The organism is Cryobacterium sp. Sr3, assembly GCF_004402835.1.
Classification (GTDB): Bacteria; Actinomycetota; Actinomycetes; order Actinomycetales; family Microbacteriaceae; genus Cryobacterium; species Cryobacterium sandaracinum.
In genome coordinates this window covers 1-57,671 of sequence record NZ_SOFA01000001.1, presented here as the reverse complement: position 1 = coordinate 57,671, position 57,671 = coordinate 1, and the positions used below count along the sequence as shown (strand labels likewise).

Here is a 57,671-nt window from a genome sequence, read left to right as displayed (position 1 = left end):
CTGAGCTACCGCGAACTTCTGGGACGCGTCGAGCGCTTCGCCGGGGTGCTCCGCGCCAGCGGCGTCGGCCAGGGCGACCGGGTGATCGTCTACCTGCCGATGATCCCGGAAGCCATCGTCGCCATGCTGGCGTGTGCCCGCATCGGCGCCATCCACTCCGTCGTCTTCGGCGGCTTCGCAGCCAGCGAGCTCGCCGTGCGGATCGACGATGCGCGACCGACCGTGATCGTGACCGCCTCCGGCGGCCTCGAACCGGGCCGGGCGGTCGAATACCTGCCTCTGGTCGAACGCGCCCTCGCTCGCAGCAAGGGCTCGGTGCACACCGTCATCGTGCGCGACCGGGAGATGGTCCCCGGCTGCGCCGCCGACTACGCCGGCACCAGCGACGTGGCCTGGCTGGACTGGGCCCACGAGGAGAACGAGGCCTCCCCGGCCGCGCCGATCAGCCTTCGCTCCGACGACCCGCTCTACATCCTGTACACCTCCGGAACGACCGGCAATCCGAAGGGGATCGTCCGCGACAACGGCGGCCACGCCGTGGCGCTGGCCTGGTCGATGGCCAACATCTACAACGTCAAGCCCGGCGACGTCTTCTGGGCGGCCTCTGACGTCGGCTGGGTGGTCGGCCACTCCTACATCGTCTATGCCCCGCTGCTGGTCGGCGCCACCACGGTCATCTATGAGGGCAAACCGGTCGGCACCCCGGATGCCGGGGCGTTCTGGCGCGTGGTGGAGGACTACCAGGTGTCAGTCCTGTTCACGGCGCCCACGGCCATCCGTGCCATCCGCCGCGTCGACCCTGACCTGGTCGAACTGGCGGGGCACGACATCCAGAGCCTGCACGGGCTGTTCCTGGCCGGCGAACGCCTCGACCCGGAGACATACCACTGGGCCAATGACGGGCTGCACTGCCCGGTGGTCGATCACTGGTGGCAGACCGAGACCGGCTGGGCGATCTGCGCGAACCCGCGGGGCATCGCCGACATCCCGACGAAACCGGGCTCGGCCACGTTCCCGGTGCCCGGCTACGACATCGCCATCCTCGATTCCCAGGGCAAGCCGGTCACGAAGGCCGGCAAGGACGGCAACATCGCCATCCGCCTCCCGCTGCCGCCCGGCGCCCTGCTCGGGATCTGGGGCAGCGAAGACCGCTTCGAAAGCTCCTACCTGTCGGCTTTCCCCGGCTTCTACGCCACCGGAGATTCCGGCCACTTCGACGAGGACGGCTACCTCTATGTGATGGGCCGCACCGACGACGTGATCAACGTTGCCGGGCACCGACTGTCCACCGGCTCGCTCGAGGAGGTGCTCACCCTGCACCCTGCGGTCGCCGAGTGCGCGGTGCTCGGCGTGCGCGACCCTCTCAAGGGGCAGCGCGCGGCCGGCTTCGTCACGCTCAAGTCCGGGACCACGATCGACCACGACACTCTCGGCGCAGAGCTCATCGCGCTGGTGCGGGAGCATGTCGGGCCGGTGGCCGCGTTCCGAGACGTGACCATCCTGGACAGGCTGCCGAAGACCCGGTCGGGGAAGATCCTCCGCAAGACCATCCGGCAGATCGTCGATGGCGAGGCCTACACCGTACCGCCGACGATCGAGGATCCCACGGTTCTCGACGCCCTCAAGCAGGCCGTGCATGGAGTCGGCCCGAACGCCTGAAGCACCAGTCGACCCCCACAGATCACCCCAGCACCATCCCACACAGTCACATCCCTTCACCGGAGCAAAGGAGCCCGCATGGCGGAATCACTGAAAGACAAACTCCCGGACGGAGTAAAACCGTCCACCATCGACTACATCGCGTATGAGAAGACGCCGAAGTTCATCCAGCTGAAGAAGCAGCGCCGCGGGTTCGTGCTGCCGCTGGCCGCCTTCTTCTTCATCTGGTACTTCGCCTTCGTGCTCGTCGCGGCCTACCTGCCCGACGTGATGGCAATCCCGGTCTTCGGCAAGTTCAACCTCGGACTGGTGCTCGGCCTCGGCCAGTTCGTCACCACCTTCGCCATCACCATGTGGTACGTGTCGTACTCGAACCGCCGTCTCGACCCCCTCGGGGCCGAGCTGCGTGCCGAGCTTGAGGAGATGGACAAGAAATGATCGCAACCAGCATTCTGCAGTCCCTGCCGGGCCGCCTGGCCCAAGCCGTCGAACCCGCGGAAAACAACCCCGTGCTGAACATCTCGATCTTCCTCGCTTTCGTGGCGGTCACCCTGATCGTCGTCATTCGCGCCGGGCGCAACAACAAGACCGCGGCCGACTACTACACCGGCGGCCGGTCCTTCACCGGCCCGCAGAACGGGTTCGCCATCGCCGGCGACTACCTCTCCGCGGCGTCGTTCCTCGGCATCGTCGGGGCGATCGCGGTCAGCGGTTACGACGGCTTCCTGTACTCGATCGGCTTCCTCGTGGCCTGGCTCGTCGCCCTGCTGCTGGTGGCCGAGCTCATGCGCAACACCGGCAAGTACACCATGGCGGATGTGCTCTCCTTCCGCCTGCGTCAGGGTCCCGTGCGCGTGGCCGCGGCGACGACCACCCTTGCCGTCTGCTTCTTCTACCTCCTCGCCCAGATGGCCGGAGCCGGCGGCCTCGTGTCGCTGCTCCTCGGCATCAACGACAAGGTCGGGCAGTCCGTCGTGGTCACCGTGGTCGGCGGCCTGATGATCATGTACGTGCTCATCGGTGGCATGAAGGGCACCACCTGGGTGCAGATCATCAAGGCATTCCTGCTCATCATCGGCGCATTCGCGATGACCGTCTGGGTGCTGGCCATCAACGGCTTCAACTTCTCGGCGCTTCTCGACTCGGCCATCGCCGCCTCGACGAGTGTGCCGGCCGACGCCATCCTGGTGCCCGGCCTGAAATACGGCGAGAACCCGCTCGACTTCGTCTCGCTCGCCATCGCCCTGGTGCTCGGCACCGCGGGCCTGCCGCACGTGTTGATGCGCTTCTACACGGTGCCCAGCGCCAAGGAAGCCCGTCGCTCGGTCGTCTGGGCGATCTGGCTGATCGGTGCGTTCTATCTGTTCACGCTGGTGCTCGGCTTCGGTGCCGCCGCGCTCGTCGGAGCAGATGTCATCCTCGCCGCTCCCGGCGGAGTGAACTCGGCCGCGCCGCTGCTCTCCCTCGCGCTCGGCGGACCGCTGCTGCTCGGCTTCATCTCGGCCATTGCGTTCGCCACGATCCTGGCCGTGGTGGCCGGGATCACGATCACCGCCGCGACCTCCTTCGCTCACGACATCTACATGAGCGTGATCAAGAAGGGCAAGGGTGACCCCGACGCCGAGGTCAAGGTCGCACGTCGTACCGTCGTCATCATCGGCATCCTCTCGATCGCCGGCGGCATCGGCGTGCAGGGGCAGAACATCGCCTTCCTGGTGGCCCTGGCCTTCGCCGTCGCGGCGAGCGCCAACCTGCCGACCATCCTGTACTCGCTCTTCTGGCGCGGCTTCACCACCCGCGGCGCCGTGTGGAGCATGTACGGCGGCCTTGCGGTCACCGTCGGTCTGATCATCTTCTCGCCGGTCTTCTCCGGCACGGAGACGTCGATGTTCGGTGCAGACGTCGACTTCGCCTGGTTCCCACTGAGCAACCCCGGCATCATCTCCATCCCAATCGGGTTCTTCCTGGGCTGGCTCGGCTCGGTCACCAGCACTCGCAAGGAAGACCCGCTGCTGGCCGCGGAAATGTCCGTGCGGTCCATGACCGGCTTCGGCGCCGAGAAGGCCTCCGAGCACTGATCGAAACCGTACGACGCGCATGACCACTACTCCCCTCGGCTGCACCCCAGCCGGGGGGAGTAGTGTCGTTCCGCGGGCCGGAGGGCCAGACCATCCGCCTACGCCGAGCCTTTGACGCATGACTGGAGAAGATTCTCAATGAAAGCTGCACGTTTCCACGGCCAGAAAAACGTCCGCATTGAAAGCATCGAAGATCCGGAGACCCGCAGCGGCACAGTGAAGATCGCAGTCGCCTGGTGCGGCATCTGCGGCACCGACCTTCACGAGTATCTCGACGGCCCGATCTTCATCTCGGCGCCCGGCCACCCGCATCCGCTTTCGCATGAATCCCTCCCGGTCACCATGGGCCACGAGTTCGACCTCACCAGCGAGGGCTTCGACACCCTGATCAACCACAACGACACTGCTGTGAAGATCCTGGTCCACCCCTAGGCAGAACGCTTGAGTGCGTCAGTCTTTGGGTGCCAGCGGCCCCCGCGCGACTCGCATGGGGGCCGCCTGCGCAACCGGCTTGATCACGATCAGGTCCAGATTGACGTGGGCCGGGCGTTCGACGCTCGACACGATCGTCTCGGCAATATCTTCGGCGGTGAGCGGATTCGGCACCCCGGCGTAGGCCGCGGCAGCCTTCTCCGCATCACCGTTGAAGCGCACCAGCCCGAATTCCTCGGTCTGCACCATCCCGGGGGCAACCTCGATCACCCGGATCGGCTCGCCATTCAATTCCAGGCGCAAGACTTCCATCAGGGCGTGCGCGGCGAACTTCGCCGCGTTATACCCTCCACCTCCGAGGTAGGCGACATGACCCGCAATGGACGTGACCGTGACGATGTCGGCGGCGCCGCCCTCCGCCCGGATCCCGGCCCGCAGCAAGGGCAGCACGGCGCTCGTGACCCGCTTGACCGCGAGCACGTTGATCTCGAACATCCAGGCCCAGTCCTCGATCTTCGATTCCTCGACGGTGTCCAGCCCCACTGCGCCGCCCGCGTTGTTGACCAGCGCGTGCACCGGCCCGGACGCCGCGAGATAGTCGCGCAGCGCGTCCACGTCCGCCTGCCGGGTGAGGTCGGCCGTGAAGACCTGCGCCCCGGTCTCCGCCTGCAGCGTCGCGAGGCGGTCGGTGCGGCGAGCCACCCCCACCACATCCCAGCCCCGCTGGCGGAACAGGCGCACGGTGGCGGCACCGATCCCCGAACTCGCACCGGTCACAACGACTCTTTTTGTACCCATGGTCCCATTCTGGTCGGAGAAGCAGCATGATGAGCCCACGCGCCGCCGGAATACCGCACGTGCAGAAACGACGCGTGCCGCTCTGGGACAATGCGCGCTGGATCGCGATCGCCCTGGTTGTGCTCGGGCACGCCATCCTGAAACTCATCGCCGAGTCGGATGTCGCCTACGAGTTCTATCTGTTCGTCTACGCCTTCCACGTTCCGCTGTTCGTCGCCGTCAGCGGGTACTTCGCCCGGTCGGGCCCGCTCGGTACTCGCCAGCTGCATCGTCTGGTCACCGACATCGTGCTCCCCTACGTGATCTTCGAGACGATCTGGACAGTCGTGCACTGGCTACTCGGCGGCGAATTCCGCCTGGACTACTCGTCCCCCTCCTGGACCCTGTGGTTCCTGATCGCCCTCCTGGCCTGGCGCCTCGCCCTACCCTTCCTCGTGCTGCTGCGCCATCCGCTGCTGATCAGTGTGATCATCTCCGTCGGCGCCGGGTACTTCGCGTCGATCGACAGCACCTTCGCGCTGTCGCGCACGCTCGGGCTGCTGCCGTTCTTCGTCTTCGGCTGGCAGCTACGCCAGTGGAAGCTCACCGACCGCTGGCTGGGGCTGCACGCCACCGCGGTATGGCGCTGGCGGATCGGCGCGTTCACCCTGTTCACGGCACTGCTGGGCGTGATCGTGGCGAACATCGACGCCCTTCGTGAGGCGCAGGTGCGCCAGTTCCTGCTCTACGACGAGGCCTACCCGGCGTTCGGCTACGACCAGCTCTGGGCCGGCGTCATCCGTCTGGGTCTGCTGCTGCTCGCGTTCGCCCTCATCGTGGCATTCCTGGTGCTCATGCCCCGGCGACGGCTCTGGTTCACGCCCTACGGCGCGGCCACGATGTACATCTACCTGCTGCACAGTTTCGTGCTGTTTCTCCTGCGCGAGAGCGGGGTGCTCGGCGGACCCCAGCCGGGCTGGGTGCTGCCCGCGATGATCGGGTTCAGCGTGCTGATCTCCATCGCCCTCTCGCAGCGGATCGTGCGCAGGGTGTTCCACCCGCTGATCGAGCCGCGCGCCCGCTGGCTGTTCCGCAAGAAGGCGCGCACCGACACCGGCACTATCGTGCTTCCGCACCTCGACGCGCCTGCCGGCACGCTCGCCGCCGAGCCTCCCGCAGAGCCTCCCGCAGACGCACCGCCCGCAGACCCTGCCGTCGGCACACCGCGTGACACGCCGCGCTGACCGCTTCGTGACGCTGTGTTGCGGTGTCCGTTGCCAGCTCAACAACCCCCTGCCTAGAATCGCTGGCAGAGCGCTGGAAGGTCCACGCTCGTCGAGGATCACCCGGGAGATCACCTCATGAGCGACAACGCTGCAGACTGGAAGTTTGAAACCAAGCAGGTGCACTCCGGTGCCCAGCCCGACCCGACCACCAATGCCAGGGCCACCCCGATCTACCAGACCACGTCCTACGTGTTCGACAGCGCCCAGCACGCGCAGAACCTGTTCGCACTGGCCGAATTCGGCAACATCTACACCCGTATCATGAACCCGACCCAGGCCGTCGTCGAAGAGCGCGTCGCCGCCCTCGAAGGGGGCACCGCAGCCCTGCTCCTGGCCTCGGGCCAGGCCGCCTCCACGTTCGCGGTGCTGAACATCGCCCAGGCCGGCGACCACATCGTCTCGTCGAGTTCAATCTACGGCGGAACCTACAACCTGTTCAAGTACACGCTGACCAAGCTGGGCATCGAGACGACCTTCGTCGAGAACCAGGACGACCCCGAGGAATGGCGCCGGGCGCTGCGCCCCAACACCAAGCTCTTCTTCGCCGAGACCATCGGCAACCCCAAGATCAATGTGCTCGACATCCGTCTCGTGGCCGATGTGGCGCACGCCGGCGGGGTACCGCTCATCGTCGACAGCACCATCGCCACCCCCTACCTGATCCGCCCGTTCGAGCACGGCGCGGACATCGTCGTCCACTCGGCGACCAAGTTCCTCGGTGGCCACGGTGCCGTCATCGGCGGCGTCATCGTCGACGGCGGCACGTTCGAATGGTCCAAGAACGTGGAGAAGTTCCCCGGCCTCACCGAGCCGGACCCGTCCTACCACGGCGTCAGTTACACGGGCGCGGTCGGCGACGGCATCGCCTACATCATCAAGGCGCGCGTGCAGCTGCTGCGCGACCTCGGATCCGCGATCGCCCCGGCGAGCGCCTGGCAGCTCATCCAGGGCATCGAGACTCTCAGCCTGCGCATCGAACGCCACGTGCAGAACGCCCAGGACATCGCGGAGTGGCTCGAGAACCACCCCGACATCGCCTCGGTCAACTACGCCGGCCTGCCGTCGAGCCCCTGGTACGCCGCCGCCAACACCTACGCGCCCCGCGGTGTCGGCGCCGTGCTGTCCTTCGAGTTGAAGGGCGGAGTGGATGCCGGTCGCGCCCTCGTCGACAACCTTTCCCTGTTCAGCCACCTGGCCAACATCGGCGATGTGCGGTCGCTCGTCATCCACCCGGCCTCGACCACGCACGCGCAGCTCACCCCGGAGCAGCAGCTCACGGCCGGGGTTACGCCGGGCCTGGTGCGCCTCTCTGTCGGCATCGAGAACATCGCCGATCTGAAGGCCGACCTCGAGACCGGCCTGGCGGCCGCCCGCGCGGTTGTGCAGGCATCCCGCGCCAACGCCTGACACGCCCCCAGCCGCTGCCAATCCGGATGGGTATCCCCCCAGGCGGGTGGTTAACCAATTCGACGGAGATTTTGCCCTCCATACCCGGTTTCGGCCCGTTTCAGGCCAAAATCGGCAAAATCTCCGTCGAATTCGTTCGGGTGGCGAGCTGATTCGGCTCCGCCGAGTGCGAACAGAGTGCGAACAGAGTGGAAACCGAGTGGAAACCCAGTGCAACCCGAGTGAAAACCGGGCGCGGCCCGAGTGCCGGCCGGGTACTCCGCGGCGACGGCCGGGCGCGCGGTGCGCTCACCAGACGGTGCGGTGACAATAAGCCGGAAGGGCTGTTCACCCGGCAGAATAGGGAGCCTATGGACTGGCAATATTCGGCAGACACCGTCCCGTCGAGCTTCGTGACCGAAGCCCAGGCGCGGTCGCTGCTCGGCAAACCCCCGGCGACGGGTGCGTGGCGCGACGGCGACCCCGTGGGGAACCGTCGTTTCCTCGACGTCGGTGCGCTGCACTTTGAGGGGGGCAGCAGCCTCGGCGCCGTGCGGATCGCCTACGAGACGTGGGGCGAACTGTCCCCGAGCGGCGACAACGCCGTGCTCATACTGCACGCCCTCACCGGCGACAGCCACCTGGTCGGCCCGGCCGGCCACGGCCACCCGACCGCGGGCTGGTGGAGCAGGATCGTCGGCCCCGGCCTGGCCATCGACACCGACCGCTGGTTCGTGGTTGCCCCGAACATGATCGGTGGCTGCCAGGGCAGCACAGGTCCGGCCTCCCTCGCCCCGGACGGCTCCGAATGGGGCACCCGCTTTCCCTACCTCACCATTCGCGATCAGGTCGCCGCGCAGGTCGCCTTCTCAGACCATCTCGGCATCGACCGTTGGGCCGCCGTCGTCGGCGGCTCGATGGGCGGGATGCACGCGCTCGAGTGGGCCATCGAGCATCCGTCCCGGGTCGCCCGCCTGGCAATCCTCGCGGCACCGCCGGTGACGACCGCCGACCAGATCGCGCTGAATTCGGTGCAGATCGAAGCCATCCGCAGCGACCCGCTCTTCCGCTTCGGCGACTACTACGACGCCGCGGACGGCGACGGCCCGACCCGCGGCCTCGCCCTGGCCCGGCGGATGGCGCTGCTGAACTACCGCAGCTCCGAGGAGCTCAACCTGCGCTTCGAGCGCGGCTGGCAAAGCGAGATCAGTCCGCTCGGCGCGGGCGGCCGGTTCGCCGTCGAGTCCTACCTCGATTTCCACGGCAACAAGTTCACCCGGCGGTTCGACGCGAACAGCTACATCGTGCTGGTCGAGGCCATGAACTCGCACGACATCGGCCGCGGCCGCGGCGGTGTCGCATCCGCCCTCTCCCGCATCGATGCGCTCAGCGTCGTCGTCGGCATCGACAGTGACCGCCTCTTCCCCCTCGAGGGCCAACAGGTCATCGCCGCCCATCTGCAGGGCAACATCGACGACACGGATGCCGTCACGCTCCACTCCGGCTTCGGCCACGACGGTTTTTTGATCGAGAACGAGGCCATCGGCGCGCAACTTCTGCGCGTTCTGAGCCGTCCCGCTCCCTCGCATCGAGCTTGACGCGGTCCCGGATCAAGACGACGTCGACCGGCAGGCCACGGAACGCGACACCCTCGTGAACCGAGTCGTGCCCGTGAAGGCGACGTACCCTGACTCGAGACGTACCCGATGAGAGGACACGCGCCATGAAACCCGGTTCCGTTATCATGTTGATCTTTGGCGCGATCCTCTCCCTGCTCGGCTTCTCGCTGGCCCTGGCCGGGGCGATGACCGCCGTGGTCAACGCGCAGGGCGAGGACGGCTACATCACCAGCCCCGCCCGCTCGTTCTCGGGACAGTCGTTCGCGCTCACCTCGCCCCGGATCGGCTCGATCGAGCTCAAGGACGTCCCGGCGGACATCGGCACTCTCCGACTCCGCGCGCTCTCCACCTCCACAGCGGACGTCTTCATCGGCGTCGCGTCTCAGGCCGACGTCGACCGCTACCTGGCCGGAGTGAATAGCACCGAGCTGCGTGACCTGAACATCAATCCCTTCCGTGCGGTGTACCGCGACATTCCGGGCAGCCGCGCTCCCGAAGCCCCCGGCGCCCAGGACTTCTGGGTGTCCTCCGCCGAGGGTCCCGGCACTCAGGAGATCGACTGGGATCTGACGAGCGGCAGCTGGGCGGTCGTCGTCATGAACGAGGATGCCAGTTCCGGCGTCTCAGTCGCCCTGCAGGCCGGCATTCGCCTCGGGTTCCTCGCCCCGCTGGCGGTGGGGCTGCTTCTGGTCGGCCTGTTCATCCTTCTCATCGGCCTGGTGCTGACCGTGTTCGGGGCAATCGGCCTGGGCCGCGGCACACTGCCCGCAACCAGGCCCGGCGCCACGCCCGACACACCGCTCGGAGCAGCAACTTTCGTCGGAGCAGGCCCACCCGGGGCGACCGCGGTCCCTGCCCATCCCGGTGGACGGACGTTTCCCGCCCGGTTGACCGGAACCCTCGACGAGGGGCTGTCCCGCTGGTTGTGGTTGGTGAAGTGGATCCTGATCTTCCCGCACGTGGTGGTGCTGCTGTTCCTCTGGTTCGGGTTTGTCGTCACCACCATCGTCGCCGGGTTCGCCATCCTGTTCACCGGTCGATACCCGACGGCCCTCTTCCAGTTCAACGTCGGGGTGCTGCGCTGGAGCTGGCGGGTGTCCTTCTACGCCTACTCGGCGCTCGGCACCGACCGGTACCCCCCCTTCAGCCTGGCGTCGTCGGCCGACTATCCCGCCGATCTGCAGGTCGATTACCCGGAGCGCCTCTCGCACGGGCTCGTTCTGGTCAAATGGTGGCTATTGGCGATTCCGCACCTGCTGATCGTGGCGGCCTTGACCGGAAGTGCGACGATCTGGCGGAACGACGAGGGCGACTCGGTCTCGAACACCGTCCCGTCCCTGATCGAGGTCCTGGTGCTGATCGCCGCGGTCATCCTCCTCTTCACCGGCCGGTACCGGCGCAGCCTGTTCGATCTGATCCTCGGCATCGACCGCTGGATCTTCCGGGTAGCCGTCTACACCGCCCTGTTCCGCGACGAGTACCCGCCGTTCCGCCTCGACCAGGGCGGCGCCGACACCCCGGAGGCCGCGGTCACACGAGCACCGATCACACCCGCCGCACCTGCCGGCGGAGCGGCATCGAGCACGCCCTGAGTCGCCGGTCACGCCCGTGGGTAACGCCGTCGGTCGCGCGGACGCCGACGGATGCCACGGAGCGCGCGGGGGAACGGACACCGGGCCGGTAAGGTTCTGTATAGAGGGCAAATGGGGTGAGAGCGCCGCTATGCAACGAATCTACAAGGAACGTGACCGTCTGCTCCGCAGAGCGGCTCGCCTGTGCGGATTGGCCGGCTCGGCCGCCGCGCTCCTCGCGATGCTTGTCCCGGGCGGCTTGACCGTGAGCACCCTGGCCCGGAGCCTGCCACTGCTGCTGCTGCTGGTGGCCGGCCAGTACCTGCTCGGCCGGTCCGGCCGGATGCGCTGGGTCGCTCTGATCCTGGTCTCCGGCATCGCCGTGATCCTGCTCGTGGGCTGGTCGGGCCAGCGTGCCACCGGCCTGAACCTCGTCGAGCAGGCCATCATCGGCGGCATCGCCGCCGGAGCCCTGAGCTGCGTCGCCCTCGTGCTCGTGGTCAGCGCCGCCCGCCTGCTGGTGCTGTCCCTGGCATTCGGTGCGACCGTTGCCAGCGTGCTCGCCGCCACCCGCGCCTCGTCCGACGCCACCGTGCCCCTCCTGCTCACCTTCAGCGTCTGGCTTGCCATCGCCCTGGTGGCCTGGTGGCTGGCCCAGAGCGTGCCGCGCGTCATGGCGCGCATCGCCTTCATCGGCCGCGCCCACCTCGCCGAGCGCCATGCCAGCGAGCTCGAAGCCCAACGCCGGCAGGATGCCCGGCTGCTGCACGACACCGTGCTGGCCACCCTCACCCTCCTCGCGCACTCCGGCGTCGGCGTCAGCCCGGCCGCACTGCGCCAACAGGCCGGCGACGACGCCCGGTTGTTGCGGCAGCTACGGCTCGGCGGCCTCCCCACCCCGCGCCGCTCCGGGGTCTACACGCTCGAGCCGGCCACCGAGTCAATGCTCGGCAGCACCCTCGAATCGGTCAAGCAGCGGTTCGGGCGGATGGGACTCGATGTGGACTGGCACGGCAGCGGACAGGTTCTTCTGCCCAGCGACGTGCTCGACTCCTTCCTCCTCGCCCTCGGCGAGTGCCTCGAGAACGTGCGACGTCATGCCGGCGTCGCCCGCGCCGACGTGACGATCACTGATGACGACACAACCGTGCGCGCCATGGTCACCGACGCAGGGGTCGGCTTCGACCTCAGCGGCGTTAGCGCCGAACGCCTCGGTTTCGCCGAATCGGTCGTGGCCCGCCTGCGCGACGTGGGCGGCAACGCCCGCCTCTTCTCCTCCCCCGGCTCCGGCACCACGGTCGTGCTCGAGGTGCCCAAGTGACCGTCCCCGGCATCGTCGACGCCCGCCGCCGTGACGCGCGCCGCGCTGCGGCGGCGGGCGGGTCCGACCAGCCGAGCAATCAGGACCGCCAGGAACGCCGGGCTTACCGGCGCAGTTTCCGACGCCCCGAACGCACCGAGCAGACCACGCGCGCCAACCAGAGCGGCCTGGGTGGCCGCCACCTCGGCATCGGCCTGACGTTCAGCGGCGGCTTCATCACCCTGTTCCTGTTCGGGCAGTTCGCCGTGCAGTGGTCCGAATATCCCGACCCGACGCCCAGCCTCATCGCGTGGGGTCTCCTGATGGCGACCACGGTCCTGGCACTGATCACGGTGCAGCGCCTGTCGGCTCGGATGCCGGACTGGCTGTTCGCCGCGGCCATCGCCGCCGGCGCCGCCGTGGTGGCGCTCGACCTGATCGGGTCGTGGGGCGAAACCGACTCCGGCGTCTACCCGACCGCCGCCGCCGCCGTCGGCACCCTGCTCATCTCCCTGGCCACCGTGCGCCGCGGGCACGACCTCGTCTCGGCCGCGATGGCGCTCGGCCTGCTTCTCTTCCTCGGGGCGCTCACCGAGGAGCGCGCCGATCCGCTCACCTTCGCCCCCGACCTCCTTGTGATCAGCCTCGCCATCCTGCCTCCGCTGCTCGGCGTCGCCACGGTGCGGGGATTCCGCCGGATGGCCCAGCGTGAGCTCGACCTGGTGCTGGTGCAGAGCACCATCTCCCAGCCGCAGTTCGCGGTGGGGATGTTCGCCTCCGAGGAACTCGCCCGTATCGACCTCGACGCGGAGACTCTGCTCGACGACGTCGCGAAGGGTCGCACGGCGCTGCCGCTGAGTTCCGAGAAGTCGACGACGGCGGCAGACCTCGCCACGCAACTGCGGCTGCACCTGATCCGGGGCCGCCGGGAGACCTGGCTGCACCACGCGATCACCGAGTCCGAGTTCCTGGGACCGTCCGTCGGCCTGCACGACCCGGCGGGGCTGGCCGGCATGCTCAACCCCGACCAGCGCGATGCCCTTCTGCGCACGATCTGGCTGCTGATCAGCGACACAACCCGCGACGAGGCATCCGTTTCGCTCTCTCTCGGTCCGATCCGACCCACGCACGGCGTCTCCGCTCGCCAGAAGTTACGATTTCCGATCGAATTGACCACGACGGGTGTGCCACGACGTCGAGTGGACCCCGAGACGTGGCAAGCTATCCGAATAGTCGGCCCTCACGTCGATTCCAGCCGGGACGGAAGTCTGCATCTGGAAATCGAATGCAGTATCGACAATCCCGCGGATGCTTAGGGTCCGTGGAACTACGCTGTTGAGCTTCTCATTCGGGGCCAGAAGCACAAGGAGACAGAAGTGACGAACACGACCACGTTGAGCACTGAGGCGCCGAGCAAGGACAACCCCATCCGGTTGGCCCTCGTCGACGACCACCGCATGCTGTTGGGGGCCCTCACCGAGTGGATCCGGGGGGCCGCGGACGACATCAACATGGTCGCCGCCGTCACCACCTGGCCCGAGCTGCTCACCCACCCCGAATTTCCCGTCGACGTCGTGCTCCTCGACCTCGACCTCAAAGACAACATCCCGGTCTCACTGAAGATCTCGACGCTCAAGACGGCCGGCGTGAAGACGGTGTTGATGAGCACCTATTCCGAGGCCGGGCTCGTGCGCGAGGCGCTGGCTGCCGGTGCGCTCGGCTACCTGGTGAAGAGCGAAGAGGCAACGATGATCGTCGAGGCGATCCGCTCCGCCTATGACGGCGACTCCTTCATCTCGGCCGAACTGGACGAGGCCCTCAACAACGGCGCGAACGGCGGTTCTCCCCGCCTCAGCGCGCAGGAGCGCCGGGTGATGGCCCTCTACGGCGCGGGCGAGCCGGTCAAGGCCGTCGCGCACCAGCTCGGCATCTCCGAGGAGACCGCCAAGAGTTACCTCAAGCGCATCCGGGAGAAGTACCGCCTCGCGGGCTTCGACGTGGGAACCAAGGTCGCCCTGCGCAAGCGCGCCATCCACGACGGCATCCTGCTCCAGGGCGACTGACTTCGGCGCTGCCGAACGGCCCGGCTGCCGAACGGCCCGGCTGCCTCGCGCCGACCACGCCGGCCACGCGGATCGCCTGGGTGCCGTCCGGGAGCTCCACACCGTTCCCGCGCCGGGTGCGGTCCAGGAGGAACGTCCCCACGGTGAGCAACAGGGCGAAGAAGCTTTGGCCCAGACCGATCCAGACCGGGGCGACGTAGCCGAAGTCGCCCGCGATGGCGAGGCCGCGAGCAGGTCTGCCTCCAGAGTACGGGGCCGGTGGCCCGAACGAATTCGACGGAGATATTGCTCTAAACAGTGCGTTTGGGCTCAAAAGCGAGGGTTTGACCCAGAATCTCCGTCGAATTGATTAGACGCCCGGTACGGCGTTCCGCCGGGGTCAAACAGCGCCCCGCGGAATGGTCGGCTCTGACTCCCGGAGAGCGATGCAACCAGATGGGATTCACCTGGCTACGCGGCCGGTGTGGCGGCCGTCGATGCTGCGGCCTCGGCCAGCGCCGCCTCGAGGCGCTCGACCTTCCCGGTCAGCTCCCCGGTGCGGCGGCCCCGGATGTCGGCCTTGAGCACCAGGGACACCCGCGGCCCCCAGGCTCCGACGGCTTCAGTGGCGGCCTTGACCACCGCGAAGACCTCGTCCCAGTCGCCCTCGATGGTGGTGAACATCGAATCGGTGTGGTTGGGCAGCCCGGATGCGCGCACGATGCGCACGGCCGCGGCGACCGCGTCGTGCACCGACCCTTCGTCATCGTGGGAGCCGGACGGGGCGACGGAAAATGCAACCAGCATGGGGTTACTCCTTCTGATAGGGGGTGGGTGGGAACAGGATCTGCCACACGGCCCAGCCGAGCAGCACGACCTCCAGCACGTTGCGCACGGTCAGCACCAGCACCAGAGCCGGGTCTGCCACGAGCAAGAGGTCGTAGAAGTGCGGGTAGACGAGTTGGGTCAGGGCCGCGATGACAAGCCCGAGCACGGCCGGGAGCCGCCAGGCACGCCCCCGCACCAGCAGCCCGAAAATGATGGGCGCGGCCAGCCAGGTCGTGAACTGCGGCGAGCCGACCTTGTTGACGACGATCAGGGTCAGCACCAGGGCCAGCGCCAGCGGCGGGAACAGGCCGGCCGGTTCGGCGCCTGCACGCATCCGCTGGCAGGCCAGGAGCACCACGGCCAGCCCGCAGAGGGCGAGCAGGGGGGTCATCGCCACGATGGCGACGTTCGTGCCGGTGCCGATGATCTGGAAGGTGAGGATCTGCCGGTCGTAGTAGAGGTAACTGCCCGGCAGACCCAGCGCGGCCGGCCACATCCAGAGGCCGGCGACCGGGGACTCGATCTGAATGCCGCGGTTCGTCTGCTCGCCGACGAAGCTGAGCACGTTCGGCCCGCTGCCGAGCCCGAGCGCCACCAGCACGATGCCCAGGCTCGTGCCGGCCGCGGCGACGAGCACCCGCCAGCGGTCCTTCGAGACGACGAATAGCGCGATCACCAGGGCCACCGGCCAGATCTTCACCCAGGTGACCAGAGTCAGCAGCACGGTGCCCCAGACCGGCCGGGCGCCGACGAACAGCAGCGCGGCGATCGCCAGCGGCACGGTGACCGCATCGATCCGGGCGAGGGCGACGGGCCCGAGCAGCAGCAGGAAACCCAGCCACCAGGCCGCCGCGGCCAGGGCACGCCGGTTGCGGCCCCGCCCGAGCAGCAGCGCGAAGGTCCCGGCGTTCAGCAGGGTCACGAGCCCGAGCCAGCCGGCGGCGTAGAGGTCGGGGCCGAACGCGAGCGGCGCCAGGATGGGCAGGAGGGCCAGCAGCGGGTAGACGAAGCCGGTGGTGATGCCCACGACGTCGGCACCGGATGCCACGTCGGTCGCCCAGCCGAGGTAGACGACCTCCACATCGCCCAGCGGCCAGCCGGGGGACGCGAAACAGAGCCACCAGAGCACGCCGTGCACCAGTGCGAAGCCGGCCCAGAGCAGCGTTCGCGATGTCGGCACGCCGGCTCCGGCGGCCAGGTGTTCTGCGACGGATTGGGGCACGCTCCACCTTCGCACACCCCCACGGCTCCGCCGCCGCACCGGGACAGTCAGCGCGGGGCCCAGCGCGGCGGTCAACGCGAGCCGAGCAGGTCCGCGATCGTGGCCGGCACCGCGCCGGCGATGTCGAGCGCGGTGATCGGACCTCCGTTGGACGCCCGGGCCGCTGCCCGGGCGTGCACCAGGGCGGCCGTCGCCGCGAGATGGGCCGGCGCGGCGGCATCCGTCTGGATCGCCCGTGAATGCGTGGCCAGGAGGGCGCCGAGGATGCCGCCGAGCACGTCCCCGGATCCGGCCGTCGCCAGCCAGGAGGGCGCCTTCGACACCGTCAGCCGGGTGCCGTCGGGCGCCGCGATCCAGGTGACGCTTCCCTTGAGCAGCACCGTGACGCCGAGGCCGGACGCGGCGCGCACGGCCCACTCTCCCGGCGCGGCGGCCACCTCGGAGCCGGCCACCGACTCGCCCTGCGGGGAGAGCAGGCGGGTAAGCAGCCGGGCGAGTTCGCGGTAGTGCGGGGTGATCACGACGGGCCCGGTCGCCCGGCCGACCAGGTCAAGGGCCCCAGCATCGCACACCGTGGGCAGCCCCTCGGCCAGGGCGCCGAGCAGCGCGGCCTCGGTCACCCGGTCGCGCGCGGCGGCGTCCTGGCCCGAGCCGAGCAGCCAGGCCTGCACCTGCCCGGGGGCGGTGACGGCCTCCGGGCGTCGCTGCAGCACCAGGTCGGACGCCCGTCTCGGGCCGAGGTAGCGCACCATCCCGACCCCGGTGCGGAGGGCCGCCTCGACTCCGAGCACCGCGGCCCCGGGGTACTCGTCGGAGCCCGTGCGCACGCCCAGCACGCCGCGGCGGTACTTGTCGTCGTCCGCCCGGGGAACCGCGATCCGCTCGCGCGCCCGTGCGTCGTCCCATTCCAGCCATCCCCGTGGTTCGCTCATGCACTCACGATAGGTTGTTTTGAGTGCGTCGGGCCGGCCGCTTCGCCCGCCCACTCGACCCTTGGGGGAAATCCGTGGCTGTTGCCGCCCTGTTCGAACCGTTCACCGTGCGCGACGTCACCCTGCGCAACCGCATCTGGGCGGCGCCGATGTGCCAATACGCGGTGCGGGAGAAAGACGGCGTCCCGCGGGACTGGCACCTCGTTCACCTGGGCGCGCTGGCCGCGGGCGGCGCCGGCCTGATCCTGGTCGAGGCAACCGCGATCAGCCCGGAGGGCCGCATCTCCCACGCCGACACCGGCCTTTGGAACGCGGAACAGACCGCCGCCTGGGCACCGATCGTGGCCTTCCTTCATGCGCAGGGCGCGAAGGCCGGCATCCAGCTTTCCCATGCGGGGCGCAAGGCTTCCGTCTGGCCGGCCTGGGGCGGAGACCGGCACGGCACTATGGCGACGGATGACGGCGGCTGGCCGACCGTGTCGGCCTCGGCCGTGCCGTTCCCCGGCTACGCACCACCCGTGGCCCTGGATGCCGCGGGCATCCAGGGAATCGTTGACGGGTTCGCGTCCGCCGCGCTCCGGGCGGTGGAGGCCGGGTTCGACGTCGTGGAGCTGCACGCGGCGCACGGCTACCTGCTGCACCAGTTCCTGTCCCCGCTGAGCAACCGGCGCACCGACGGGTTCGGCGGCGGGCTGCCGAACCGGGCCCGCCTGCTGCTTCAGGTCGTGGCCGCCGTGCGCGCGGCCATCGGCGAGGAGCGCGCCCTGTTCGTGCGGTTCTCCGCCACCGATTACACCCCGGGCGGCTGGACCGAAGACGAGACGGCCGAGGTCGCCGGCTGGGCCGCGGCCGCCGGGGCCGACTTCTTCGACATCTCCTCCGGCGGCAACGTGACCGGGGTGCGCATCCCGCTGGGTCCCGGCTACCAGGTGCCGCTCGCCGAGCACGTGAAAACGGCGGCGGACGTGCGGGTCAGCGCCGTGGGGCTGATCACCACCGCGCACCAGGCCGAGCAGATCGTGGCATCCGGCCGGGCCGACGCGGTCCTTCTGGGCCGCGAACTCCTGCGCGACCCGCACTTCCCGCTGCGGGCCGCCCACGAGCTCGGCGCCGGCGTGGACTACTGGCCGCCGCAGTACCTGCGCGCCCGGTGGCCGGCCGCCTGAGAACGGCTACAGGCGGCGGGTCGCGTCCTGCACTTCGCCGACCAGCTCTTCGATGATGTCCTCGAGGAACAGCACCCCCACGGTCTCACCGGTCGCGGTGAACGAGCGCGCCAGGTGCGCGCCGGAACGCCGCATGGTGGCCAGGGCATCTTCGAGGTCGGTGTCCTCGAAGATCGACGCCAGCAAACGGATGCGCTTGCCCGGGATCGGCTCCGCGTAGCTGCCCTGCCCGACCGAGGTGGCCGTGTCGCCGTCGAGGTCGATGACGTCCTTCAGGTGAACGTACCCGGTTGGTTCACCGGACTCGTTCACCAGAACATAGCGGGAGAAACCGTGTCTGGTGACGGCCTTCTCCACGTCTGCGGGGGTGGCCGCCTCGGGCAGGCTGATCAGGCCGTCGAGGTTCACCGCGACGTCCCGCACCTTGCGGGTGGTGAACTCGAACGTGGCGCTGAGTGCCCCGGTGCCGTCCCGCAGCACGCCCTCCCGGGTCGACTGGGAGACGATGGTCGCCACCTCGTCCAACGTGTAGGTGCTGGTGGCCTCCTCCTTGGGCTGGACCCCGAACATTCGCACCACCAGGTTGGCGGTGGCGTTGAGCGTCACGATCACGGGCTTGACCAGGCGGCCGAAGAAGACGAGCGGCGGGGCGAGCACGAGCACGGCCCGGTCGGGGATGGAGAACGACAGGTTCTTCGGCACCATCTCACCGAACACGACGTGCAGGTAGGAGACCAGCAGCAGCGTGATCACGAAGGCGATCACGCCGATGGCCTCCTCCGGTAGCGGGGTCAGGCCCAGCGGGATCTCGAGCAGGTGGTGGATCGCCGGCTCCGAGACGTTCAGGATGAGCAGCGAGCAGACCGTGATGCCCAGCTGGGTGGTCGCCAACATGAGGGTGGCGTGTTCCATCGCCCACAGCGCTGTGATTGCGCGCTTCTCGCCGGCCTCGGCGAGAGGTTCGATCTGGGACCGGCGCGCGGAGATAACCGCGAATTCCGCGGCGACGAAAAAGGCGTTGGCCGCGAGCAGCACGACCAGCCAGACCAGCCCCGCCCAGTCACTCATGGTCACTCACCGCGCGCTCCGTGCCGTTCTTCTTGCGGTCACCCTTTTTGTCCAACTTTTTTTCGGATTTCTTGTCGGTCCTGGTACCGCGGTCGCCCTGGGCAGGCTCGCCGCCCTCCTCGGGCTCGACGGGCTCGCCGCAGGGTGTGAAGCGGAGCCGGTCGATCCGTCGGCCGTCGAGGCGTTCCACGGACAGCACGCCGCCGGCCAGCTGCACGACGTCGCCGACCACGGGCAGGCGACCTAATTCGCTCATCACGAACCCACCCACGGTTTCGTAGGGGCCGTCCTCCGAGATCACGATGCCCGTGCGGTCGAGCAGCTCGTCCGGGCGGAGCATGCCAGGGAATGTCAGAGAGTCGGTAGACAACACCACACCGGCGCGAGTGCGGTCGTGCTCGTCGGCAACCTCTCCGACGAGTTCCTCGACCAGGTCCTCGAGCGTGGCCACTCCGGCCGTGCCGCCGTATTCGTCGACGACGATGGCCATCTGGTAACCGCGGCCGCGCAGCTCGACCAGCAGTCCGTCGAGTTTCATGGTCTCGGGCACCCGGATGGCCTCGGACTGCAGGGCCGATACCGGGACATCCGCCCGGCGACGTCGGGGAACGGCCACGGCCTGCTTCACGTGCACGATCCCGACGACGTCGTCGACGCCCTCGTCGACGACGGGGAAGCGGGAATACCCGGTTTGGCGGGTGAGGTCGATGACGGCCTGGGCGGAGGCGGTGCGCTCGATGCTGGCCACCCGCGGGCGGGGCGTCATCACGTCCGAGGCGGTATGCCCGGAGAAGAGCAGCGTGCGGTGCAGGAGTGTGGCGGTGTCTTTCTCCAGCAGCCCGGCACTGGCCGAGCGCCGCACGAGGGAGGACAGCTCCTCCGCGGTGCGCGCCCCGGACAGCTCTTCCTTCGGCTCGATCCCGATCGACCGCAGCACACCGTTGGCGCTGCCGTTGAGCACGACGACGGCTGGTTTGAACACGGTCGTGAACAGTGTCTGGAACGGGATGACCAGCTTCGCGGTCTGCACGGGCAGGGCGAGGGCGAAATTCTTCGGCACCAGCTCGCCGATGATCATCGAGGCGAGTGTGGCGACGATGACCGCGGTCGTGACCGCGACGACCGGCACCACCGCCGTGGACAGCCCCAGGCCGATCAGAGACGGCGACAGCAGCATGGTCAGAGCCGGCTCCATGGTGTAACCGGTGAGCAGGGTGGTGAGAGTGATGCCCAGTTGGGCGCTGGAGAGGTGCGTCGAGGTGATCCTGAGTGCGGCGATGGTCAGGCCGAGTCGGGTCTCTCCTCGATCGCGGCGGGCCTCGAGCTCCGACCGGTCCAGGTTGACCAAGGCGAACTCGCTGGCGACGAACAGGCCGGTGCCGACGGTGAGGAGGAGCCCCGCGGCGAGCATGATCCACTCATACATGGCGGACCTCGACGACGGCGGCGCCGAAGTTCATGACCGAGACGCCGTTCGGGTGACGGGAAGAATTTCCGGGCGAGAAACCGGGCGCATGCGCAGGAGGGGGGTCGTCCATTATTCCGCTCAGTCTACCGCCCGGCACCGAGGCCACGAGTCGTTCCCGGGTGTCAGGCCCCCCACCTCTACCAGGACACGGGCAGGGCCTTGCCCTCCTCGTAGCCGGCCGCCGACTGGATCCCGACCAGCGAACGGGTGTGGAACTCCGCGACCGAGGTCGCGCCCGCGTAAGTGAACGAGCTGCGCACGCCGGAGGTGATCATGTCCAGCAGGTCCTCGACGGACGGCCGCAGCGGGTCCAGGTAGATTTTCGAACTGGAGATCCCCTCGGCAAAGAGCGTCTTGCGGGCCAGCCCGTAGGCGTCGAGGCGGTCGAACCGCTGGCGCACAGCCCTGGTGGAGGCCATCCCCCAGCTCTCCTTGTAAATGCCGCCGGCGGCGTCCCGATCGAGCAGGCCGGGTGCCTCGATCGTGCCGGCGAACCAGGATCCGATCATGACGGATGCCGCGCCGGCGGCGAGCGCGAGCGCCACGTCGCGCGGGTAGCGCACCCCGCCGTCGGCCCATACGTGCGCTCCGAGTTCCCGGGCGGCGGCCGCGGTCTCGAGCACGGCCGAGAACTGGGGGCGGCCGACCGCCGTCATCATGCGCGTGGTGCACATGGCGCCGGGGCCGACGCCGACCTTTACGATGGTGGCGCCGGCGCCGACGAGGTCACCCACGGCATCCGCGGTCACGACGTTGCCGGCCACGATGGGGATGCCGAGGCCCAGGTCGGCGACGATCTCGATCGCCCGCGTCATGCCGCCCTGGTGGCCGTGCGCGGTGTCGATCACGAGAACGTCGACCCCCGCGGCGACGAGCGCCCGGGCCTTGGCCGCGATGTCGCCGTTGATGCCGACCGCCGCGGCCACGCGCAGTCGGCCCTGCGCGTCCAGCGCGGGCTGATACAGGGTGGAGCGAAGCGCGCTCTTGCGGCTGAGGGTGCCGATCACCCGGCCGTGGTGCTGCACGGTGGCGAAGTCGAGCTCGGCCGCGGTCATCACGTCGAAAGCGCGGCGCGGGCCTTCGATATCGTCGGCGTCGAGGGAGGTCATCGTGCCGTGCAGGAGGTCTCCGAGGAGCGCGTCGGGCAGCGCCGTCGCCAGCCGGGACGCGTCGATGGCACCCAGGTAATCGTCGTTCTGATCGTTGATGACCAATCCCTGGCCGGCCACAGCCGGCACCTGCCGCAGGGCGAGCGCCACGGTGTCCCCCGGGGCGAAGTTGAAGGGGGTGTCGAAGCGGGTGGATTGGGCCTTGACCCAGCGGATCGCGGCGTCGAGATCCTGCAGGTGCATGTCCTGCGGCAGCACGCCGAGCCCGCCGCGGCGAGCGAGCGCGGCCGCCAGGCGCGGCCCGGTGACCGAGTTCATGTTCGCCGAGACGATGGGGATGGTGGCGCCGCTGCCGTCGCCCGGGGCGAGGGAGACATCGAGGCGGCTGCTCACATCCGATTGACTCGGCACAAGGAAGACGTCGGAATACGTGAGGTCGTGGCTGGGTACCGCTCCATAGAACTGCATGGAAATAACGCTAGCGCCCCGCGGGGATGCCCGCAGCCAGGCCCGAGGGGATTAGGCTGGACGAGCAGACCGCGCCGGGCGTGCACGACCGCTCTGGACATTCAAAATCAACGTAGAGAGTGGGAACCGGCTGTGTCAAGCCAGTTGACCGGTAGTGGATCCGACGAGACGACGTCGGGTGAATTCGGAGCGAACGAGTGGCTCGTCGACGAACTGTACGAACGGTACCTCGTCGACAAGAAGCTGGTGGACGAGTCCTGGTGGCCCGTCCTCGAGAGCTACCACCGGACCGCGAACGGCCGCAGCGACGGTTCAGAGGCTCCCGCGAGCAGTGCACCCGCGAGCAGCGCACCCGCAGGCGACGCGCCCGCCGTGATCGCTCCCGACGTGACCACGCCCGCGGCAAGCGCCCCCGCAACCCCGGCCGCCCCAGCGGCGGAGCCGGCCCCGATCACGGCGCCCATCCCCGTCGTCGGCGGGCAGCGCACCGCGCGCACGACGTCCAGCGCGCCCAAGCGGGTCCCCGTGCCGGCCGACATTCCGATCACGAACTCGCAGCCGACCGCCGCCGAGGCCACCGAGGTCGACGTCGTCACCCCGCTCCGCGGCATGTCCAAGAGCCTCGCGGCGAACATGGCGGCCAGCCTGACCGTGCCCACGGCCACCAGCGTGCGCACCATCCCGGCGAAGCTCCTCATCGACAACCGCATCGTGATGAACAACCACATGAAGCGCTCGCGCGGCGGCAAGGTGTCGTTCACGCACCTGATCGGTTGGGCGCTGATCCAGGCGCTGAAGATGTTCCCCAGCCAGAACGTCTACTACAACGAGATCGACGGCAAGCCCTCGGTCATCGCTCCCGCGCACGTCGGCCTCGGCATCGCGATCGACCTGCCCAAGCCCGACGGCACCCGCTCCCTGATGGTCCCGGCCATCAAGCGCGCGGACACGATGACCTTCGGCGAGTACCTCTCCTCCTACGAAGACCTCGTCACCCGGGCCCGCAAGGGCAAGCTGACGGCGGATGACTTCTCCGGCGCCACGGTCTCCCTCACAAACCCCGGTGGCATCGGCACGGTGCACTCCGTGCCGCGCCTGATGAAGGGCCAGGGCTGCATCATCGGCGCCGGAGCCCTCGACTACCCGGCCGAGTTCCAGGGTTCCAGCGGCAAGACCCTGACCGGCCTCGCCATCTCCAAGACCATCACGCTGACCAGCACCTACGACCACCGGGTCATCCAGGGTGCCGGCTCGGGCGAATTCCTCAAGATCGTGCACGAGCTCCTGATCGGGCAGCACAACTTCTACGAGGACATCTTCTCGGCCCTGCGCATCCCGTACGACCCGATCCACTGGGCGCCCGACATCAGCGTCGACCTGGCCAGCGCCGTCGACAAGACCGCCCGCGTGCAGGAGCTCATCAACGCGTTCCGCGTGCGCGGCCACCTGATGGCCGACATCGACCCGCTTGAATACACGCAGCGCTCCCACCCCGACCTGGAAATCTCGAACCACGGGCTGACCTTCTGGGACCTGGACCGCGAGTTCGTCACCGGCGGGTTCGGCAGCAAACGCCTGATGCTCCTGCGCGACATCCTCGGCGTGCTGCGCGACTCCTACTGCCGCACGACCGGCATCGAGTACATGCACATCCAGGACCCTGCCCAGCGCAAGTGGATGCAGGAAAAGATGGAGAAGAGCTACGTCAAGCCCACGCATGACGAGCAGATGCGCATCCTCGGCAAGCTCAACGAGGCGGAGGCCTTCGAGACCTTCCTGCAGACCAAGTACGTCGGCCAGAAGCGGTTCAGCCTCGAGGGCGGCGAGTCCACCATCGCGCTGCTCGACTCGATCCTGCAGGGTGCCGCGGATGCCGGCCTCGACGAGGTCTGCATCGGTATGGCCCACCGCGGGCGCCTGAACGTGCTCACCAACATCGCAGGCAAGACCTACGGTCAGATCTTCCGCGAGTTCGAGGGCACGCAGGATCCCCGCACCGTGCAGGGCTCCGGCGACGTCAAGTACCACCTGGGCACCGAGGGCACCTTCCGTGCCACCAACGGCACGGAGATGCCGGTCTACCTGGCCGCGAACCCGTCCCACCTCGAGGCCGTCGACGGCGTCCTCGAGGGCATCGTGCGCGCCAAGCAGGACCGCAAGCCGATCGGCACCTTCTCCACCCTCCCCGTCCTCGTGCACGGCGACGCGGCCATGGCCGGCCAGGGCATCGTCCTGGAGACGCTCCAGATGTCCCAACTGCGCGGGTTCCGCACCGGCGGCACCATCCATCTGGTCGTCAACAACCAGGTCGGCTTCACCACACTGCCCGGTGACGGACGCACCTCGGTGTACTCGACGGATGTCGCCAAGACCATCCAGGCGCCCATCTTCCACGTCAACGGGGACGACCCCGAGGCCGTGGTGCGGGTCGCGGAGCTCGCCTTCGCCTACCGTCAGGAATTCAAGCGGGACGTCGTCATCGACCTCGTCTGCTACCGCCGCCGCGGGCACAACGAGGGCGACGATCCCTCGATGACCCAGCCGTTGATGTACAACCTGATCGAGGCCAAGCGCTCCGTCCGGAAGCTTTTCACCGAGGCTCTCGTCGGTCGCGGCGACATCACGCAGGAGGAATACGAGGCCTCGCACGCGGATTTCCAGGACCGCCTCGAGCGCGCGTTCATGGAGACGCACGCGGCGCAGTCCTCGTCGATCCCGATCGTCAGCGCGGCCGGTGCCGCGCCGCAGGGCATCGGTGCCGAAAAGCACGGTACCGACAAGCACGACGACGCGGTCGGGGAACCGGCCACGACCGGGGTGCCCGAAGCGGTCGTGCACCTGATCGGCGATGCCTTCCTGAACAAGCCCGCCGGCTTCACCGTGCACAATAAGCTGCAGCAGCTGATGCAGAAGCGCAACGACATGAGTCGCAACGGCAAAATCGACTGGAGCTTCGGCGAACTCCTCGCCCTCGGCTCCCTGCTGCTCGAGCGCACCCCGGTGCGCTTCGCCGGCCAGGATGCCCGCCGCGGCACGTTCGTGCAGCGTCACGCGGTGCTGCACGACCGCATCAACGGCCAGGAATGGCTGCCCTTGGCGAACCTCAGCGAAGACCAGGCCCGGTTCTGGATCTACGACTCGCTGCTCAGCGAATACGCGGCCATGGGCTTCGAGTACGGCTACTCGGTGGAACGCGCCGACGCCCTGGTGCTCTGGGAGGCGCAGTTCGGCGACTTCGCCAACGGTGCCCAGACGGTCATCGACGAGTTCGTCTCCTCCGCCGAGCAGAAGTGGGGCCAGCGGTCATCCGTTGTGCTGCTGCTGCCGCACGGCTACGAGGGCCAGGGGCCGGACCACTCGTCCGCCCGGATCGAGCGCTACCTGCAGCTGTGCGCGGAAGACAACATGACCGTCGCTCGCCCGTCGACGCCCGCGTCGTACTTCCACCTGCTGCGCCGTCAGGCCTACATGCGCCCACGGCGCCCGCTGATCGTCTTCACTCCGAAGTCGATGCTGCGCCTGCGCGGCGCGACCAGCGAGGTGGCCGACTTCACCACCGGCCGGTTCGAACCGGTCATCGACGACGCCCGGATCACCGACAAGCCGCGCGTCAAGCGGGTGCTGTTCCTGGCCGGCAAGCTCTACTACGACCTGCTCGCCGAACTCGACAAGAACCCGAACCCGGAGATCGCGCTGGTTCGCCTGGAGCAGTTCTACCCGCTGCCCGCCGTCGAACTCAAGCAGGTCGCAGACCAGTACCCCGACGCTGAACTCGCCTGGGTGCAGGACGAGCCGGAGAACCAGGGTGCCTGGCCGTTCTTCTACCTCGAGACGAACAAGCTGGGCCCGCGCCCGGTGACCCTGTTCTCCCGGGCGGCGTCGGCGTCGCCGGCGGCGGGCTCGGCGAAGCGTCACGCGGTCGAGCAGGCCGAACTACTACGCCAGGCGCTTACCCTGTGACCTGCGCCGACCGGCAGAACCGTTCGACAGAATGGGCCGCACCGGACGCTACGGCCCAGTCCTCGACGGGTGAGGCCTGATCGACGGGCTGTGTCACCCCCGCAAGATCAGAGGCGACGACCGCGTAGCGCTGGTCATGACCCGGCGTCGAACCAATTCGACGGAGATTTTCTTCCAAAACAGCATTTCCGGACGTTTTGGGTTGATTGGGGCGGAATCTCCGTCGAATTCGTTCGGGACAGCGCTACTGCACGGCTTCGGACTCGAAAGACACGGCGGGCCACACTTCATCCAGCGTCACGGTCCCCTGATCGCCCGGCGTCAGCACCGGGAACAACCGTTTCGGAACCGCGAACCCCTATCGCCCCTCGGCTATCAGGACTCACTCATCTAGGCTGGCCGCACCGCCCGCCGACGCATCGGCCACCGACAAGGAGATCCGCCATGCCCGCACCGCACGCGAACCGAACCGGTCAGCCCTGCTGGGCCGACCTGATGACCTCCGACCTGCCGCGCGCCCGGGAGTTCTACACACGGCTGTTCGGCTGGACGGCCAGCGATTCCGGTTCGGAGTACGGCAACTACGTCACCTTCCGGAAGGGCGACGCGGACGTCGCCGGCATGAGCTCACAGGAGCCGGGTTCCCGACTGCCCAACGCGTGGACCACCTACCTGTCGGTGACGGATGCCGACGCCGCCGTCGCCGCCGCCCGCGCGGCCGGCGCAGACGTGCTGGCCGAGCCGATGACGGTGGGAACCATGGGCCGCATGGCCATCCTGATGGACCCGACGGGTGCGCCCTTCGGGGTGTGGCAGGCCGACGAGTTCACCGGCTTCGACGTCTTCGGCGAGGCGGGCTCACCGGTCTGGCACGAGCTGAACACCCGCTCCTATTCCGCCGCTCTCGATTTCTACACCGAGGTGTTCGGCTGGAAAGCGGTCGTCCTGAGCGACACGGAGGACTTCCGCTACAGCACGATCGGGGCGGAGGGTGAGATGGTGACGGGCGTCTTCGACGCCGCGGAACACCTGCCCGACAGCGTGCCCTCGCACTGGCAGCTCTATCTCGGGGTGCCTGACGTGCACGCGGCCGTCACGACCGTGACAGAGCTCGGCGGCACGGTCGTCCGTGAGCCGTGGACGGCGGAGTTCGGCACCTTCGCGCTGGTCACCGACCCGACTGGGGCCCTGTTCGTGCTCGGCTCGGTCGACGAGCCGCTCCCCGAGGAGAAGAACATCGACGACGCCGGTGAGGAGGACGCCGACCTGCCGATCGGCTAGTGGGCGGACTGGATGGTGCGCAGCTTCAGCAACACCTGGTCGCGCAGGTCTTCGGGGGCCATTTCACGGCATGCGCGCTGCACAGCCTCGGTCAGTGTGCGCCCGACCAGGTGCTCGTCGCTGCAGTCGCTGCAGTGGGCGAGGTGCTCCTGAATGTCAGACGCGTCTTCGCCGCACAGTTCGTTGTGCAGGTATTCCTCGAGTTCGGCCTTGGCCTTCTCGCAGCCATAATCGGTCATGCTGGTGTGCTCCCGGTTCGAGTCTGGCCCGCCGCTGTTCCCAGGCCGCGCTCAAGGGCGTAACCGGCCAACAGGTCGCGCAGGAGGCGCCGGCCACGATGCAGGCGACTCATCACGGTGCCAATGGGTGTTTTCATGATTTCGGCGATCTCCTGGTAAGAGAACCCCTCCACGTCGGCGAAGTAGACAGCCAGCCGGAAGTCCTCCGGGATGGACTGCAAAGCGTCCTTGACGGCGCTGTCCGGCAGGTGGTCGATGGCCTCGGCCTCCGCCGAACGATTCGCCATCGCCGTGCGGGACTCCGCGCCGCCGAGCTGCCAGTCCGCGAGATCGTCGATGGTGCCCTGGAACGGCTCACGCTGCTTCTTGCGGTACGTGTTGATGAAGGTGTTGGTCAGGATGCGGTACAGCCAGGCCTTGAGATTCGTGCCCTGCTCGAACTGTTTGAACGCAGCGAACGCTTTCACGAACGTTTCCTGAACCAGATCCTGGGCGTCGGAGGGGTTGCGCGTCATGCGCATGGCCGCGGCGTACAGCTGGTCGATAAAGGGCAGCGCCTGCTCTTCGAACAGGTCTCGCATTTCGATCGCATCGGTTGTCATCACGGACAATCCTAAGCCGTCGCGTGAAACGACCGCAGGTCGCTCCAGCACCATGGACAGCGTCACCCTGGCCTCCCTCTCTCTTTCATCACCGACTATTCTGATAACCGATGTTGATCTCGAGATATTCCAAGCCTGAGTTCGATCCCTACGGCGACACGTCGCCCGAGGTGACGGATGCCCGCTGGCCCGCTCCGACGGCCGCCGGCCCGCTTTCAGCGTCCGTATCCCTGCCGGGGTCGAAGTCGCTGACCAACCGGGAGCTGGTGCTCAGCGCCCTCGCCGCGCATCCGTCGCTGTTGCGTGCCCCGCTGCACTCGCGGGACAGCGACTTGATGGTCGCGGCGCTGCGTCAACTGGGCACCGTCATCGAGGAGGTCCCCGGCGCCGGGGAGTTCGGTTCCGACCTGAGGATCACCCCCGGGGAGCTGCTCGGGTCGACGACCGTCGACTGCGGTCTCGCCGGCACCGTGATGCGTTTCCTGCCGCCGGTCGCGACGCTCGGCCTCGGGCCGACCACCTTCGACGGGGACGCCGGCGCACGCCGCCGCCCGATGGGCACCACCATCTCGTCCCTGCGGGCCCTCGGCGCCGACATCAACGACGACGGTCGCGGCGCCCTGCCCTTCACCGTGCACGGCACCGGCACGCTAGTCGGCGGGGAGATCACCATCGACGCGTCCACGTCGAGCCAGTTCGTCTCCGGCCTGCTGCTCGCCGCGCCGCGCTTCGGGCAGGGCCTGCACCTGCGCCATTCCGGCGAGCGCCTGCCCAGCCTGCCGCACATCGAGATGACCATCGCCACGCTGGCCCGGCGCGGCGTCACGGTGCACAGCCCGGCCGTCGGCGAGTGGATCGTGGCTCCCGGCCCGATCCAGGGCGCCGAGGTCGACATCGAACCCGATCTCTCGAACGCGGCGCCGTTCCTCGCCGCGGCCCTCGTGGCCGGGGGCAGCGTCACCATCTCCGGCTGGCCCGAGACCACCACCCAGGTCGGCGCCGACCTGGCCGACCTGCTGCCGCGCTTCGGCGCCGAGGTGTCTCGGGAGGGCGACCGGCTCACGGTCTCCGGGACCGGCCGCATCCGGGGCGTGGAGCTCGACCTGTCGACCGGCGGAGAGCTCGCGCCCACGCTCGTGGCCCTGGCCGCCCTGGCCGAGTCCCCGAGCACGATCACCGGGATCGGGCACATCCGGCACCACGAAACCGACCGGTTGGCGGCCCTCGCCGCGGAGATCAACGGGCTCGGCGGTTCCGTCACCGAGCTGCCCGACGGGTTGCGGATCGACCCGCGCCCGCTGCACGGTGGGCCGTGGAACACCTACGACGACCACCGGATGGCGACCGCAGGCGCGCTGATCGGTCTCCTCGTTCCCGGCGTGCTGATCGAGAACATCGACACGACCGCCAAGACCCTTCCCCAGTTCACCGACCTCTGGTCGACGCTCGTTTCCGGAGCCCCGTCGTGACGTGGTGGGCGAGTGCCGACGACGATGAGCCCGAGTTCGACGAGTCGAGCGTGCGTGTGCGCCCCAACCGCAAGGGCAGCAAACCGCGCACCAAGACCCGCCCCGACCACGAGAACGCGCTGACCGGGCGCATCCTCTCGGTCGACCGGGGCCGGTACACCGTCATGCTCGACGAGAACTTGCCTGCCGAGCGCCGAGTGACCGCCGCCCGGGCGAGCGAACTGCGCAAGCAGGCCGTCGTCACCGGCGACCGCGTCGACATCGTCGGCGACACGACCGGAGCACCGGGCAGCCTGTCCCGGATCGTGCGGATCGTGCCGCGCACGACGCTGCTGCGCCGCAGCGCAGACGACACCGACGCCGTGGAGCGAGTGATCGTCGCCAACGCCGACCAGATGCTGATCGTGGTGGCCGCCGCCAACCCGGAGCCGCGCATCCGTCTCGTCGATCGCTACCTCGTCGCCGCCTACGACGCGGGCGTGAATCCCATTCTCTGCATTACCAAGACCGACCTGGCCGACCCCACCGCCTTCCTCCGCAACTTCGCCGGCCTCGACCTGCCCGTCTTCGAGAGCCGCGACGACGCCATGCCGCTGGCGGAGATCTCCGCCGCCCTGGTCGGCCACGACACGGTCTTCGTCGGTCACTCCGGCGTCGGCAAGTCCACTCTCGTCAACGCCCTGGTGCCGGGCGCCCACCGCGCCGTCGGAGTCGTCAACACGGTGACCGGCCGCGGCCGGCACACGTCTTCGTCGACCATCTCGTTGCGACTGCAAACGGATGCCGGCCGGGGCTGGGTCATCGACACCCCCGGCGTGCGCTCCTTCGGTCTCGGCCACATCAACACCGACAACATCCTCAAGGCCTTCACCGACCTGGCCCTGATCTCCCAAAAGTGTCCGCGCGGCTGCACCCACCTGCCGAACTCGCCCGACTGCGCGATCAACGAGGCTGTTAGCGCCGGCAAGCTCGGCGAGACCGGCAAGGTGCGCCTGGACTCGCTGCAGCGTTTGCTCGCCACCTTCGCCGCCGCCCCCACCCACTAGCCCCTGTCACCCACCACCCCGAGCCAGCAGCCCCTGCATTGAACGAATTCGACGGAGATTTTGCTCTAGAAAGCCGTGCAGGGCCAAAAAACGGGTGCCTGGCCCCAAATCACCGTCGAATTCGTCAGGGATGGGCGGAAAATGGGTACAGGCGGGACCAGTAGCGTGGGGGGATGACCGATTCCACGCGGCTCGCGACCGGCGACCAAGCCCCTCCGTTCACCCTGTCCGACCAGGACGGGAACGCCGTGTCGCTGGCCGATTTCGCCGGCTCGAAGGTCGTCGTGTACTTCTACCCAGCGGCGATGACGCCCGGCTGCACGAAGCAGGCCTGCGACTTCCGCGACAACCTCAGCTCACTGGCATCGGCCGGCTACCAGGTGCTCGGCGTGTCGAAGGATGCCCCGGTCAAGCTGAAGAAATTCCAGGAGACCGAGCAGCTCACGTTCGCGCTCCTCAGCGACACCGACCTCGCGGTGCACACGGGCTACGGCGCCTGGGGCGAGAAGACCCTCTACGGCAAGACCGTCACGGGCGTGCTGCGTTCCACCGTCGTGATCGACGAGACCGGCATGGTCGAGCTAGCCCTCTACAACGTGAAGGCCACCGGCCATGTCGCGAGCCTGCGCAAGAAGCTCGGCCTGCCGGCCTGACCAAACGGATGCCGCCACGCGGCCGGCACAGTCCCGGCACGGTCCCTGCGCTGCCCCCACCGGCCGCAGGTGGCCCCTACCGGCCCCCGGAGCGCTCGAACGCACGTCTTACCCACCCCGCCGCTGCCGAAGCCGGAGCGGCCCAGCTGCGGCCCTGCTGCGCCGCTACTGCGCCGCTACTGCGCCGCTACTGCGCCGCTACTGCGCCGCTACTGCGCCGCTACTGCGCCGCTACTGCGCCGCTACTGCGGCAAGCCGTCCTCGGAGCGCGCTGACGTCGTTTCTGCGATTACGCGCCGCTGGAACAGCAGCACGAGGACCACGACCGACGGCAGAAGAAGCGCCCAGCCGAGGTCGGGCCGGGCGTAGAACCCCTGGAAGGAGCCGATGGCGACGGCGATCTGCACCATCTGCCAGGTGACGGCAGCGCCCCGGATCCAGGACCGGCGCCGCAGGGAGTTGACCGCGATGGCGGTTACCCAGGACGCGGCGATCAGCACCAGCACCAGGATGGCGAGGGCCGTGGCCAGGGAGGTCGGCGTCGCGATCAGCAACTCGAGAATGAGCCACGCGACCGCGACCCAGAGGAGGGCCGCCTCCGCGCAGAGGATCGCGGCGAGGAGCAGCACGGCCCCCGGCCGACGCACCCGGCCGGCCTGGTTCTCGTCGTCGCCGCTGTGGTCTGACCGTGCATTCACAGAGATATCCCATTCAAAACTATTGATTTGACTCCACCATTATGCGATCATTTTTGAGGCCCGGTTGACGCTCACAGGGACGTGAGTCGATCTGAACGAGTAGATCTACTACCCTTCCTGCAATCGGCAGCCTTTCATCTTCGGCCAATCGGCCAGGCATCCCTGCAATAAAGGAGCACCCCTATGGACTGGCGCGACAAAGCTGCCTGCCTCACCGCCGACCCGGAACTCTTCTTTCCGGTCGGTAATACTGGCCCCGCTGTGGACCAGATCGAGAAGGCCAAGTCGGTCTGCGCCCGTTGCAACGTCACCGAGGTGTGTCTGCAGTACGCCCTCGAAACCGGACAAGACTCCGGCGTCTGGGGTGGACTGAGCGAAGACGAGCGTCGCGCGCTCAAGCGACGCGCGGCCCGGGCCCGGCGCGCGTCCTAGCACGCCCCCCCCCCCGCACCACGGGATCACAGAGAAAGGCCTAGCTGAACAGCCGGGCCTTTCTTCGTTGCGCGCGACGCGCTCGGAACCCGAGGCGACACCCCACGGCGTCACCCCGCGCCCGGCGCTACGCTTCGCGCATGTACCGCAGCGGGATCTCGATGGTCACTTCGGTGCCGCTGCCCATCATGGTGTGCCAGTCGATACTGCCGCTAAGCTCTCCCTGGATCAGGGTGCGCACGATCTGGGTTCCGAGTCCCGACCCGACCTTGCCCTCCGGCAGGCCCGTGCCGTTGTCCCGCACCCGCACGGTGAGGGTCTCCTCGTTACGCTCGGCCTCGATCGACACCTCCCCCTCGCGTCCGGCCAGCCCATGCTCGACGGCGTTCGTCACGAGCTCTGTCAGCGCGAGGGCGAGCGGCGTCGCGTAGGCGCTGGGAAGAATGCCGAAACTGCCGGACGACTTCGGATGCGCCGTCGTGTTGTGCGCGGACGCCACCTCCATGATCAGCAGCAACACCCGGTCGAACACCACGTCGAAGTCGACCTTCTGGCTGAGGCCCTCGGAAAGTGTGTCGTGCACGACGGCGATGGCGGCCACGCGGCGCATCGCCTGGTTGAGCGCTTCCCTGGCCGTGTCGGAATGCGTGCGGCGCGCCTGGATCCGCAGGAGCGAGGCCACCGTCTGCAGGTTGTTCTTGACCCGGTGGTGAATCTCCCGGATGGTGGCATCCTTCGTGATCAGCTCACGTTCCTGGTGCCGCAGCTCGGTGACGTCCCGGCAGAGCACGATGGCTCCGATCCGTTCGCCCCGGTTGCGGATCGGGATGGCACGCAGCGAGACCGTCACGCCGCGGGCCTCCACGTCGGTGCGCCATGGCGCCCGGCCGGTGACCACGAGCGGCAGGGTCTCGTCGACAACCGCCGTTCCAGTGAGCAGGCTCGTGGTCACCTCGGCGAGGGACTCGCCCTCCAGCTCGTCGGCGAACCCCATTCGGTTGAAGGCGGAGAGGGCATTCGGGCTCGCGAACGTGGTCACGCCGTCGACGTCGAGACGGATGAGTCCGTCCGAGGCGCGCGGGGCGCCGCGCCTCGGGCCGGTGGGGGCGCCCAGATCGGGAAAATCGCCGGACGCGATCATGGCGAAGAGGTCATTGGCGCAGTCGTTGAAGGTCAGCTCCTGCCGGCTCGGCGTGCGCGCCTCACTCAGGTTGGTGTGCCGGGTGAGCACCGCCACCGGCGTGTCCGAGATCTGGGAACCCGTGGAACTGAGCCGCCGCCGCACCGGGATCGCGCGCACCCGGGTAGGGGTCTCCTCGTACCAGTCGGGGGCCGTGGTGTCGACGATCCTCGCCGTTTCGAAAGCCTCGGTGACCTGCTGTCGCCACTCGACCTTGATGCTCTGCCCGACGAAGTCACGATAGAAGAGGGTGGCGGCGCTCGACGGCCTGGCGTGGGCGACGGCCACGAAGCTCCCGGTGCTGCTGGGCACCCACACGACGATGTCCGCGAAGGCGAGATCGGCCAGGAGCTGGCCATCCGCGACAAGCATATGGAGCCAGTCCACATCCTCCGCACTGCTGCGGCCCTGGGCAAGTACGAGATTACTGAGCGTCGACACAGCAATAGCCTAGGTCCCCCGGACACGTGCCACCGCCGTCGTGGTGCCGTCTCGTAGTTTGGGCCATGCTGAACAGATGAGCACAGCAAATGGAAAGCCCGATCGGACCCTGGTTGTCCTACTGTCCGTGATCGGAGCGCTGGTGGTCATCGCCCTCATCGTCGTCTTCACCGGCGGCGAACCCGAACAGCTTGACGCCGACACCCCGGAAGGCCTCGTCCAGGACTATTCCGCGGCCGTCATCAACGGCGACGAGCAGGCCGCTGGCGCGTACCTCACCGAGGACGCTTTCAATGGCTGCGAGGACTTCGGCCGGGGCCCCACCGACAACATGCGGGTCACTCTCGTGTCGACCACCGAGCGGGCCGAGTCGGCCGACGTGAAGGTGTCCATCGTCACCTCCTACGGCAGCGGCCCCTTCGGAGCCGACGAGTACGAGACCCAGGGTGTCTTCGACCTGGTGGCCGTCGACGGCACGTGGTTGATCGATGACGCCCCCTACGAACTCAACATCTGCCCGAATCCGAAGGCCGGTTCCTGATGGTCAGCGTGGTGCTGCTGGTTGCCGTCCTGGTGATCGGCGGCGGTATCGCCGGCATCGTGATCGCGGTGCGCAAATCGACGCCATCCGGGGAGAGCGCGGCCCAGCCCACGGTACGCCGGGTGATCGTATACATTCTGCTCTTCGCCCTGGTCGTGATTGCCGCCATCGGAGTGAGCGGACTGCTCGGGCGCCTCCTCGACACCGGCAACGCACTTGCCTCCAGCGACATCACCGGGCTCGCCCGCTCGCTCGCGTTCACCCTCATCGCCGGCCCGTTCGCGGCCGTACTCTGGTGGGTGCTGTGGCGCCGAATGGACGGCGCGGAACGATCATCCGTCGCCTGGGGGCTCTACCTGGCCGGCCTGTATACGGTCTCCCTTGTCACGTTCAGCACCGCCCTGCTGACCACGGCGGCCGTGCTCGTGCGCGGGGACTGGCAACCGCGTCTCTTCGCCACCGGAGTGGTCTGGGCCGGCGTGTGGGTCTGGCACCTGTGGATGTCCCGGCACGAGGAGAAGAGCCCCACCCAGCTGGTCACCGTGGCCCCGATCCTCGGTTCCGTCTTCGGTCTCGTGATCGCGGTGGGCGGCGCCGTCACGGCCCTCAGCTCTCTTCTCGACGCCGCCGTCGACGCCGCACCGAGCCTCACCCCGGGCGAACCCTGGTGGGAGTTGACCCTCCAGGCGCTCATCTGGTTCGCCGGCGGGCTGGTCATCTGGTGGTGGCACTGGATCCGCAGCCAGGCCCGCGACCTGCGCGGCGGCCTCGCCGATCTAATGGTCGTGGCCGTCGGCGTGGCCGGGGCGGCCATCCTGACGCTGAGCGGGGTCGGAACCGTGCTGTTCCTGCTGCTCAGACTGGCTATCGACCGCACCGACCCGGTCACCGACATCCTCGACCTACTGGGTTTCGGCGTCTCGGTCGCCTTCATCGGCGCACTCGTCTGGAGCTACCACCGGGGCCTGACCCTGGCCCGGTCGGACACGACGAGGGTGGCGACGAAGCTTGTGACCTCCGGCGTGGGTCTCGTGGCCGCGGCCTCCGGGCTGGGCGTGGTCGTGAACGCGATCCTCGCCGCCACGACCACCCCGCTCGCCGGTTCAGGAACCCGAACCCTCCTGCTGGGCGGCATCAGCGCCCTCGTCGTCGGCGGCCCGGTGTGGTGGCTGGCCTGGCAGCCTACGACGCCGCTCTCCCCCGCGGAGGTCCGCTCCACGGGACGAAGGGTGTACCTGATCCTGGTGTTCGGCGTGAGCGCGGTCGTTGCCATCGTGACGCTTCTGGTGATCGGCTACCGGCTCTTCGAGTTCGCCCTCGGCGACTTCACCGGGGACAGCGTGATCGACCGGGTGCGGGCCTCGCTGGGGCTGCTGGTAGCCACCGGCCTCGCCGCTGGGTATCATTTCGCTGTCTGGCGACGAGACCGCTCGGTGAGTGCAGAGGCCCCGCAGCCGGCGCGCACCATCGGCCGCGTGCTCCTGGTAACGGACGCCGACCCGGAACTTCTCAGCCTCGCAATCGGCGCAGCGACCGGAGGCGCGGCCGTCTTCGTGCTAAAGCGCGCCGACGGCGCCGGTAGCTCGGCAACGGTGGAGCATCTCGCCCAGGCCCTCACCGGCGTAACCGGAAAGCGGGTGCTGGTCGTCACGGGCCCCGGCGACCGGGTTGAGGTGATCCCGCTTCAGGAATGAGCGCCGGTGCGGCCTTCCGCACCGGGGTCGGCACAAGGGTCGACGCGCAAGTCGATGCGGGGTTCGACGCGGGATTCGACGCCGACGGTGGGCTCAGGTGGCCACCGCTGGCCGGCGCCATCTCGATTCCCGGCGCCGTCGCCCCGTGGCGGGCGCGGGCACCGGCAGCAGCTCCGTGCGCACGAAGCGACGGATGCTGGTGCGCGCCGGGGACTTCGGCGCGGCATCCCGCAGCGTGCGCCCGGCGACGATGGCCGCATCCGTGGACACCTGGTCCTGCGGCACCAGGATCGGCGACTCGATGCCGCCGAACCGGCGGAGCGCCGATACGACCTGCCCGTTCGCATCCAGCCCGACCGCGCCCCGGCGCACCCGGTTCATGACCACGCTGACCTGATCGGTCGTGACCACCTCGGCCAGGTCCACCCAGGCGCGCAGGAACCGGGCCATCCCGACCGGGTCGGCGAGGCCGCAGGCGACGACGTGGTCAGCCAGTCCGAGGCCCGTCAGGGTGGCCGCGTTGCGGCGCGGGGCGAACAGGTCACTGGAGATCTCCTCGTCGCTCTCAAGGCTGAACCCGGTGTCGAGCACGACGTAGTCGACCCAGATACGGAGCGCGTTGATGGTGCGCGTCACCCGCTCGGTGGAGAGCTCGGGCCAGCGCGACGGCCGCCCGATGCCGGTGAGCACCCAGAAGGCTCCCTGCGGTGAGTTGTAGCGCTGCGCGATGCGCTCAAATTCGGACCGGGTGAAGCTGTCCGAGCCGGCCAGGCGGCACGCAGCGGCGAAGCCCGGCGCCTCATCGAGCATCCCCAGGCTCGGCGCCACCGAACCGCTGTAGGTGTCGATGTCCGCCAGGGCGACGGTATGCCCGGCAGCGGCGATCTCCGCCGCGATGTTGATCGCCAGAGTGGTGCGCCCCGGGGCGCCGGCCGGCCCCCAGACGGCGATGACCGTGCCCTGCCGTTTTGTGCCGGGCAAGCCCGCCGGATCGCCGACCCGCAGCGGAATGGCGACCCCGGCGCCGATCAGCGCCTCAGTCTCGGCCCAGTCGGCGGCGGCGTCGACCACGTCGAAGAGGCCGAGCCCGGCCGCATTGCGTCGGTCCTGGTCGTTGGCGGCGAGCGCGATCACCCGGGCGCCGTGGGCGTCGCAGGCGGTGATCAGCTCGGCCGTGAGCGTGCTGCGGCCGGCTCCGACGATCACCACCTCGGGCGCGCGCTGCCGCAGGGCGAGGATCACCTCGCCCGCAGTCGTCGAACGCGCCACGATCACATGGCCCTGCTCGATGATGTCGATCAGCAGACGGTCTTCGGTGTTCCGGTCGAGTGCCAGTGCGATGGTGGCCACGTTTACTTCTCCAGCGGTGCGTTGACGGGCACAACCGCGATGGCGTCGCGGTTCGCGATGGACTCCAGCACCGCCGCGACGGCTCCCTTCGGCACCAGGATCTCAAGTGTTCGAATGCCGCCTCCCGCCACGAGCCCCGTGGGCTCGACCAGACGCACGACCGCGGCCTGGTCGACGAGCACCGTCGGCGGCCCGAACGTGTTCGGGTCCGTTTTGCGGGCGGACCAGACATCGACCACGGAGCCGGGACCGATGTTCAAGGCCAGGGCGCTGGTCAGCTCAACGACCACGCTCGTGACCTCGGTGCCGGCGGTGCGCCCGACCGCGGACGCAGGCACGAGTTCCCCGGCGGCGATCGTGCGGGTGACGACCAGCCCGTCATCCGGCAGCCCGTCGGGGGTCACGTACAGGTCTCCCGTTACACCAAGCCGCACCTGCGTGGCCACGAGGTCGGATGCCTCCACTCGGTCCCCGACGGCGAGCGCCGAGCGCGCGGTGAACACCGCCGTGGACCGGTCGGCGGCGGAGACGATCAGATAGACGCCTCCGACGGCGGCGACCACGAGCGCCAGCCCGATCGCGAATCGCGGATCGAACCAGAATTTCGGTCGTGCGTTCCTGGCGGTCTTGCTCACGGGCGCCTGCCTCCCCAATACTGACTCAATTGGTGCTGACTCGATGGAGCCGGATCGATGGTGCCGACTCAATAGTTTCGGCTCGAAACTCCGTTTGACCCGGGAATCCGCCTCGACGTCCATCGTGGTCGTCTTCGCCCCCACGCGGGAAAGTTATCCACAGCCTCACTCCGCCCCGATTAGGGCCCGCCCGCCGACGGATAATCGATCCATGAACGATTCCGGGGCTGCTTCCAGTGTGGGCCGGTTCCTCACCCTGGCCGACACCGCGGAGATCCTCTCGTTGACGGTGGCCGAGGTGCTGGAGCTGGTGCGCACCGGTGAGCTGCCGGCCATCCGGCTCGGCACCCAGAGCACCCCGGCGGGCGGCGCAGGCACGATCGGGGCCGGCAGCGCGGGCGTGTGGCGGGTCGAACGGATCGTGCTCGAGTCTTTTATCGAGGCCAAGTACGAAGAGGCCCGGCGCATGTCGCTGTGGCAGCAGTCGGACTTCGGGAACATCCCCGAGCTGTCCGGCGGCACGATCATCCGTCCCGACGACTGACCCGGCTAGATTGATGCATCCTCGTCGTGTGGTTGTGCCGCTCCCGGAGGGTCAGGGCTGACCGCACGGGGGCACGCTGCTCATCCAGGCGGACCGCTGTCCCCGGCGTTGAACCAATTCGACGGAGATACTTGGTCAAACAACCGTTCTCGAGCCCAAACGGGCTGTTCAGACTCAAATCTCCGTCGAATTCGTTCGGACGAGTTGCTGCGGGCTGTGAATGCGAAAGGCACGGCGGCTCAGCGCGGACGGTTGGCGCAGAGCGTTGGCGCAGAGGATTAGGCCAGAGGGTTTGGCCAGAGGGTTTGGCCAGAGGGTTTGGCCAGAGGGTTTGGCCAGAGGGTTAGGCCAGAGGGTTAGGCCAGAGGGTTAGGCCAGAGGGTTAGGCCAGAGGGTTAGGCCAGAGGGTTAGGGCAGAGGGTTTGGCCAGAGGGTTAGGGCAGCCGTACGAGCTGGATCTCGCCTACCGGCACGATGCGGTACTGGTGCACCTCCGCTTCGCGGCGCAGGGTACCCGGCGCGTGCAGGGCCAGGTCGATGTGGTCCCGGCCCACCCGGTCGATGGTGCCGGGGAGCACACCCGCACGGGTGTGCACCTCCAAGTTGGAGCGCCGTCGGCAGAGGTCTCGCAACACAAACGCCAGGCCGATGCGGTCCACGACCCGGGCTGCGGATTCGGGCTCGGTGCCGAGCGATCCGGGGATCTCCCCCCGGCGCAGGACGACCCCGGCCACGGCGGCCAGCGGGAGCACGCACTGGGAACCGGCGGAGACGGAGTCCAGCAGGTCACCCGCCAGCCAATCCCGCCCGAATGTGGTCGGCCGCACGGCGATCGTCTCCCCCGTCGCGAGCACGATCCGCAGCACACCCGCACCGGGGACCGACCCGGTCCAGGGCTCTGATCCTTTCCGGGGATCTGCGGCGACGGCGGGAGTGCGCGCGAGGTTGGTCAATCGGTTACGCAGAGACAGCCGACCCAGCCGCAACCGTTCTTCTTCGGCGCGCAGGTCGATCTCCTCGGCGTGCAACTCGTGTTCGAGCTGCCCCTCGAGGTCGTCGAAAAGGTTGTCCCAGCGCACAGTCCCGAAGTTAGCCCGCACGACCAACATCCTGCCCGGGTTATCCACAGGTCTTAAAAGCACTCGACACCACCGTCCCCGGCTGATTGAGTGTCGAGCACGGCCCGTACCCCCCGCGTGGGGGTGCCTGACCCTCGCCAACACCTGCTCCACCGAATGTCTGCTCCATCGCACGCCGGATCCACCCGAACCCCTTGAACCACCCGATTGCCACGGCAGGTGTGCCGCCGGCAGCGGACTCACGCACCTCGGAGGAGTCATGAGCGATCCAGCCAACACCCCGGCACGCCAACCCCGGTCAAGGGACAACAAGTTCGTCCAGGACGACTTCTTCGGCCACCAACCGAGCAGCAGGGACCAGCTGCCAGACCCGGAGCCACTGCTGATCAACCTCACCCGCTGCGTGATCGAGGTGCTTGCCGGCGCCCGAGAGCTCGACCAGCTCGCCCGGTGGGTCAGCGACGACGTTTACCGGCACCTGCTGAAACGGGTGGTGCTCTCGGCACGGGCGCGCGCCGTCAAGGGGCAGAAGGCCCAGCGGCCCGCGTTCACGATCGGGCGGGTCACGATTTCCGAGCCGCGAGACGGCGTGATCGAGGCCGTCGTGATGGTGCACAGTAAGGTTCGCGTTCGCGCCGTGGCCCTGCGCCTGGAAGGAATGGACCAACGCTGGCGGGCCAGCGCTATCAACGTGTTGTGATAACCGGCTCCGCGGGAGAAATGAGCCCTCGCCCCGGGGGCGCGCTGCAAGGGGATTGTTCCCACTGCCGAGGTAGGCGTGCAGTAAACCGCGACGCGACTCGAACGTGTGTGACCGCTGCGGACCAGTGCGGGACCAGCGCGGAGGTCCGGCCCGGCGGGTCGATTCTCCCATGCTGGCCACAAGACCCGCCGGATGCGCGGCAGCGCTCGAGCGGTTCGGATCCCCGTCGAACTCCACCGCGCAGCCCGAACGAATTCGACGGAGATTTCGCCGGAATCGACCCTAAAAACTCCGAAAAGGCAGTTTCATCCAAGAATCTCCGTCGAATTCGCTTACCGGACGCGGAGCCCCGCCGTGATGAACGGCATCCACGCGGTGCGGGCGGCTCTGGGCCCCGGGAGCGCCTCCATCGTTCGATGAAGGCGCACGGACCTGACCGGGCTACTTCTTGCCCTGAGCGCGCCGTTCGGAGCGATTGACCGGAGCGGGCTTCGAGTCGTCGCCGCGCTGGCCGAACGCGCCGCGCTGGGGCGGTCCGGCCACCACGTCCGTCTCCGCTTCATCGGCGGGGGCCGCGGCGCTCGCCCGGCGGGCACGGTCGGTAGCGGCCTGCTGGATCTGTCCGCGCTGGTTGCGTACTTCGACTCCGCCCGAATCGCTCGGGGCGGTGTAGCTGAGCTTCTCACCCGCGGCCGCGGCCGGGGCGAGTCCCTTGGCGGCGACGATGGGACCGGCGACGGCGCCGGGGGCCTGGCTGACCTCGACCTCGAGGTTGAACAGGAAACCGACGGTCTCCTCGCGGATCTGGCCCATCATCTGCTGGAACATGACGAAGCCCTCGCGCTGGTACTCCACCAGGGGGTCGCGCTGGGCCATGGCGCGCAGGCCGATGCCGTCCTTCAGATAGTCCATCTCGTAAAGGTGCTCGCGCCAGCGGCGGTCGATGACCGACAAGACGACGCGGCGCTCGAGTTCACGCATCGCCGGTGAACCCAGCGACTCTTCTCGGTGCAGGTAAGCGACCTTGGCATCCGAGAGAATCTCACGGCGCATGAAGTCGCGGTTGATCTTGCCGCGGTTGCCGGCCTCGGCGACGACCTCGTCAATGGTCAGTCCCACCGGGTACAGCGTCTTGAGCTCGGTCCACAGGGCATCGAAGTCCCAGTCGTCGCCGTTGCCTTCGCCTGTGTGCACCTCGAGGACCTCGTCGACGACGTCTTCCAGGAAGCGCTGCGTGCGCTCGTGGAGGTCGTCGCCCTCCAGGATGTGCCGGCGGTCGCCGTAGATCGCCTCGCGCTGACGGTTCAGAACGTCGTCATACTTGAGCACGTTCTTGCGGATCTCGGCGTTGCGGCCCTCGACCTGCGCCTGCGCGCTACGGATGGCTCGACTGACGACCTTGGATTCGATCGCCATGTCATCGGGAATCCCCTGGCGGCCCATCAGGCTCTCGGCGGCCCCGGCGTTGAAGAGGCGCATCAGGTCGTCGGTCAGCGACAGGTAGAAGCGGCTCTCGCCCGGGTCACCCTGGCGTCCGCTACGACCGCGCAGCTGGTTGTCGATGCGGCGCGACTCGTGCCGTTCGGTGCCGAGCACGTAGAGGCCGCCGGCGTCGACGACCTTCGCGGCCTCCACGGCGACCTCGGCCTTGACGGCGTCGAACACGTCGTCCCAGGCGGTCTCGTAGTCCTCGGGGGTTTCGACCGGGCTCAGGCCTTTCGCGTTCATCTGGGCGACGGCGAGGAACTCGGCGTTGCCGCCGAGCATGACGTCTGTGCCTCGACCGGCCATGTTGGTGGCGACGGTCACCGAGCCCAGACGTCCGGCCTGCGCGACGATCGCGGCCTCCCGGGCATGGTTCTTGGCGTTGAGCACCTCGTGCCGCACGCCTTTCTTGGCGAGCAAGCGCGACAGGTATTCGCTCTTCTCGACGCTCGTCGTGCCGACCAGGACCGGCTGCCCCTTCTCGTGCCGGGCGACGATATCCTCGACGACCTGGCCGAACTTGGCCTCTTCGTTCTTGTAGATCAGGTCTGACTGGTCGATGCGCTTCATCGGCTTGTTCGTGGGGATGGACACCACGCCGAGCTTGTACGTGCTCATGAACTCGGCCGCCTCGGTCTCCGCGGTACCGGTCATGCCGGACAGCTTCGAGTAGAGCCGGAAGTAGTTCTGCAGGGTGACCGTCGCCAGGGTCTGGTTCTCCGCCTTGACCGCGACGCCCTCCTTGGCCTCGATCGCCTGGTGGATACCCTCGTTGTAGCGACGGCCCATCAGGATGCGCCCGGTGTGCTCATCGACGATCAGCACCTCGCCGTTCATCACGACGTAGTCCTTGTCTTTCTTGAACAGGGCGTTGGCCTTGATCGCATTGTTCAGGAAGGAGATCAGCGGGGTGTTCGCGGACTCGTAGAGGTTGTCGATGCCGAGGTAGTCCTCGACCTTTTCGATGCCGGGTTCCAGCACGCCCACGGTGCGCTTCTTCTCGTCGACCTCGAAGTCGACGTCGGGGATGAGCTTGGTCGACAGGCTCGCGAACTCGGTGAACCAACGGTTGGCCTCGCCGGAGGCAGGACCGGAGATGATCAGGGGCGTGCGCGCCTCGTCGATCAGGATCGAGTCGACCTCATCGACGATGGCGAAGTAGTGCCCGCGCTGCACCATGTCGGAGGACTGCCAGGCCATGTTGTCGCGCAGGTAGTCGAACCCGAACTCGTTGTTCGTGCCGTAGGTGATGTCGGCCAGGTACTGCTCGTGGCGCTGGGCCGGCGTCTGGCCGGACAGGATGCAGCCGGTGGTCATGCCGAGGGCACGGAACACGCGACCCATCAGCTCGCTCTGGTAGCTGGCGAGGTAATCGTTGACCGTGATGATGTGCACGCCGCGGCTGGTGATGGCGTTCAGGTAGGCCGCCGTCGTGGCCACGAGGGTCTTGCCCTCACCGGTCTTCATTTCGGAGATGTTGCCGAGGTGCAGGGCCGCCCCGCCCATCAGCTGCACATCAAAGTGGCGCAGTCCCAGGGTGCGGGTCGAGGCTTCACGCACGGCGGCGAACGCCTCGGGCAGTAAGTCGTCCAGCGACTCACCGCCCGAGTAGCGCTCACGCAGCACCACGGTCTCGTTCTTCAACTCCTCATCGGTGAGGTGGCTGAAGTCATCTTCCAACGCATTGGTGGCCTTCGCATACTGCTCGAGACGGCGCAGCAGACGCCCTTCACCAACACGAAGTACTTTTTCCAGAATTGAGGCCACGAATGCACTCCACTAGTCGTCACGGCGTGTGCACACGCCTGTCGTCGTTGCCGCACGCTCACAACGTCCGGCATGCGGCAACTATAACAAGGCTGGATGGTCAGTTGCTGCGCTCCCGAGAGGGCGGCACGACCTCCCCGGCCTCATCGGCGTTCTCGTCCAGTTCGATCACGCCGTAGTCCCAGCCCTTGCGACGGTAGACGACGCTCGGACGCTTGGTTACGGCATCCTGGAACAGGTAGAAGTCGTGGCCGACGAGTTCCATGAAGTAGAGGGCGTCGTCGACGGTCATCGGTGCGGCCGCGAAAACCTTGCGGCGGATGACGACGGGGTTGTAGACGTCGTCCGGTTCTTCGGTTGCCGGCGTCTCCGCGTTCACGACGGGGATTGCTCCGGTGCGCACCCGCTCGAGCACCTCGGCGTCGGCCGGCTTGATGTCGACCACGCTGAAATCGACGGATGCCGCGTCGTGCAACGAGATGGGACGGTGGGCCCCGCCGCGGTGCAGCTTCTGGCGGTCCTTGGCGCGGCGCACCCGTTCGAGCAACCGCCCCAGGGCGACGTCGAACGCCGCGTACTTGTCGGAGCCGTCGGCTTCGGCTCGAACGATCGGCCCCTTGCCGATCAGGGTCAGTTCGACCCGGTCGTTGCCCGTGGCGCCGTTCTTCTCCCGGTGGCGACTCAGCTTGATCTCGAGAGCCAGCGCCTTCTCGGCAAGACCGGCGACCTTCTCGGCCTTCTCGGTGGCATACTCGCGGAAACGATCAGTGATCCCTAGGTTTCGTCCAACGATGTTAATTTCCATGACGACCTCCAGATCTGGCGAACCGCCCGTATCTGGGCGATTATTACGCGCCTTCACGACCCACCGTAGCCGTGCGCGCCGGATAAGTCACAGCCTTTTGTCAATCTGTTTTCGATGTACTTTCGGCAACGGGGAAACGACGCCGTGTTTCCGCCAGAGTGGCCACGCCGACGACCTCGCCGCCCGCAGCGAGCAGGGCACGTCGCACCTCGAGCACGGTTGCCCCAGTGGTCAGGATGTCGTCGACGACCAGGATACGGAGGCCGAACAGCGACCGGTTCGCGACCAGCGAACCCGTTCGATTCCGGCCTCGCTCTGCGCTGCCCAGTCCGACCTGGTCCTGCGTCTCGCCCACGGTACGGAGCAACCGAGTCGGCCGGAGCCCCGAGTGACGGAGCAGCAGCTCCACCGGGTGATAGCCACGGATGCGCCACGCCTGCTGTGACGAGGGGACGGTCACGAGGTGCACCCCGGCACCCTCCGGTATGGTGGCCAGCGCCGCAGCCACGGCGACCCGGAGCGGACCGGCCAGCGCGCCGGCGGCATCCGTTCGGCCACCGTCCTTGAACGCTCCCAGGACCCGCCTGGCCACGCCGGAGTAGTCCAAAGCGGACCACACCAGGACACCCGATCGTTCGGAGCTGTGCGCCCGCGGTGCCAGGGCTGCCCGGCAGACCCCGCACAGGGCCCGGTCGGGCATGCCGCAGCCGCTGCACTCGGTGGGCATCAGAACTGCCCACGCGTCGAGGGCAGCCCGGGAGAGGCCGGCTGGAGGGCGCATCCCGCCATCGTGGGGCCAGGCCCGGCCGGCCCGGGCGCGGGGCTCGAACCGGTGCAGAACCGGCTTCCGCACGATCGGTGGAGGGGCTACCCGCCGATGCCCTGCTGGGTGGCCAGGAGGGTGACACCGCCGAGTCGTTCCTGCCAGCCGGCACCGCGCTGCACCAGGAGACCGCCCGTGGACGAGAGCGCACGCAGGTCGCGCAGGTTGTTGCTGCCGACCATGGTGACGCTGTCCGGCGCGGACTCGAGGCGCGTGGTGAGTCCACCCAGCTGCAAGGCCACGATCCGTCCCTCACCGCTGGGGAGGCGGGTCAGGCAGGCCACGGTGAGTTCGTCGATCCAGGCCGCGTCCACGGCCGTGCCTCCCGGCGCGGCCAGAAGCACCGCGTCGCCCAGCGCGACCGGGGTGCTCTCGTCCCGGGTGATGGCGCTGACGACAAATCGGCTGTCCTTGCCCGACTGGAGCAGGGCGATCAGCCGAGTGCCGTCCCGCGACACGCGCAACGACTGGATCGCCGAGACTTCCGGCCACGGTGTAGGGACGGCGGTCGCTTCGCCGTTCGGGCCGTACACGAACAGTTCACCGGGGCGGGCGGCGGGCACCGACCAGACGAAGCCGTAATTGTCGATGGCAGGCGCGATCAACCCCTGGCGGGGATCGAGCTGCACCGGGTCGTCACCGACCCTGACGCCGTACACTCCCGTTCCCGTCAGCACGGCGGCCGCGGTCTGACCGGGCGAGAGGGTGACGGAGGTCGGGTCCAGGGCGACGATCGAGCCGGACAATCCGGCGATCGGGCTGATCGAGGAACCGCTTGCCGCCAGGAATCCGAATTCGCCCTCGCGCAGGATCAGCGCCCGGGCGTCGACGCGGGAATTCGCGGTCGGGGCGTTCGCACTCAACTCGGCGATGTCCTGCAGGTTGCGGTTGACGGTGATGGTGGCGGACAGCCCGGGCGGAAGGCTGTTGGACAGTTGGGCCTTCATTCGCTGCAGGGTGACCCGGTCGGCGTTCAGCGCTTCGCTGTTGAGGTCGACCTTGGCATCCCTGGCGATGACCTGCACGGCATCGGCGGTGAGCTTGGTGCCGTCGGGGAACGCCGTCACGACGGCTCCGGTGAACCAGGGGCTCGGGCCGTCGAGCAGTCCGTTGACGATCTTCGTCAGAGTAGCCCCACTGCGCGGGTACCAGCGCAGATCGGGCACCAGGTAGCTGAAGCCCGGGTCGAAGAAGTAGAGCGCCTGGGCGGTGAAGACATCTTGAAAGATATTCCGATCGACGACCGTGCCGTTCGGGGCCGCGCCGATGCGCCACTGGCCGCCGACCTGCACGAACTGGTAGCGCAACGCCACCGCGGTGGGCGACTCGACCTCGCGGTACTCGCCGCGCTCATCCACCTCGGCGACCGGATTCACCGAGAACTGCATCTGACCCTCGCCGACGGAGACGGTGCTGCGCCCGGTGGCGTCGTCGATGGTCACCCCGGAGTCGGGCTCCCAGGAGCTGCTGTAGTTCGGAGCCAGGAACTCCCGCGCTATCGCGTAGTCGTTGTCGGGGCTCGTCGCCGCGTCGATGAAGCCGCGCAGGATCGCCTCGGGGGTGGCGTCCTTCTGCGGTCGCGAGGGCAGGAACACGGGTGCCGGGGTGGCGCCGGGCTGCACGGTCTGCCCCGCGCGCACGCCTCCGTCGCGCGGGATTCCCGCGCATCCGGTCAGGGCCACCGCGAGCGCGACCAGGCCAGCGAACATCCGGGTTCGACTACGCATAGTGCCCTCCCGTTTCTCCGGCGGCCGTGCCGCCGCCTGCATCGGCCGGGGGCAGCGGGCTCGGCGAGCTCGACAGCGTTCCGTTCGCGCTGCGCGGCAGGGTTAGCCGGAAGCACGACCCCTCCCCCGGGTGCGACCAGACCTGCAGCCAGCCGCCGTGCACGACGGCGTCTTCGAGGGAGATCGACAGGCCGAGGCCGGTGCCGCCGATGGTGCGCTTGCGCGACGGGTCGGCCCGCCAGAACCGGTCGAAAACGTGGGCCATCTCGGCCTGGCTCATACCCATGCCGTAGTCGCGCACCGACAGGGCCACCGCGCTCTCGTTGCTGTCGACGGACACGATGATCGGCTTGCCCTCTCCGTGCTCGATGGCATTGCCGATCAGGTTGTGCATGATGCGGCGGATGCGGCGGGGATCGACGTCCGCGTCGAGGTGCCCGCCCGGTGCCACCAGGGTCAGCACCGTGCCCTTGGAGTCGCCGAGCGAGCGCAACCCTTCGATGGCGTCCTCGGCCAGGTGCACCAGGTTCGTGGGCTCAGTCTCCAGCTGCACCGACCCGGCGTCGTATTTGCTGATCTCGAGCAGGTCGCTCAGCAGCAGCTCGAAGCGCTCGACCTGCGTGTGCAGGAGCTCGGCCGTGCGTTCGACCGCCGGCGGGAACGTGGCACGGTGGTCATAGAGAACGTCGCCGGCCAACCGGATCGTCGTCAGCGGGGTGCGCAGCTCGTGCGAGACGTCCGACACGAAGCGCTGCTGCACCTCGGACAGGTCGGCGAGTTCCTTGATCTGGCTCTGCAGGCTGTCCGCCATGCCGTTGAAGGAACGGGCCAGCGTCGCGATGACGTCTTCACCTTTTTCCGGGATGCGCACGCCGAGGTCACCGGAGGCCAGCCGCGCGCTGGTGGCCGCGGCCACGCGGATCGGGGTGACCACGAAGCGCACTACAATCCAGGTCACGCCACCGATCAGAAGGATCAGCACCAGGCCGGCGATGCCGAGGGTTCGCTGCACGAAAGCCAGGGTTGCCTCGGCGTCGGCCAGGCTGTACCCGATGTACAGCTCGTACCGGCCGGCGACCGGCACGGTGAGCTGGGAACCGACGACGATGCCGGGAACCAGCGCGCCGTCATCCGTCGCAAGCGTCACCGACTGCCAAAACTGCTCCCCGGCTTTCTCCTGCACCTGGAGGCGGAGAGCGGGCGTGATCACGCCGGTCGAATCACCGAATGACGAGGAGTCCTGCGGCGCCACAGTGGAGGCGTCCTGCCCGGGAGACCGGAAGATGGCGATCATCTGGGACGAGGATGCCGCGGTAATCAGGGTGCGGGCGGAGCCCACCAGGGTCTGCACCTCCACCCGGTCCGCGGCGTCGGAGGCGTCGAAGATGCCCTGGGCGGCGGTCGTGGCCCGGTTCGAGTCGACGAGCACCTGGTTCAGTCTTGATTGAAACAGGTCGTTGCCCACACTCGCGGAGATGTAGACCCCGACCACCATGATGGCCACCCCGGACAGCGCCACCGTGATGGTCACCGTGCGGAACTGCAGCGAGGAACGCCACAGTCCGCCGATCCTGGCCGGCCAGTCCCGCCAGTCCCGCCAGTCCCGCCACACGCTGCGGTCGTTACCGGTGCCACCGAACACGAGGAACCTAGCCGGCCGCGCCGGCCCGATAGCCGACCCCGCGCACCGTCATGACGATGCGCGGGTTGTCCGGGTCGTCTTCGACCTTGGCGCGCAAACGCTGCACGTGCACGTTGACGAGGCGGGTGTCCGCCTTGTAGTGGTAGCCCCAGACCTGCTCCAGGAGCATTTCCCGGGTAAAGACCTGCTGGGGCTTGGACGCAAGTGCCAGCAGCAGGTCGAATTCGAGCGGGGTGAGGTTGATCTGCCGCGAACCGCGCCGCACCTCGTGCCCGGCGGCATCGACGACCAGGTCCCCGATCTGCAGGTTGGCGGGGGTCTCCGATGAAATCGGGCGCAGGCGCGTGCGGATCCGGGCGACCAGTTCCTTCGGGTTGAACGGCTTGACCATGTAATCGTCAGCGCCGGACTCGAGGCCCTTCACGACATCCGTCGTGTCGGTTCGCGCGGTCAGCATGATGATGGGCGTGCCGGATTCGGCGCGGATCAGGCTGCAGACCTCGATGCCGTCGAGGCCGGGCAGCATCAGGTCCAGCAGGACCAGATCGGGCTTGACGGCGCGAAAGACCTCCAGGGCCAGGGAGCCGTCGGCGCAGAAGACCGGCTCGAAGCTCTCCGCGTGCAGCACTATGCCGATCATCTCGGCCAGCGCGGTGTCGTCGTCTACGACTAAAATGCGTGCGTTCATCAAACCGTTTTCCACTCAGTCACCCAAAATACCCCGGTGAGTCATGCAATCACTGGCTCAAGAGTAGTCGACGGCGCCGCAGGAAAGCTCAACGCGCTCATTCCACACCGAGGTATGCCAGCATAGGTTTCGTGACCGACCCGCAGAACTGGCACTCCCCGACCGATGACGGGCGCAGCATCCCGGTCGGCGACGAGCAAAAACCGCCCCTCGCGCCCGCCGGTTTTGTGCCCCCGGCAAAACCGACCGCTGCTCCCGGCGCGAATACGCCGCCGGTCTGGGGTCCCCCACCGACCTGGACGCCGCCACCCAGACCGGGACTGATCCCTCTGCGCCCGCTGGGTTTCGGAACCCTGCTGTGGGCGCCGTTCCAGGTTCTGCGTCGCAACCCGAAGGCGACCTTCGGCAGCGCGCTGCTCGTTCAGGCGGGCGTCGCCCTGATCGCCGTCGTCATCGTGGGTCTGGTCTCCTACTTCGCGCTCGCACGGGTGGAGAACTCTCCACTGGAGGACCGCGACGCGCTCGAGGCCGGCGCGACCCTCAGCATTGTGCTCTCGGCCATCGTGCCGCTGGCTCTGGCGGTGGTCGCATCCGCTCTGTTGCAGGGCGTCATCGTGATCGAGGTGGCCCGGGCCACGCTCGGAGAGAAGCTGCGGCTGGGCGCCCTGTGGCGCGCCGTGCTGCCACGCCTCTGGCCGCTGGTGCTCTGGACCCTGATGCTGAGTTCGGCCCTGATTGCGGCCATCGCCCTCGTGGCCGGACTGGTGGTGTTCTTCGCCTCCCTCGGCGGAGCGGGCGTGGGTCTGGCGGTGGTCACCGGCATCCTCGGTACGGTCGCCCTTCTCGCGCTCGGCATCTGGCTGTTCACGAAGACCTCGCTCGTGCCGAGCATGATCGTGTTGGAACGGCTCGGCATCCGGGCGGCGGTGGGGCGGTCCTGGTCGCTGACCCGCGGCTACTTCTGGCGCACGTTCGGCGTGCAGTTCTTGGTCGCGACGGTCGTGAACGTCGTCTCCCAGATTGTGACGACGCCGCTGTCGCTCCTGTTCGGTGCCGCCATCTCCGTGGTCGACCCGAACGCCGCCTTCGATGCGTACCTCCCGTCAGTGATCCTGTACGTTCTGACCATCCTCATCGGCCTGGTGCTCGGCGCCGTAGCAGCCGTGGTGCAGTCGGCCGCGACCGCCCTGATCTACATCGATCTGCGGATGCGCAAGGAAGGCCTCGACCTCGAGCTGGCCCGATTCGTCGAATCGGCCGCCGGCGCCGGTCTAGACCCCTACCGGTCGAAGCCGGCACACGCCTCGGAGACTGCCTGAGCATGATCGCAGGGTCGCACATCCACACGGTGATCCGGGCGGCGATACCGGTCGATCCCGGCGCGCCCGAAGCGCGGAAGTGGCTGCGGGAAGAGCTGGCCAAGGCTCCGTACGAGGCCGCCAAGCCCACCTGGTTCGACCGGTTGTCGACATCGATTCTGGACTGGTTCGCCTCCCTCACCGCGCCCTCGGCCGACGGTTTCGCCGCCTGGGTGCCCCTGCTCCTGACCGTGGCCGTGGTGGTCCTGGTCGTCGCCGCCCTCCTCATTTTCGGCCTGCCCCGGCTCAACCGGCGCAGCCGGCTCGCGTCCGACCTCTTCGGCGTCGACGACCGTCGCGGCGCCGTCGACCTGCGTCGTGCCGCGCTGGCCGCCGCCTCCCACCGGGACTGGAACCTGGCGAGTGCCGAGATGTTCCGGGCGCTGGCGCGCGGACTGTCCGAGCGCACCATCCTGATCGTGACGCCGGGCACCACCGCGCACTCCTTCGCGGCGCGGGCCGCCGAGGCCTTTCCCGGCGAACGGGTGCGACTGAGCGAGGCGGCCGAGCTCTTCGACGGGGTGCGCTACCTGGGGGTCGACGGCACCGAGCAGCGCTTCCTGGCCCTGGCGGCGCTCGAGAGCGACCTGCGGGCCGCCCGGCCGCCGCACCTCGAGGACCCAGCCCCGACGAAGAAGCCATGAGTCTTCTCATCGAAACGGCCTCACAGTCGGCCGAAAACGCCGTCTCCTCCACACCAACCCTGCGCGAAGCCGGACGCCGGGCGCGGTACTGGCTGCTCGCCGGCGTCAGCGCACTGATCGTCGCCGTCGTCAGCACCGTCCTCGCTGCGGGCGGCGGCGTGGGCGGTAAGCCCCTCGGGGCCGACAGCGCGGCCCCAGCCGGCGCGCGGGCGCTCGTCGAGGTACTCCGCCGACAGGGTGTCAACGTCACCGCCGCCGACACCCTCGCGGAGGCGCGGAGCCTGGCCGGCGCCGCCGCCAACTCCACCGTGTTCTTCTTCGACGAGAGCGGCTACCTCACCGACGACCAGCTGAGCGCGATGTCCGCCCTGGCCCCGCGCACGGTGGTGGCCTCCCCCGATTTCCTGGCGCTGCAGACGCTGATCCCCTCGGTGGGCTTCGGCGGCGTGTCCCAGACCGCGGTGTCCCGTGCCGCCTGCACGGTCGCGGCCGCGGTCAAGGCCGACAAGCTCTCCCCCGGCGGCTCCACACTCACGATCCCGGCCGACGACGCCGAGCTGAGCGGATGCTTCACCTCGGGAGAGAACGCCTTCGCCCTGGTCGAACAGGCAACCGCCGACCGGACCCTCACCCTGCTCGCCGACGGCACCCTGTTCAGCAACGAGAAGATCGGCCAGGCCGGCAATGCCGCTCTCGCACTCAACCTGCTGGGCGCGGGGGACGACCTCGTCTGGTACCTGCCCACGATCGCCGATGTGCCGGGAACCGGAACGCCGTCGCTCGGCGAACTGACGCCCGGTTGGGTTACCCCGACCCTGATCCTGCTGGTGCTGGTCACCGTGGCCGCGGCCGTCTGGCGTGGGCGGCGCTTCGGGCCTCTCGTCGCCGAGAACCTGCCGGTCACCGTGCGGGCCAGCGAGACGATGGAAGGACGGGCCCGGCTCTACGCGCGCAGCAACGCCCGTCTGCGCGCCCTCGACGCACTGCGGGTGGGCGCCGTGCAGCGCCTTGCCGGCCAGGTCGGGTTGTCGCGGCTGGCGAGCCTCGACGATGTGATCGCCATGGTGGCCACCGTGGTCGACCGGCCGCCGGCCGACGTTCGGACCGTGCTGGTGGACGCCGTTCCGGCATCCGACTCCGATCTCGTCGCCCTCTCCGACCGCATCCAGGAAATTGAGCGGGCCACGGCCCGCGCGACCACGCCCCTGCCACCCGGAAGAATGGACTCATGAGCACTCATACCCCTGTCGATACCCTGCGAGGCTCCCTCGCCCAAGTCCGTACCGAGGTCGGCAAGGCCGTCGTCGGACAGGACGGCGCGGTAACCGGGCTGATCATCGCGCTGCTCGCCCGCGGCCACGTGCTGCTCGAGGGTGTGCCGGGCGTCGCCAAGACCCTCCTGGTGCGGTCCCTGAGCCACTCGCTCAGCCTGGAGACGAAACGGGTGCAGTTCACGCCGGACCTGATGCCGGGCGACGTGACCGGCTCACTCGTCTACGACGCCCGGGTGGGCAACTTCGAGTTCCGCAAGGGCCCCGTCTTCACCAACATCCTGCTGGCCGACGAGATCAACCGCACCCCGCCGAAAACCCAGTCGGCCCTCCTTGAGGCGATGGAGGAACGCCAGGTCAGCGTCGACGGGCGCTCCCTCCCGCTACCGGACCCGTTCATCGTCGCGGCGACCATGAACCCGATCGAATATGAGGGCACCTACACGCTGCCCGAGGCCCAGCTCGACCGGTTCCTGCTCAAGCTCGTGCTCGACGTGCCGGAGCGCGACGCGGAATTCGAGGTGCTGCGGCGCCACGCTGAGGGCTTCAACCCCCGCGATCTGGCCGGTGCGGGCGTCACCGCGGTTCTCGGCGCGGAGGAGCTGAAGACGGCCCAGGCCGCCGTGGCATCCGTGGGCGCCAGTCCGGACGTTCTCGCCTACATCGTCGACCTGGCCCGCGCAACGAGAAGCAGCCCGTCGGTCAAGCTCGGCGTCAGCCCGCGCGGCACGACCGCGCTCCTCGCCGCGGCCAAGGCGTGGGCCTGGCTGAGCGGCTATGACTCGATCACCCCCGACCATGTGCAGGCGATGGTGCTGCCGGTCTGGCGGCACCGCGTGCAGCTGCGGCCGGAGGCGGAACTCGAGGGCGTGTCCGTGGACGCGATCCTGCGTGCCGTGCTCGCCCAGGTGCAGGTGCCGATCTAAGTGACGCTCACCGGTCGGTTCGTTGCCCTCCTCGCGCTCGGCGTCGTGCCGATCGTGATACTCGGGAGTACCCCGGGGATGGCGACGGCCGTGCTGGGACTATGGGTGCTCGCCCTGGTGGGTCTCGGCATCCTGGACCTGGCCCAGGCCGGATCGCCGCGGAAGATCGTGCTCTCCCGCAGCATGCCCTCCCGGGTGCGCCTGGGCGAAAGCGTGACGAGCGACCTGTACCTGACCAACACCGGGGGTCGACGACTGACCATGGTGGTGCGGGATGCCTGGCAGCCGTCAGCCGGGACGGGCAACAACCGCACGCCGCTGGTGCTGCCTCCTGGCGAACGACGGCTGGTGTCGCTGCGAATGACGCCCACCCGGCGCGGTGAACGCCGGGTGGACCAGGTCACGGTGCGCTCGTTCGGGCCGCTCGGGCTGTGGGCCCGTCAGGCCACCCTCCGGGCACCGGGCCAGATTCGGGTGCTCCCGCCCTTCAACTCGCGCAAGCACCTGCCGTCGCGCATGACCCGACTCAAGGAGCTCGACGGGCGCACCAGCCTGCTCGTGCGCGGCCAGGGCACCGAGTTCGACTCCATTCGCGAATACGTGCGCGGAGACGACGTACGCTCGATCGACTGGCGGGCCACGGCCCGGCACAACGACGTCATGGTGCGCACCTGGCGCCCCGAAAGGGACCGCCGGGTGGTCATCCTGATCGACAGCGGCCGCACCTCGGCCGCGCGCATCGACGACGAGCCGCGCCTCGACACGGCTTTCGAGGCGTCGCTGCTGCTCGCCGCGCTGGCGGCCGGGGCCGGCGACCACGTGGACTTCATCGCCTACGACCGTCGGGTGCGCGGCCGCGTGCAGGGTGCGCAGGGAGCGGAGCTCCTTTCGCGCATGGTCGACACCATGGCCCTGATCGAACCGGAGCTGATCGAGACTGACTGGTCGGCCGTTCCCGGGGAGGTGCGCGCGGTGACGAGCCGCCGGGCCTTGGTCGTACTGATCACGTCGATCGACGCGGCCGGAGCCTCGAGCGCCCTGCTGTCGGTGCTCCCCCAGTTGACCCGCAGAAACACCGTGATCGTCGCATCCGTCACCGACCCAACCACCCTGGAGGCCACGCGCCCGCGCGGCAACCGGGAGGAGATCTACCGGGCGGCGGCCGCCGAACGGGCACTGCTCGACGTGGCCAGGGTCTCGGCCGCCATCCGACGCCAGGGCGCCGAGGTCGTCACCGGCTCCCCCGCCGACCTGCCACCCGCACTGGCCGACCGCTATATCGCGCTCAAGGCCGCCGGCCGGCTCTAGGCGCTAGGCCGCGTAGATCCGAGTGCTGCCGGCCTCGAATTCGGCCAGGTCGCCGGTCTCACCCGCCCGCACGGCACGCCGGCCGAGCACGAGCATGTAGGCGAGGAAGGCGAGGAGGGCGGCCGCGCCGATCCCGATCTTCACCGGCCACGGCCACGGGGCCGGGGTGACGAAACCCTCGATCACCCCGGAGACGAAGAGCACGAAGACCAGACCAATGGCCACCGTCGAGAGGGCGCGGGCATCCTCGGCCAAAGCCTGCGCGCGAGTGCGGGCCCCCGGGGCGATCCAGGCCCAGAAGATGCGCAGTCCACCTGCCGCGGCCACGAAAATAGCGGTCAGTTCGAGCATGCCGTGCGGTGCAATGTACAGGAAGAACACGTCGCCCTTGCCGTAGGCGAACATGACTGCGGCCGTGATGCCGACGTTCTGCGCGTTCTGCAGCACGATGTAGGGTACGTAGACGCCGAGGATCCCAAAGGCGATGGCCTGGGCGGCGATCCACGCGTTATTGGTCCAGACCAAGCCGGTGAAGGATGCCGCGGGATTCTCCGAATAGTAGTTGACGAAATCCTCGTTGACGAGTTTCTGCAGCTCGGCGTCGGAGCCGACGGCGGCCAGGGCCTCAGGGTTGCCGGAGATCCAGAAACCGTAGAGGCCCGCGACCACAATCGTCACTACCGCCACGGCAAGGGTCAGCCACCGTAGGCGGTAGAGGGCGGCTGGCAACTGCAGCACGAAAAAGCTCGGGATCTGGGAAACAACGTTCGCGCTCGCCCCCGTGAACCGCAGCCTCGCCCGGGACAGCGCCACCGAGAGCCGGTCACCCTCCAGCGTCGAACCGGCGGTCGACTTGATCGCCGACAGCTGGGTCGCGCCGGACTGGTACCGCTCGATCAGCTCGTCTGCCTGCGCGCCGGAGAGCCGCCGCTGCGTACCGAGCTCAGCCAGGCGGTCCCACTCGGCGCGGTGCGCCGCTGAATATGCGTCAAGGTCCATCTGCTCTAATAGTAGACATGGAGCAGCCCGGCAAGGTGGCCGATCACGGCCAGTATTCGTGGAGCGAGCAGGAATTGGTCACCGGCGAGGCCGTTGCCCTCGATGTAAGGGCGGCCAGCATCATCCTGCGCGCCGCCGGAACGATCATCGATTATGTTGCCTACATCCTCCTCTTCCTGGGGGTGGCCTTTCTTGTGGCCGGCCTCACGGGCGTGGCAATCGACGACGCACTCGGACGGGCGCTCGGGATCGCAGGCCTAGTGGTCTGCCTGCTCATCGTGCCGATGGCCGTCGAAACGGCCAGCGGCGGACGGTCCCTGGGCAAGCTCGCCATCGGCGCCCGCATCGTTCGCGACGACGGCGGCGCGATCCAGCTGCGCCACGCGTTCATCCGCGCCCTGCTGGGCATCATCGAGATCTACTTGACGTTCGGCGGCATCGCCGCCACCACTGCGCTTCTGAACAGCAAGTCCAAACGCCTGGGCGACCTGCTGGCCGGCACGTACAGCCAGCACGAGCGGGTGCCCCGCCTCACTGATCGAACCGTCCCGCTGCCGCCCGTGCTCGAGGCCTGGGCGCAGACGGTCGACATTGTGCGTCTCCCCGATCGCCTGTCCCGCCGCATCGCGCAGTTTCTCCGCCAGGCCGACAAGCTGACTCCGGCTACGCGGCTGCGCCTCGCAGACAGCCTGTCCACCGAGGCCGCCCCGTTCGTGTCGCCGAAGCCAGAGGTCCCGGCGGAGGTCTTCCTGGCCGGGGTCGCCGCGGTGCGCCGAAGCCGGGAGTCCACGGCGCTGAAGCTCGAGCGGGAGCGTCTCGACCGTCTTCAGCCCATTCTGCATAGCCTCCCGCACGGTTTCCCCCAGCGGTAGGGCAACGGACCTCTCCCCGGCCGTTCCCGCGACGTATCCGACGAAGAATGTGGCGCTGCCGCCCGCGGGGCGCCCTCGCACCAGGGCCCGTGTGTGTGTGGCAAACTCAGGACATCTGTTGCCCGCAGTAGACGGCCGCCGCGGGTTAGTGCGGCATTGGTGCGGATGCCCGGCACGGCCCGGCTGGATCTCCTGAGTTGGCCACGACCGCTGCTGGATGTGCGCCGCGGGGTGGATGGGGCGGGGGCGTTGCTGTTGGTGGCCACCGGGCGGGGCGGTGGTGGTGGTTAACGCACAATGGCCACCCGTTGGGGTGGCCATTGTGTGTGTTGCTACGTTGAGTCCGGCGGTGTCCTACTCTCCCACAGGGTCCCCCCTGCAGTACCATCGGCGCTGAG

Annotated in this window: 48 protein-coding genes and 1 pseudogene (1 of these 49 running past the window's edge); 28 read left to right on the top strand and 21 right to left on the bottom strand. The window is 68.4% G+C overall.

The window, feature by feature from the left end:
• The 4 genes and pseudogenes from E3N94_RS00245 to E3N94_RS00230 all read left to right on the top strand — a co-directional run.
• On the top strand, positions 1 to 1,659 hold the 3' portion of the coding sequence (locus E3N94_RS00245) for an AMP-binding protein (protein WP_134569584.1). 276 nt of this gene lie to the left of the window's left edge; 1,659 of the gene's 1,935 nt are visible here — the last part of the coding sequence; its start codon lies beyond the left edge, outside the window; the stop codon is at positions 1,657 to 1,659.
• Positions 1,660 to 1,737: 78 nt separating this feature from the next.
• The gene (locus E3N94_RS00240; protein ID WP_104099874.1) at positions 1,738 to 2,097 is read left to right on the top strand and encodes a DUF485 domain-containing protein; all 360 of its coding nucleotides are present in this window, start codon (positions 1,738 to 1,740) and stop codon (positions 2,095 to 2,097) included.
• Positions 2,094 to 3,737, top strand: a complete 1,644-nt coding sequence (locus tag E3N94_RS00235) for a cation acetate symporter (protein WP_104170207.1) — start codon at positions 2,094 to 2,096, stop codon at positions 3,735 to 3,737. Before E3N94_RS00240 ends, E3N94_RS00235 begins: the two co-directional genes overlap by 4 nt.
• A gap of 138 nt (positions 3,738 to 3,875) precedes the next feature.
• A pseudogene (locus E3N94_RS00230) lies at positions 3,876 to 4,094 on the top strand (alcohol dehydrogenase catalytic domain-containing protein); the annotation flags it as partial.
• Between the two features lie 93 nt (positions 4,095 to 4,187).
• On the opposite strand, the gene E3N94_RS00225 reads toward E3N94_RS00230, so the two are convergent.
• Complete coding sequence (locus E3N94_RS00225; RefSeq protein WP_134569583.1) at positions 4,188 to 4,967, bottom strand: SDR family oxidoreductase; 780 nt, start codon at positions 4,965 to 4,967, stop codon at positions 4,188 to 4,190.
• Positions 4,968 to 4,993: 26 nt separating this feature from the next.
• Here E3N94_RS00225 and E3N94_RS00220 point away from each other — a divergent pair, with 26 nt between their 5' ends.
• From E3N94_RS00220 to E3N94_RS00190, 7 genes are all read left to right on the top strand, one after another.
• Positions 4,994 to 6,190, top strand: coding sequence for an acyltransferase family protein (locus tag E3N94_RS00220; protein WP_134373602.1), 1,197 nt, complete (start codon positions 4,994 to 4,996; stop codon positions 6,188 to 6,190).
• Positions 6,191 to 6,307: 117 nt separating this feature from the next.
• Positions 6,308 to 7,639 (top strand): bifunctional o-acetylhomoserine/o-acetylserine sulfhydrylase, encoded by a 1,332-nt coding sequence (locus tag E3N94_RS00215; RefSeq protein ID WP_134569582.1) that lies wholly within the window; start codon positions 6,308 to 6,310, stop codon positions 7,637 to 7,639.
• A gap of 350 nt (positions 7,640 to 7,989) precedes the next feature.
• Positions 7,990 to 9,216 (top strand): homoserine O-acetyltransferase, encoded by a 1,227-nt coding sequence (locus E3N94_RS00210; RefSeq protein ID WP_134343267.1) that lies wholly within the window; start codon positions 7,990 to 7,992, stop codon positions 9,214 to 9,216.
• Between the two features lie 125 nt (positions 9,217 to 9,341).
• Complete coding sequence (locus E3N94_RS00205) at positions 9,342 to 10,829, top strand: DUF4389 domain-containing protein (RefSeq protein ID WP_134569581.1); 1,488 nt, start codon at positions 9,342 to 9,344, stop codon at positions 10,827 to 10,829.
• A gap of 130 nt (positions 10,830 to 10,959) precedes the next feature.
• Complete coding sequence (locus E3N94_RS00200; RefSeq protein WP_134343269.1) at positions 10,960 to 12,129, top strand: ATP-binding protein; 1,170 nt, start codon at positions 10,960 to 10,962, stop codon at positions 12,127 to 12,129.
• Positions 12,126 to 13,424, top strand: a complete 1,299-nt coding sequence (locus E3N94_RS00195) for a hypothetical protein (RefSeq protein WP_134569580.1) — start codon at positions 12,126 to 12,128, stop codon at positions 13,422 to 13,424. Before E3N94_RS00200 ends, E3N94_RS00195 begins: the two co-directional genes overlap by 4 nt.
• Before the next feature lie 60 nt (positions 13,425 to 13,484).
• A complete protein-coding gene (locus E3N94_RS00190) occupies positions 13,485 to 14,171 on the top strand; it encodes a response regulator transcription factor (RefSeq protein ID WP_255408575.1) in 687 nt (228 codons plus the stop codon).
• A gap of 450 nt (positions 14,172 to 14,621) precedes the next feature.
• On the opposite strand, the gene E3N94_RS00185 is transcribed toward E3N94_RS00190, so the two are convergent.
• The 3 genes from E3N94_RS00185 to E3N94_RS00175 form a co-directional block, all read right to left on the bottom strand.
• On the bottom strand, positions 14,622 to 14,957 hold the full coding sequence (locus tag E3N94_RS00185) for a thiamine-binding protein (protein WP_104099865.1): 336 nt from the start codon (positions 14,955 to 14,957) through the stop codon (positions 14,622 to 14,624).
• Positions 14,958 to 14,961: 4 nt separating this feature from the next.
• The gene (locus tag E3N94_RS00180; RefSeq protein WP_166790018.1) at positions 14,962 to 16,200 is read right to left on the bottom strand and encodes a glycosyltransferase 87 family protein; all 1,239 of its coding nucleotides are present in this window, start codon (positions 16,198 to 16,200) and stop codon (positions 14,962 to 14,964) included.
• A 71-nt stretch (positions 16,201 to 16,271) separates the two neighbouring features.
• Positions 16,272 to 17,132 (bottom strand): ADP/ATP-dependent (S)-NAD(P)H-hydrate dehydratase, encoded by an 861-nt coding sequence (locus E3N94_RS00175; RefSeq protein WP_104099863.1) that lies wholly within the window; start codon positions 17,130 to 17,132, stop codon positions 16,272 to 16,274.
• Between the two features lie 74 nt (positions 17,133 to 17,206).
• Between E3N94_RS00175 and E3N94_RS00170 the strand changes: the two genes are divergently transcribed.
• Complete coding sequence (locus tag E3N94_RS00170; protein ID WP_104099890.1) at positions 17,207 to 18,298, top strand: NADH:flavin oxidoreductase/NADH oxidase; 1,092 nt, start codon at positions 17,207 to 17,209, stop codon at positions 18,296 to 18,298.
• A 6-nt stretch (positions 18,299 to 18,304) separates the two neighbouring features.
• Here the strand turns inward: E3N94_RS00170 and E3N94_RS00165 are convergent, their stop codons facing one another.
• The 3 genes from E3N94_RS00165 to E3N94_RS00155 form a co-directional block, all read right to left on the bottom strand.
• Complete coding sequence (locus tag E3N94_RS00165) at positions 18,305 to 19,366, bottom strand: hemolysin family protein (protein ID WP_104099862.1); 1,062 nt, start codon at positions 19,364 to 19,366, stop codon at positions 18,305 to 18,307.
• Entirely contained in the window at positions 19,359 to 20,792 is a 1,434-nt protein-coding gene (locus tag E3N94_RS00160) for a hemolysin family protein (RefSeq protein ID WP_134569578.1), read from the bottom strand. Before E3N94_RS00160 ends, E3N94_RS00165 begins: the two co-directional genes overlap by 8 nt.
• Before the next feature lie 179 nt (positions 20,793 to 20,971).
• Positions 20,972 to 22,411, bottom strand: a complete 1,440-nt coding sequence (locus E3N94_RS00155) for a GuaB1 family IMP dehydrogenase-related protein (RefSeq protein ID WP_134569577.1) — start codon at positions 22,409 to 22,411, stop codon at positions 20,972 to 20,974.
• A 132-nt stretch (positions 22,412 to 22,543) separates the two neighbouring features.
• On the opposite strand from E3N94_RS00155, the gene E3N94_RS00150 reads away from it, so the two are divergent.
• Both E3N94_RS00150 and E3N94_RS00145 read left to right on the top strand, forming a co-directional pair.
• Positions 22,544 to 26,371: a multifunctional oxoglutarate decarboxylase/oxoglutarate dehydrogenase thiamine pyrophosphate-binding subunit/dihydrolipoyllysine-residue succinyltransferase subunit gene (locus tag E3N94_RS00150; protein ID WP_134569576.1), complete on the top strand. Its 3,828-nt coding sequence runs from the start codon at positions 22,544 to 22,546 to the stop codon at positions 26,369 to 26,371.
• Between the two features lie 444 nt (positions 26,372 to 26,815).
• Positions 26,816 to 27,652, top strand: coding sequence for a VOC family protein (locus E3N94_RS00145; RefSeq protein WP_134569575.1), 837 nt, complete (start codon positions 26,816 to 26,818; stop codon positions 27,650 to 27,652).
• Here E3N94_RS00145 and E3N94_RS00140 read toward each other — a convergent pair.
• Entirely contained in the window at positions 27,649 to 27,891 is a 243-nt protein-coding gene (locus tag E3N94_RS00140; RefSeq protein WP_104099857.1) for a zf-HC2 domain-containing protein, read from the bottom strand. The genes E3N94_RS00145 and E3N94_RS00140 overlap by 4 nt on opposite strands.
• The gene (locus tag E3N94_RS00135; RefSeq protein ID WP_233191227.1) at positions 27,888 to 28,493 is read right to left on the bottom strand and encodes a sigma-70 family RNA polymerase sigma factor; all 606 of its coding nucleotides are present in this window, start codon (positions 28,491 to 28,493) and stop codon (positions 27,888 to 27,890) included. Before E3N94_RS00135 ends, E3N94_RS00140 begins: the two co-directional genes overlap by 4 nt.
• Before the next feature lie 110 nt (positions 28,494 to 28,603).
• On the opposite strand from E3N94_RS00135, the gene aroA reads away from it, so the two are divergent.
• The 3 genes from aroA (at position 28,604) to bcp (ending at position 31,661) form a co-directional block, all read left to right on the top strand.
• Positions 28,604 to 29,962: a 3-phosphoshikimate 1-carboxyvinyltransferase gene (aroA, locus tag E3N94_RS00130; RefSeq protein WP_134401758.1), complete on the top strand. Its 1,359-nt coding sequence runs from the start codon at positions 28,604 to 28,606 to the stop codon at positions 29,960 to 29,962.
• On the top strand, positions 29,959 to 31,008 hold the full coding sequence (gene rsgA, locus E3N94_RS00125) for a ribosome small subunit-dependent GTPase A (protein ID WP_104099854.1): 1,050 nt from the start codon (positions 29,959 to 29,961) through the stop codon (positions 31,006 to 31,008). Before aroA ends, rsgA begins: the two co-directional genes overlap by 4 nt.
• Before the next feature lie 173 nt (positions 31,009 to 31,181).
• Positions 31,182 to 31,661 carry a thioredoxin-dependent thiol peroxidase gene (gene bcp, locus E3N94_RS00120; protein ID WP_134569574.1) on the top strand — a complete coding sequence of 160 codons (480 nt, stop codon included), beginning with the start codon at positions 31,182 to 31,184 and terminating at the stop codon, positions 31,659 to 31,661.
• Between the two features lie 242 nt (positions 31,662 to 31,903).
• Here bcp and E3N94_RS00115 read toward each other — a convergent pair whose 3' ends face one another.
• Complete coding sequence (locus E3N94_RS00115) at positions 31,904 to 32,359, bottom strand: hypothetical protein (RefSeq protein ID WP_233191224.1); 456 nt, start codon at positions 32,357 to 32,359, stop codon at positions 31,904 to 31,906.
• Positions 32,360 to 32,542: 183 nt separating this feature from the next.
• Between E3N94_RS00115 and E3N94_RS00110 the strand changes: the two genes are divergently transcribed.
• Positions 32,543 to 32,791 (top strand): WhiB family transcriptional regulator, encoded by a 249-nt coding sequence (locus E3N94_RS00110; RefSeq protein ID WP_035837005.1) that lies wholly within the window; start codon positions 32,543 to 32,545, stop codon positions 32,789 to 32,791.
• Between the two features lie 127 nt (positions 32,792 to 32,918).
• Here the strand turns inward: E3N94_RS00110 and E3N94_RS00105 are convergent, their stop codons facing one another.
• Positions 32,919 to 34,412, bottom strand: coding sequence for a PAS domain-containing sensor histidine kinase (locus tag E3N94_RS00105; protein WP_134373626.1), 1,494 nt, complete (start codon positions 34,410 to 34,412; stop codon positions 32,919 to 32,921).
• A 76-nt stretch (positions 34,413 to 34,488) separates the two neighbouring features.
• On the opposite strand from E3N94_RS00105, the gene E3N94_RS00100 reads away from it, so the two are divergent.
• Both E3N94_RS00100 and E3N94_RS00095 read left to right on the top strand, forming a co-directional pair.
• Positions 34,489 to 34,953 (top strand): hypothetical protein, encoded by a 465-nt coding sequence (locus E3N94_RS00100; protein ID WP_134569573.1) that lies wholly within the window; start codon positions 34,489 to 34,491, stop codon positions 34,951 to 34,953.
• Complete coding sequence (locus E3N94_RS00095; protein WP_241987014.1) at positions 34,953 to 36,647, top strand: DUF5671 domain-containing protein; 1,695 nt, start codon at positions 34,953 to 34,955, stop codon at positions 36,645 to 36,647. Before E3N94_RS00100 ends, E3N94_RS00095 begins: the two co-directional genes overlap by 1 nt.
• Before the next feature lie 93 nt (positions 36,648 to 36,740).
• Here the strand turns inward: E3N94_RS00095 and E3N94_RS00090 are convergent, their stop codons facing one another.
• Positions 36,741 to 37,997 (bottom strand): regulator, encoded by a 1,257-nt coding sequence (locus E3N94_RS00090; RefSeq protein ID WP_174721879.1) that lies wholly within the window; start codon positions 37,995 to 37,997, stop codon positions 36,741 to 36,743.
• Between the two features lie 2 nt (positions 37,998 to 37,999).
• Complete coding sequence (locus E3N94_RS00085) at positions 38,000 to 38,632, bottom strand: hypothetical protein (RefSeq protein ID WP_134569572.1); 633 nt, start codon at positions 38,630 to 38,632, stop codon at positions 38,000 to 38,002.
• A gap of 211 nt (positions 38,633 to 38,843) precedes the next feature.
• Here E3N94_RS00085 and E3N94_RS00080 point away from each other — a divergent pair, with 211 nt between their 5' ends.
• Positions 38,844 to 39,176, top strand: a complete 333-nt coding sequence (locus E3N94_RS00080) for a helix-turn-helix domain-containing protein (RefSeq protein ID WP_104099849.1) — start codon at positions 38,844 to 38,846, stop codon at positions 39,174 to 39,176.
• Positions 39,177 to 39,610: 434 nt separating this feature from the next.
• Here the strand turns inward: E3N94_RS00080 and E3N94_RS00075 are convergent, their stop codons facing one another.
• Positions 39,611 to 40,276, bottom strand: a complete 666-nt coding sequence (locus E3N94_RS00075; protein ID WP_241973022.1) for a hypothetical protein — start codon at positions 40,274 to 40,276, stop codon at positions 39,611 to 39,613.
• A 238-nt stretch (positions 40,277 to 40,514) separates the two neighbouring features.
• Here E3N94_RS00075 and E3N94_RS00070 point away from each other — a divergent pair, with 238 nt between their 5' ends.
• Positions 40,515 to 40,955 (top strand): Rv3235 family protein, encoded by a 441-nt coding sequence (locus tag E3N94_RS00070; protein WP_233191219.1) that lies wholly within the window; start codon positions 40,515 to 40,517, stop codon positions 40,953 to 40,955.
• Positions 40,956 to 41,399: 444 nt separating this feature from the next.
• On the opposite strand, the gene secA is transcribed toward E3N94_RS00070, so the two are convergent.
• The 6 genes from secA to mtrA all read right to left on the bottom strand — a co-directional run bounded on the left by secA (position 41,400) and on the right by mtrA (position 49,895).
• Positions 41,400 to 44,210 carry a preprotein translocase subunit SecA gene (gene secA, locus E3N94_RS00065; protein ID WP_134343279.1) on the bottom strand — a complete coding sequence of 937 codons (2,811 nt, stop codon included), beginning with the start codon at positions 44,208 to 44,210 and terminating at the stop codon, positions 41,400 to 41,402.
• A 100-nt stretch (positions 44,211 to 44,310) separates the two neighbouring features.
• Positions 44,311 to 45,015 carry a ribosome-associated translation inhibitor RaiA gene (gene raiA / locus E3N94_RS00060; RefSeq protein WP_104099847.1) on the bottom strand — a complete coding sequence of 235 codons (705 nt, stop codon included), beginning with the start codon at positions 45,013 to 45,015 and terminating at the stop codon, positions 44,311 to 44,313.
• Positions 45,016 to 45,115: 100 nt separating this feature from the next.
• The gene (locus E3N94_RS00055) at positions 45,116 to 45,796 is read right to left on the bottom strand and encodes a phosphoribosyltransferase family protein (RefSeq protein WP_134343280.1); all 681 of its coding nucleotides are present in this window, start codon (positions 45,794 to 45,796) and stop codon (positions 45,116 to 45,118) included.
• Between the two features lie 86 nt (positions 45,797 to 45,882).
• Positions 45,883 to 47,565: an LpqB family beta-propeller domain-containing protein gene (locus E3N94_RS00050; protein WP_166790017.1), complete on the bottom strand. Its 1,683-nt coding sequence runs from the start codon at positions 47,563 to 47,565 to the stop codon at positions 45,883 to 45,885.
• Complete coding sequence (gene mtrB, locus E3N94_RS00045) at positions 47,558 to 49,207, bottom strand: MtrAB system histidine kinase MtrB (protein ID WP_241977414.1); 1,650 nt, start codon at positions 49,205 to 49,207, stop codon at positions 47,558 to 47,560. Before mtrB ends, E3N94_RS00050 begins: the two co-directional genes overlap by 8 nt.
• A gap of 7 nt (positions 49,208 to 49,214) precedes the next feature.
• Positions 49,215 to 49,895, bottom strand: coding sequence for an MtrAB system response regulator MtrA (gene mtrA, locus E3N94_RS00040; protein WP_104099844.1), 681 nt, complete (start codon positions 49,893 to 49,895; stop codon positions 49,215 to 49,217).
• A 131-nt stretch (positions 49,896 to 50,026) separates the two neighbouring features.
• Between mtrA and E3N94_RS00035 the strand changes: the two genes are divergently transcribed.
• Genes E3N94_RS00035 through E3N94_RS00015 form a run of 5 tightly spaced genes read left to right on the top strand, consistent with a single transcriptional unit; the run spans position 50,027 to position 55,402 of the window.
• Positions 50,027 to 51,214, top strand: coding sequence for a hypothetical protein (locus tag E3N94_RS00035; RefSeq protein ID WP_134401762.1), 1,188 nt, complete (start codon positions 50,027 to 50,029; stop codon positions 51,212 to 51,214).
• 2 nt (positions 51,215 to 51,216) lie between these two features.
• Positions 51,217 to 51,897: a DUF4129 domain-containing protein gene (locus tag E3N94_RS00030; RefSeq protein ID WP_134401763.1), complete on the top strand. Its 681-nt coding sequence runs from the start codon at positions 51,217 to 51,219 to the stop codon at positions 51,895 to 51,897.
• Positions 51,894 to 53,129, top strand: a complete 1,236-nt coding sequence (locus tag E3N94_RS00025; protein ID WP_134401764.1) for a DUF4350 domain-containing protein — start codon at positions 51,894 to 51,896, stop codon at positions 53,127 to 53,129. The genes E3N94_RS00030 and E3N94_RS00025 overlap by 4 nt, the downstream gene beginning before the upstream one ends.
• Complete coding sequence (locus E3N94_RS00020) at positions 53,126 to 54,094, top strand: MoxR family ATPase (RefSeq protein ID WP_134343285.1); 969 nt, start codon at positions 53,126 to 53,128, stop codon at positions 54,092 to 54,094. Before E3N94_RS00025 ends, E3N94_RS00020 begins: the two co-directional genes overlap by 4 nt.
• A complete protein-coding gene (locus E3N94_RS00015) occupies positions 54,095 to 55,402 on the top strand; it encodes a DUF58 domain-containing protein (protein WP_104099839.1) in 1,308 nt (435 codons plus the stop codon).
• A 3-nt stretch (positions 55,403 to 55,405) separates the two neighbouring features.
• Here the strand turns inward: E3N94_RS00015 and E3N94_RS00010 are convergent, their stop codons facing one another.
• Positions 55,406 to 56,401 carry a stage II sporulation protein M gene (locus tag E3N94_RS00010; RefSeq protein WP_134373640.1) on the bottom strand — a complete coding sequence of 332 codons (996 nt, stop codon included), beginning with the start codon at positions 56,399 to 56,401 and terminating at the stop codon, positions 55,406 to 55,408.
• 17 nt (positions 56,402 to 56,418) lie between these two features.
• On the opposite strand from E3N94_RS00010, the gene E3N94_RS00005 reads away from it, so the two are divergent.
• Positions 56,419 to 57,273: an RDD family protein gene (locus tag E3N94_RS00005; RefSeq protein WP_134343288.1), complete on the top strand. Its 855-nt coding sequence runs from the start codon at positions 56,419 to 56,421 to the stop codon at positions 57,271 to 57,273.
• The last annotated feature ends 398 nt before the right edge of the window (positions 57,274 to 57,671 follow it).

Bases quoted from the DNA above. Each gene is read 5' to 3' on its own strand.
- E3N94_RS00005 (WP_134343288.1), top strand. From the start codon at position 56,419: ATGGAGCAGCCCGGCAAGGTGGCCGATCACGGCCAGTATTCGTGGAGC.
- E3N94_RS00030 (WP_134401763.1), top strand. From the start codon at position 51,217: ATGATCGCAGGGTCGCACATCCACACGGTGATCCGGGCGGCGATACCG.
- E3N94_RS00235 (WP_104170207.1), top strand. From the start codon at position 2,094: ATGATCGCAACCAGCATTCTGCAGTCCCTGCCGGGCCGCCTGGCCCAA.
- E3N94_RS00135 (WP_233191227.1), bottom strand. From the start codon at position 28,493: ATGACAACCGATGCGATCGAAATGCGAGACCTGTTCGAAGAGCAGGCG.
- E3N94_RS00215 (WP_134569582.1), top strand. From the start codon at position 6,308: ATGAGCGACAACGCTGCAGACTGGAAGTTTGAAACCAAGCAGGTGCAC.
- E3N94_RS00050 (WP_166790017.1), bottom strand. From the start codon at position 47,565: ATGCGTAGTCGAACCCGGATGTTCGCTGGCCTGGTCGCGCTCGCGGTG.
- E3N94_RS00210 (WP_134343267.1), top strand. From the start codon at position 7,990: ATGGACTGGCAATATTCGGCAGACACCGTCCCGTCGAGCTTCGTGACC.
- E3N94_RS00025 (WP_134401764.1), top strand. From the start codon at position 51,894: ATGAGTCTTCTCATCGAAACGGCCTCACAGTCGGCCGAAAACGCCGTC.
- E3N94_RS00020 (WP_134343285.1), top strand. From the start codon at position 53,126: ATGAGCACTCATACCCCTGTCGATACCCTGCGAGGCTCCCTCGCCCAA.
- E3N94_RS00205 (WP_134569581.1), top strand. From the start codon at position 9,342: ATGAAACCCGGTTCCGTTATCATGTTGATCTTTGGCGCGATCCTCTCC.
- E3N94_RS00110 (WP_035837005.1), top strand. From the start codon at position 32,543: ATGGACTGGCGCGACAAAGCTGCCTGCCTCACCGCCGACCCGGAACTC.
- E3N94_RS00160 (WP_134569578.1), bottom strand. From the start codon at position 20,792: ATGTATGAGTGGATCATGCTCGCCGCGGGGCTCCTCCTCACCGTCGGC.
- E3N94_RS00220 (WP_134373602.1), top strand. From the start codon at position 4,994: ATGATGAGCCCACGCGCCGCCGGAATACCGCACGTGCAGAAACGACGC.
- E3N94_RS00185 (WP_104099865.1), bottom strand. From the start codon at position 14,957: ATGCTGGTTGCATTTTCCGTCGCCCCGTCCGGCTCCCACGATGACGAA.
- E3N94_RS00080 (WP_104099849.1), top strand. From the start codon at position 38,844: ATGAACGATTCCGGGGCTGCTTCCAGTGTGGGCCGGTTCCTCACCCTG.
- mtrA (WP_104099844.1), bottom strand. From the start codon at position 49,895: ATGAACGCACGCATTTTAGTCGTAGACGACGACACCGCGCTGGCCGAG.
- E3N94_RS00010 (WP_134373640.1), bottom strand. From the start codon at position 56,401: ATGGACCTTGACGCATATTCAGCGGCGCACCGCGCCGAGTGGGACCGC.
- E3N94_RS00240 (WP_104099874.1), top strand. From the start codon at position 1,738: ATGGCGGAATCACTGAAAGACAAACTCCCGGACGGAGTAAAACCGTCC.
- E3N94_RS00200 (WP_134343269.1), top strand. From the start codon at position 10,960: ATGCAACGAATCTACAAGGAACGTGACCGTCTGCTCCGCAGAGCGGCT.
- E3N94_RS00140 (WP_104099857.1), bottom strand. From the start codon at position 27,891: ATGACCGATTATGGCTGCGAGAAGGCCAAGGCCGAACTCGAGGAATAC.
- E3N94_RS00095 (WP_241987014.1), top strand. From the start codon at position 34,953: ATGGTCAGCGTGGTGCTGCTGGTTGCCGTCCTGGTGATCGGCGGCGGT.
- E3N94_RS00070 (WP_233191219.1), top strand. From the start codon at position 40,515: ATGAGCGATCCAGCCAACACCCCGGCACGCCAACCCCGGTCAAGGGAC.
- E3N94_RS00055 (WP_134343280.1), bottom strand. From the start codon at position 45,796: ATGCGCCCTCCAGCCGGCCTCTCCCGGGCTGCCCTCGACGCGTGGGCA.
- bcp (WP_134569574.1), top strand. From the start codon at position 31,182: ATGACCGATTCCACGCGGCTCGCGACCGGCGACCAAGCCCCTCCGTTC.
- E3N94_RS00165 (WP_104099862.1), bottom strand. From the start codon at position 19,366: ATGAGTGACTGGGCGGGGCTGGTCTGGCTGGTCGTGCTGCTCGCGGCC.
- E3N94_RS00145 (WP_134569575.1), top strand. From the start codon at position 26,816: ATGCCCGCACCGCACGCGAACCGAACCGGTCAGCCCTGCTGGGCCGAC.
- aroA (WP_134401758.1), top strand. From the start codon at position 28,604: ATGTTGATCTCGAGATATTCCAAGCCTGAGTTCGATCCCTACGGCGAC.
- E3N94_RS00175 (WP_104099863.1), bottom strand. From the start codon at position 17,132: ATGAGCGAACCACGGGGATGGCTGGAATGGGACGACGCACGGGCGCGC.
- E3N94_RS00155 (WP_134569577.1), bottom strand. From the start codon at position 22,411: ATGCAGTTCTATGGAGCGGTACCCAGCCACGACCTCACGTATTCCGAC.
- E3N94_RS00225 (WP_134569583.1), bottom strand. From the start codon at position 4,967: ATGGGTACAAAAAGAGTCGTTGTGACCGGTGCGAGTTCGGGGATCGGT.
- raiA (WP_104099847.1), bottom strand. From the start codon at position 45,015: ATGGAAATTAACATCGTTGGACGAAACCTAGGGATCACTGATCGTTTC.
- E3N94_RS00100 (WP_134569573.1), top strand. From the start codon at position 34,489: ATGAGCACAGCAAATGGAAAGCCCGATCGGACCCTGGTTGTCCTACTG.